This window comes from Pseudomonas jessenii (assembly GCF_002236115.1).
Taxonomy (GTDB): domain Bacteria; phylum Pseudomonadota; class Gammaproteobacteria; order Pseudomonadales; family Pseudomonadaceae; genus Aquipseudomonas; species Aquipseudomonas jessenii.
Genome location: NZ_NIWT01000002.1, coordinates 916121 through 960827, shown reverse-complemented (window position 1 = coordinate 960827; position 44707 = coordinate 916121). Strand labels below are relative to the sequence as shown.

The 44707-nt window shown below is 59.0% G+C and carries 35 protein-coding genes and 1 pseudogene (1 of these 36 only partly in view); 20 read left to right on the top strand and 16 right to left on the bottom strand.

From position 1 onward, the window contains the following. Positions 1-672 precede the first annotated feature (672 nt). Together PSJE_RS09100 and ptrR are read right to left on the bottom strand one after the other, a co-directional pair. The gene (locus PSJE_RS09100; protein ID WP_090454673.1) at positions 673-2877 is read right to left on the bottom strand and encodes an OsmC domain/YcaO domain-containing protein; all 2205 of its coding nucleotides are present in this window, start codon (positions 2875-2877) and stop codon (positions 673-675) included. A gap of 77 nt (positions 2878-2954) precedes the next feature. After that, a complete protein-coding gene (gene ptrR, locus PSJE_RS09095) occupies positions 2955-3833 on the bottom strand; it encodes a putrescine utilization regulator PtrR (RefSeq protein ID WP_090454671.1) in 879 nt (292 codons plus the stop codon). A 100-nt stretch (positions 3834-3933) separates the two neighbouring features. On the opposite strand from ptrR, the gene PSJE_RS09090 reads away from it, so the two are divergent. The 11 genes from PSJE_RS09090 (at position 3934) to PSJE_RS09040 (ending at position 21004) form a co-directional block, all read left to right on the top strand. Continuing rightward, entirely contained in the window at positions 3934-5325 is a 1392-nt protein-coding gene (locus PSJE_RS09090) for an aldehyde dehydrogenase family protein (RefSeq protein ID WP_090454670.1), read from the top strand. Between the two features lie 527 nt (positions 5326-5852). Next, positions 5853-7025: a cellulose biosynthesis protein BcsQ gene (gene bcsQ, locus PSJE_RS09085; protein WP_090454668.1), complete on the top strand. Its 1173-nt coding sequence runs from the start codon at positions 5853-5855 to the stop codon at positions 7023-7025. After that, the gene (gene bcsA / locus PSJE_RS09080; RefSeq protein ID WP_090454666.1) at positions 7022-9253 is read left to right on the top strand and encodes a UDP-forming cellulose synthase catalytic subunit; all 2232 of its coding nucleotides are present in this window, start codon (positions 7022-7024) and stop codon (positions 9251-9253) included. Before bcsQ ends, bcsA begins: the two co-directional genes overlap by 4 nt. Continuing rightward, positions 9250-11553, top strand: coding sequence for a cellulose biosynthesis cyclic di-GMP-binding regulatory protein BcsB (bcsB, locus tag PSJE_RS09075; protein ID WP_224795407.1), 2304 nt, complete (start codon positions 9250-9252; stop codon positions 11551-11553). Before bcsA ends, bcsB begins: the two co-directional genes overlap by 4 nt. Positions 11554-11575: 22 nt before the next feature. Further along, complete coding sequence (gene bcsZ, locus PSJE_RS09070) at positions 11576-12802, top strand: cellulose synthase complex periplasmic endoglucanase BcsZ (RefSeq protein ID WP_090454662.1); 1227 nt, start codon at positions 11576-11578, stop codon at positions 12800-12802. After that, entirely contained in the window at positions 12778-16644 is a 3867-nt protein-coding gene (locus PSJE_RS09065) for a cellulose biosynthesis protein BcsC (RefSeq protein ID WP_090454661.1), read from the top strand. The genes bcsZ and PSJE_RS09065 overlap by 25 nt, the downstream gene beginning before the upstream one ends. 17 nt (positions 16645-16661) lie before the next feature. After that, entirely contained in the window at positions 16662-17330 is a 669-nt protein-coding gene (locus tag PSJE_RS09060) for an SGNH/GDSL hydrolase family protein (protein ID WP_057715532.1), read from the top strand. Further along, the gene (locus PSJE_RS09055) at positions 17327-18001 is read left to right on the top strand and encodes an alginate O-acetyltransferase AlgF (protein WP_090454659.1); all 675 of its coding nucleotides are present in this window, start codon (positions 17327-17329) and stop codon (positions 17999-18001) included. The genes PSJE_RS09060 and PSJE_RS09055 overlap by 4 nt, the downstream gene beginning before the upstream one ends. 18 nt (positions 18002-18019) lie before the next feature. After that, positions 18020-19429 carry an MBOAT family O-acyltransferase gene (locus PSJE_RS09050; RefSeq protein ID WP_090454657.1) on the top strand — a complete coding sequence of 470 codons (1410 nt, stop codon included), beginning with the start codon at positions 18020-18022 and terminating at the stop codon, positions 19427-19429. Then, a complete protein-coding gene (locus tag PSJE_RS09045; RefSeq protein ID WP_090454656.1) occupies positions 19429-20583 on the top strand; it encodes an alginate O-acetyltransferase AlgX-related protein in 1155 nt (384 codons plus the stop codon). The genes PSJE_RS09050 and PSJE_RS09045 overlap by 1 nt, the downstream gene beginning before the upstream one ends. A 79-nt stretch (positions 20584-20662) precedes the next feature. Then, the gene (locus tag PSJE_RS09040) at positions 20663-21004 is read left to right on the top strand and encodes a hypothetical protein (RefSeq protein WP_090454654.1); all 342 of its coding nucleotides are present in this window, start codon (positions 20663-20665) and stop codon (positions 21002-21004) included. Positions 21005-21163: 159 nt separating this feature from the next. On the opposite strand, the gene PSJE_RS09035 is transcribed toward PSJE_RS09040, so the two are convergent. Beyond that, positions 21164-21445 (bottom strand): excalibur calcium-binding domain-containing protein, encoded by a 282-nt coding sequence (locus PSJE_RS09035; protein ID WP_090454652.1) that lies wholly within the window; start codon positions 21443-21445, stop codon positions 21164-21166. Between the two features lie 129 nt (positions 21446-21574). Between PSJE_RS09035 and PSJE_RS31930 the strand changes: the two genes are divergently transcribed. Beyond that, entirely contained in the window at positions 21575-21703 is a 129-nt protein-coding gene (locus PSJE_RS31930; RefSeq protein ID WP_256353585.1) for a hypothetical protein, read from the top strand. 102 nt (positions 21704-21805) lie between these two features. Here PSJE_RS31930 and PSJE_RS09030 read toward each other — a convergent pair whose 3' ends face one another. Then, positions 21806-22054, bottom strand: coding sequence for a hypothetical protein (locus tag PSJE_RS09030; RefSeq protein ID WP_224795408.1), 249 nt, complete (start codon positions 22052-22054; stop codon positions 21806-21808). A gap of 101 nt (positions 22055-22155) precedes the next feature. Continuing rightward, a complete protein-coding gene (locus tag PSJE_RS31280) occupies positions 22156-22299 on the bottom strand; it encodes a hypothetical protein (protein ID WP_167362857.1) in 144 nt (47 codons plus the stop codon). Positions 22300-22627: 328 nt separating this feature from the next. Between PSJE_RS31280 and PSJE_RS31435 the strand changes: the two are divergent. From PSJE_RS31435 to PSJE_RS08990, 8 genes and pseudogenes are all read left to right on the top strand, one after another. Continuing rightward, positions 22628-22947 (top strand): annotated as a pseudogene (locus PSJE_RS31435) (site-specific integrase); the annotation flags it as partial. A gap of 294 nt (positions 22948-23241) precedes the next feature. Beyond that, the gene (locus tag PSJE_RS09020) at positions 23242-24696 is read left to right on the top strand and encodes a tyrosine-type recombinase/integrase (protein WP_090454650.1); all 1455 of its coding nucleotides are present in this window, start codon (positions 23242-23244) and stop codon (positions 24694-24696) included. Positions 24697-25320: 624 nt separating this feature from the next. Then, on the top strand, positions 25321-26172 hold the full coding sequence (locus tag PSJE_RS09015) for a phytanoyl-CoA dioxygenase family protein (protein ID WP_090454648.1): 852 nt from the start codon (positions 25321-25323) through the stop codon (positions 26170-26172). Next, the gene (locus PSJE_RS09010; protein WP_090454646.1) at positions 26169-26585 is read left to right on the top strand and encodes a RidA family protein; all 417 of its coding nucleotides are present in this window, start codon (positions 26169-26171) and stop codon (positions 26583-26585) included. The genes PSJE_RS09015 and PSJE_RS09010 overlap by 4 nt, the downstream gene beginning before the upstream one ends. An 83-nt stretch (positions 26586-26668) precedes the next feature. After that, positions 26669-26965 carry an EthD family reductase gene (locus PSJE_RS09005; protein ID WP_090454644.1) on the top strand — a complete coding sequence of 99 codons (297 nt, stop codon included), beginning with the start codon at positions 26669-26671 and terminating at the stop codon, positions 26963-26965. A gap of 196 nt (positions 26966-27161) precedes the next feature. Further along, on the top strand, positions 27162-27869 hold the full coding sequence (locus PSJE_RS09000; RefSeq protein ID WP_090454642.1) for a TetR/AcrR family transcriptional regulator: 708 nt from the start codon (positions 27162-27164) through the stop codon (positions 27867-27869). Positions 27870-28180: 311 nt separating this feature from the next. After that, entirely contained in the window at positions 28181-29668 is a 1488-nt protein-coding gene (locus PSJE_RS08995) for a flavin monoamine oxidase family protein (RefSeq protein WP_090454640.1), read from the top strand. Further along, a complete protein-coding gene (locus PSJE_RS08990; protein WP_090454638.1) occupies positions 29668-30345 on the top strand; it encodes a c-type cytochrome in 678 nt (225 codons plus the stop codon). Before PSJE_RS08995 ends, PSJE_RS08990 begins: the two co-directional genes overlap by 1 nt. 147 nt (positions 30346-30492) lie before the next feature. Here the strand turns inward: PSJE_RS08990 and PSJE_RS08985 are convergent, their stop codons facing one another. The 11 genes from PSJE_RS08985 to PSJE_RS08935 all read right to left on the bottom strand — a co-directional run. Then, entirely contained in the window at positions 30493-31155 is a 663-nt protein-coding gene (locus PSJE_RS08985; protein ID WP_090454637.1) for a hypothetical protein, read from the bottom strand. 35 nt (positions 31156-31190) lie between these two features. After that, on the bottom strand, positions 31191-31847 hold the full coding sequence (locus PSJE_RS08980) for a c-type cytochrome (RefSeq protein ID WP_090454635.1): 657 nt from the start codon (positions 31845-31847) through the stop codon (positions 31191-31193). A 9-nt stretch (positions 31848-31856) separates the two neighbouring features. Continuing rightward, positions 31857-33335 (bottom strand): flavin monoamine oxidase family protein, encoded by a 1479-nt coding sequence (locus PSJE_RS08975; RefSeq protein WP_090454634.1) that lies wholly within the window; start codon positions 33333-33335, stop codon positions 31857-31859. A 113-nt stretch (positions 33336-33448) separates the two neighbouring features. Beyond that, positions 33449-34813, bottom strand: a complete 1365-nt coding sequence (locus PSJE_RS08970; protein WP_090454632.1) for an NAD(P)/FAD-dependent oxidoreductase — start codon at positions 34811-34813, stop codon at positions 33449-33451. Between the two features lie 11 nt (positions 34814-34824). Further along, positions 34825-36063, bottom strand: a complete 1239-nt coding sequence (locus tag PSJE_RS08965) for a thiolase family protein (RefSeq protein WP_090454630.1) — start codon at positions 36061-36063, stop codon at positions 34825-34827. A 17-nt stretch (positions 36064-36080) separates the two neighbouring features. Further along, positions 36081-37640: an AMP-binding protein gene (locus tag PSJE_RS08960; RefSeq protein WP_090454629.1), complete on the bottom strand. Its 1560-nt coding sequence runs from the start codon at positions 37638-37640 to the stop codon at positions 36081-36083. Between the two features lie 10 nt (positions 37641-37650). Next, a complete protein-coding gene (locus PSJE_RS08955; RefSeq protein ID WP_090454627.1) occupies positions 37651-38784 on the bottom strand; it encodes a saccharopine dehydrogenase family protein in 1134 nt (377 codons plus the stop codon). 53 nt (positions 38785-38837) lie between these two features. Continuing rightward, positions 38838-40121 carry an acyl-CoA dehydrogenase family protein gene (locus tag PSJE_RS08950; protein WP_090454625.1) on the bottom strand — a complete coding sequence of 428 codons (1284 nt, stop codon included), beginning with the start codon at positions 40119-40121 and terminating at the stop codon, positions 38838-38840. Between the two features lie 467 nt (positions 40122-40588). Further along, the gene (locus PSJE_RS31925; RefSeq protein ID WP_280523323.1) at positions 40589-41554 is read right to left on the bottom strand and encodes a methyl-accepting chemotaxis protein; all 966 of its coding nucleotides are present in this window, start codon (positions 41552-41554) and stop codon (positions 40589-40591) included. Positions 41555-41738: 184 nt separating this feature from the next. Continuing rightward, positions 41739-42704 (bottom strand): WD40/YVTN/BNR-like repeat-containing protein, encoded by a 966-nt coding sequence (locus PSJE_RS08940; protein ID WP_090454622.1) that lies wholly within the window; start codon positions 42702-42704, stop codon positions 41739-41741. A 13-nt stretch (positions 42705-42717) separates the two neighbouring features. Further along, positions 42718-44707, bottom strand: the 3' portion of a protein-coding gene (locus PSJE_RS08935) for an efflux RND transporter permease subunit (protein WP_090454620.1). The gene runs 425 nt beyond the window's last position; only the last 1990 of its 2415 coding nucleotides appear in the window; its start codon lies beyond the right edge, outside the window — the gene reads right to left on this strand; its stop codon occupies positions 42718-42720.

The following is a 44707-nucleotide window of genomic DNA, read 5'->3' as shown; positions in this document are numbered from 1 at the left end:
GCTCAGCAATCGTTGGTTACATCTTTGATTTCTCGCGGAGTAACTTGTGATGCTGATAATCTGTTGACTAGCAGTCTGACTCCACAAGCACCCACACGAATTGCTTGATTCAGTTGTTAAAGAGCGGTTGGTTAAGATCTTTCATCTCAACCGAGGCGCGCATTCTACAGCAGCCTCATTTGCTGTCAAGTGATTATTTTCAGAAGTTTTCAAAGTTTCGCTTGGAAATCCTTAACAACTTCAACCACTTGCGCTTCAGATCTCTCATCAGCGGGAGGCGAATTCTACAGCGTTACACGCTGCTGTCAACACCTCTTTTTCAACTCCCTGTCGGCTTCGATGAACTGAAGCAACCCGCTGCCGAAAACTGCGTAACTCTTTGTTTACCAAGGAGTTTTCCGTTTCGACTGCGCCGGAAGTGGTGCGAATTATAGACATCTACAATCTGCCGTCAAGCACTGATTCGGGTTTTCTATCAATATCCTGCAGAATGCAGCAAACCGACCCATAGGACGCCTATATAGAGGAGCCAGAACGCCCCTCTATATAGAAGAGCTTCCCCATAGGCAGCCACAACCCATGTCATAGCCAAAAAATCAGCCCACGTGCACAGACGATTGACTGACGGCCAAAAAACAAAAAAGCACCCAAGGTGCTTTTTTGTTATCGCTATCAGTTGAACAAAGCCGACACCCTCGCCCGCGCCATGTGCAGCTTTTTGTAGCTTTCGATCAGGCGAAGGTGCCTGTCGAGCCCTTCCAGTTTCATGCTCGTCGGCGTCAGACCATAGAATCGCACGCTGCCATCCACGGACCCTATCGCCGCGTCCATCCGCTCGTTGCCGAACATCCGGCGGAAGTTGACCTCGTAGTCGCTCAGTTCCAGATCATCGTCAAGCTGCATTTCCAGCACGACGTTCACGGCTTGATAAAACAAGCCGCGCTCGACGGTATTGTCGTTGTATTGCAAGAAGGCTTCCACCAGATCCTTGGCCTGATCAAACTTCTGCAAGGCGAGATAAATCAGCAGCCTCAGCTCCAGGATCGTCAACTTGCCCCAAGGCGTGTTGTCGTCGAACTCGATGCCGATCAAAGTGGTGATGTCGGTGTAGTCATCCAGCTCGCTGTTTTCCAGACCTTGGGCCAGCGATCTCAGGCCGACTTTGCTCAGGCTGTGCAGGTTCAGGATGTCAGCGCGGAACTGCAGCGCTTTGTTGGTGTTATCCCAGATCAAATCTTCTACCGGATAAATTTCCGAGTAACCCGGCACCAGAATGCGGCAGGCCTTGGCACCAATGTGCTCATAGACTGCCATGTACACTTCTTTACCCATGTCTTCGAGAATGCCGAACAGGGTCGCGGCCTCTTCGATATTGGAGTTTTCGCCCTGACCGGAGAAATCCCACTCAACGAATTCAAAATCCGGTTTTGCACTAAAGAAGCGCCACGAGACCACACCGCTGGAATCGATAAAGTGCTCGACGAAGTTGTTCGGCTCAGTCACCGCCTGACCTTCGAAGGTCGGCTGAGGCAGATCGTTCAGGCCTTCGAAACTGCGGCCTTGCAGCAGCTCCGTCAGGCTGCGCTCCAGCGCCACTTCCAGGCTGGGGTGCGCGCCGAACGAGGCAAACACGCCACCGGTACGCGGGTTCATCAAGGTCACACACATCACCGGGAACTCCCCGCCCAGCGATGCATCCTTGACCAGCACCGGGAAGCCCTGCTCTTCCAGGGCCTGGATACCAGCCAGAATCCCCGGGTATTTCGCCAGTACTTCCTGCGGCACATCCGGCAGGGCCATTTCGCCTTCGAGGATTTCGCGTTTGACCGCGCGCTCGAAGATCTCCGACAGGCACTGCACCTGGGCTTCGGCCAGGGTGTTGCCGGCGCTCATGCCATTGCTCAGGAACAGGTTTTCGATCAGGTTGGACGGAAAGTACACCGCCTCATTGTCCGACTGGCGCACAAACGGCAGTGAACAAATGCCGCGCTGGGTGTTGCCGGAGTTGGTGTCGTACAGATGCGAACCACGCAACTCGCCATCCCGGTCGTAAATCTTCAGGCAGTACTCGTCGAGGATTTCAGTCGGCAGTTCGTCCTTCGGGCCAGGCTTGAACCAGCGCTCGTCCGGGTAATGCACAAACGCCGCGTTGGCGATGTCCTCGCCCCAGAACTGATCGTTGTAGAAGAAGTTGCAGTTGAGCCGCTCGATAAACTCGCCCAGTGCCGATGCCAGCGCGCCTTCTTTGGTCGCGCCTTTGCCGTTGGTAAAACACATTGGCGAGTGCGCATCGCGGATGTGCAGCGACCACACATTGGGAACGATATTGCGCCACGAAGCGATTTCAATCTTCATGCCCAGGTCAGCCAGGATGCCCGACATGTTGGCGATGGTTTGCTCCAGCGGCAGGTCCTTGCCCACAATGTAGGTGCCCGCCTCGCTGGTCGAGTGCGGCATCAGCAACGCCTGGGCATCGGCGTCGAGGTTTTCGACCTCTTCAATCACAAACTCAGGCCCGGTTTGCACCACCTTCTTTACCGTACAACGGTCGATGGAGCGCAAGATCCCCTGACGGTCCTTGGCGGAAATGTCCGCTGGCAATTCAACCTGAATCTTGAAAATCTGGTTGTAGCGGTTTTCCGGATCAACAATGTTGTTCTGCGACAGGCGGATATTTTCGGTGGGGATATTGCGAGTTTCGCAATACAGCTTCACGAAGTACGCCGCACACAACGCCGACGAAGCCAGGAAGTAATCGAACGGCCCCGGTGCCGAGCCATCGCCCTTGTAGCGAATGGGTTGATCGGCAATCACCGTGAAGTCGTCGAACTTGGCTTCAAGTCGAAGGTTGTCGAGAAAGTTGACCTTGATTTCCATGTGCGATTACCAGAATAACGAGCTAAACGATTTGGCCGCCATTATCCGGTTTTTCGGCACAGACCGTTAACTTTCCGCTATTTATCGATCAACACCACACCGCGCTCCTCAAGCAAGCGCACAAACATCGTCAGGCTCTGCGACACGGTCCCTCTGCGCCACACCAGCCAGGTGCGTAAATAGCGGAACGACTCCGACAACGGCCAGACGCTGACCGTCGTGCATCCAGGCATGCTTTCGAGCATGCTGCGGGGCATCAGCGCCAGGCCGGCACCGGCGCTGACGCAGGCCAGCATGCCGTGATAGGACTCCATTTCGAAAATCTTGCCGGGCACCGCCACGCCATTGGCGAACCAGCTTTCGAAATGATGGCGATAGGAGCAGTTGGAGCGGAAGGCATAGATGTTTTCGCCATTCACATCCTTGGCCCGATGAATCGGGTCATGGTTGAGGGGGGCGATCAGGACCATTTCCTCCTCGAATGCAGGCACGCCCTCCAGCGCCGGATGCAACACCGGACCATCGACAAATGCAGCGGCCAGCCGCCCGGACAGCACTCCATCGATCATGGTCCCGGAGGGGCCGGTGGACAGGTCCAGTTCGACCTTGGCGTGCTTCTGGTTATAGGCGGCCAATAGCTCTGGAATACGTACCGCTGCAGTACTTTCCAGCGAACCCAGGGCGAAGGCTCCCTGCGGTTCTTCACCCGCCACGGTGGCGCGCGCCTCCTGAACCAGGTCGAGAATACGTCGAGCGTAATCCAGAAAGCTCCAGCCGGCCGGTGACAGGCGCAGGCGACTCTTCTCGCGAATAAACAGATCCACACCCAGGTCCAGCTCAAGCTGTTTGATTCTGGTCGTTAGATTCGATGGCACCCGGTGGATATGCTGGGCGGCTACGCTGATGCTGCCGTGCTCGGCGACAGCCTTGAAAATTTCGAGCTGAACCAGATCCAAGCCATTCTCCAAACGTGAACGTTATGCTCAGTATTATTCAGTTTCCAGAAAACATATAGCCCCATAACCTGAGCACATTCCTACCTCGCAGGACGGTGCCATGACCAACGTATCCAGCCTTACCCATGCCATTTCGATCAACCCCGCCACGGGCGAGCAGATCGGCCATTACCCTTTCGAATCCGATTCGGCATTACAGGCCGCGCTGACGCGGGCCGCTACCGGGTTTCGCGCCTGGCGCGGCAAACCGGTTGAACAGCGCGCGCAATTGTTGATCAACCTCGGTCAGGCTTTGCGCAACAATGCACAGGCCATGGCGAACATGATCACCCAGGAAATGGGTAAGCCGATTGCTCAGGCCCGCGGTGAAATTGAAAAATGTGCGCAGCTCTGCCAGTGGTACGCCGAACACGGCCCCGCCATGCTGAGCCCGGAACCGACTCTGGTGGAAGGCGGCAAGGCACGCATTGAATATCGCCCCCTGGGCCCGATTCTCGCCGTGATGCCGTGGAACTTCCCCATCTGGCAAGTCCTGCGCGGCGCGGTCCCCACCCTGCTCGCCGGCAATACCTACGTGCTCAAGCACGCGCCAAACGTCATGGGCAGCACCTACCTGCTGCTGGAGGCCTTCAAGCAAGCGGACTTCCCCGAAGGTGTTTTCGAGGTCATCAACGTCACCCCGGACGGTGTATCCAAGGCGATCGCCGATCCACGCATCGCGGCCGTCACCCTCACCGGTAGCGTGCGAGCGGGCATGGCCATCGGTGCTCAGGCCGGAGCCGCACTGAAGAAATGCGTATTGGAACTGGGTGGCTCCGACCCCTTTATCGTGCTGGACGACGCGGACCTTGATGAGGCGGTAAAAGCCGCCGTGATCGGGCGCTATCAGAACACCGGACAAGTCTGCGCCGCAGCCAAACGACTGATTGTCGAGCAAGGCATTGCCCGGGAATTTACCCGCAAGTTCGTCGAGGCCACCCAACAACTGGTTGTCGGTGATCCACTGGCTACCACCACCTATATCGGCCCGATGGCTCGCTTCGATCTGCGCGATGAACTGGATCAACAGGTGCGCGACACACTAAAAGAAGGCGCGACGTTGCTGATGGGTGGAAAGAAGGCTGAAGGCCCAGGTAACTACTATGAGCCCACTGTACTCGGCGACGTGACCGATCAGATGACATCATTCAAACAGGAGTTGTTTGGTCCGGTGGCCTCAATCATCACGGCCCGAGACGCAGCCCATGCGCTGGAGTTGGCCAATGACAGCGAGTTCGGCCTCACCGCCACCCTCTACACGCGCAATGTTGAACTCGCCCGGCAGATGGCCAGCGAACTTGAAACCGGCGGCGTGTTCATCAACGGCTATAGCGCCAGCGATCCGCGTGTCAGTTTTGGTGGCGTGAAGAAGAGTGGCTTTGGCCGTGAACTCTCGCATTTCGGGGTGCGTGAATTCTGTAATGCACAAACGGTTTGGCTGGATCGGCGCTAGGGCCGGTATAAATAGGGGTAATTTTCAGACACGAAAAAGCCCAGCCTTCTCAGGCTGGGCTAATTCATTGAAAAACAGGGTCGGGACGGAGTGATTGAAACTCGCTCCCTGGCACCCCATACAGTTAATCAATATTCATCCCTGGATCAATTTACCCATCTTCAAGCCCAGTAAAAACGGACCATCCTGCGCATCACTCTTCTCATCGAAGGCGATCAACATTCACACTCCATCGCACCAAAAATTATTTATCCGGACAAGTAACCCCATTACCTTTCATCCTGTTACACCTTATTGAACAGTGATTACTGGACAAACTCTAACACTCATACCTTCCACAAATAACACCCCCCCAATAACAGTCAGACCAACATCAATTAGTCTCGCTGACTTCTTATAACATTCGTTGACACTAAGACGTAGACACCCTAGATTAATGGCACTCTGCCAACGCCAAGACGACGCATCAACTTTTAAAAGTTAATGGAATGCTGAGTTTCTGAGTTATTTCATAACTGGTACAACGCATGAAATATGTAGACGATATTGCGAAACTCTTTACACGTTTTGGCGCCAATGCGGAGAGTTACCAGGAAATACAACCGAACTACAAAGATTTCAAAGACGACCCGGTTACACCAGCACTCGCTGAGCCAGAACCGTCGGTGGCCTTGCCTCCCCCAACACCAACACCAACACCCCCTGTATTTCTAATGGACGAGCCACAGCCTTCTTTATTGGTTGGCGCGTTGGTCGAGCCTGTGAAGAATGTTGTCCTCTCGCAACCTTCACCCATATCCCCTCCCCTGACCAAACCACCTGCGAGTTCTGCTACGTGCGATCGTCAGCGATTGAGCGACCTGTTGCGTGAACTCAACCAGGTTCGTCGGGACGGTCTACCAGAAATAACTCGCAAGCGGACCAAGGCGAAGGTCATTGCTATCGTTTCGGCGAATGGTGGAGTGGGTAAAAGCACCGTCGCCGCCGGCCTCGCAAAAACCCTTCGGCGCCCTGGCGGGCGTACCATCGCTATTGATCTGGACCCTCAGAACGCGCTGTCCGGCCACTTGGGTATCACCCGGCAGGTTCCCGGGCTGATCCAGCTCAAAGAACAGCACGCAGACTGGGGCGCTCATTGCCTGCCGGGCTTTAGTGACAGCGAGTGCCTGCCCTTCGGCACTGGCGAGGTGAACGACCGCCGATTGCTCAAGCAGTTGATGCTTGAAGATTCTGACTGGTTGAATCAGCACCTTGCGTCAATGAACCTCAGCGAAAACGATACCGTGATCCTGGACACTCCTTCGGGTGCGACCGTCTATTCGCAACAGGCACTCGACGCCGCCGATCTGGTGCTGGTAATGACGGTGGCCGACGCGGCCTCCTACCTGGCACTGGACACTATGACCCAGTGGCTGGAAACCAGCCCAAGACGCGCGCAGCGGCACCGGTATGTGCTCAACCAACGGGATGACTCGCGTTCGTTCTGCAGGGACATGGGCGTGCTGTTTCGGCGGCGGCTCGGCGCCAACCTGATCGGGACGATTCGCCTCGATCACCAGTTCAACGAGTCGCTGGCCTATGGTCGGGACCTGCTGCAGTACGCACCTGAGAGCATTGGCTGTCAGGATATTCTCTCGCTGTCAGGCGCGGTCCATGCCCTGCTTTTCGCGGATGCTTCCAGCCTGCAGGGCACGCCATGACCGCCCGGCTGAATCAGGCACCTGCGAAGGCGTGGTGGCTGGAGGAGCTATTGGACACTTTCCAGGCTCACGTCAGTCGATGGCCCAAGCGTTGGCGCCAAGGCCTGAAGCTCTCAGCCGGGTTTTTCGCCGCATTGCTGGTGCTGGGTATCCTCACCGCGCCGCTGAACCTGTATTCCCAGGCCGCGTTTGCTGCCGTCTGTTTCGCCACCAGCCTGATCATTCGCAAGCAAGCCGGGCGTCTGGCGATCCTGACGCTGATCACCCTCTCGCTGATCGCTTCGCTGCGCTACATGTACTGGCGCCTGACCGACACCCTGGGCTTCGACAATTGGCTGGATGCCGTATTTGGCTACGGGCTGGTGCTGGCCGAGCTGTATGCCTTGCTCATCCTCGTCTTCGGCTACGTACAGACCGCCTGGCCTCTGCACCGCACACCGCAGTTTCTGCAACAACCACCCGCTGAATGGCCGACGGTAGACGTTTTCATTCCCACCTATAACGAAGCGTTGGGCATCGTCAAACTGGTGGTGCTTGCCGCTCAGGCCATCGACTGGCCCGAGGGCAAACTGCGGGTGCACATGCTCGATGACGGACGCCGGGAGGAATTCAAGGCTTTCTGTCAGCAGATTGGTGTCAACTACATCACCCGCGACAACAATGACCATGCCAAGGCCGGCAACCTCAACGAAGCACTCAAAGTCACCGACGGCGAGTTCATCGCCATATTCGATGCCGACCACGTGCCCACCCGCTCCTTCCTGCAGATCACCATGGGCTGGTTTTCAAAGGACCCGAACCTGGCGTTGCTGCAAACACCGCACTTCTTCTATTCACCCGATCCGTTCGAAAAAAACCTCGATACCTTTCGCTCGGTACCCAATGAAGGTGAGTTGTTCTACGGCCTGGTGCAGGACGGCAACGACCTGTGGAACGCAGCATTTTTCTGCGGCTCTTGCGCGGTCATCCGGCGGACTCACTTGCTGGAAGTCGGCGGCATCGCCACCGAAACCGTGACGGAGGATGCGCACACGGCACTCAAGCTCAATCGCCGTGGCTTCAATACGGCCTATCTCGCCATTCCACAAGCGGCGGGCCTGGCCACCGAAAGCCTTTCCCGACACATCAGCCAGCGCATACGTTGGGCGCGAGGCATGGCGCAGATTTTTCGGACCGACAATCCGCTATTTGGCAAAGGTCTGAACCTGGGGCAACGCATCTGCTACCTCAACGCCATGATGCACTTTTTCTACAGCCTGCCCCGGCTGGTGTTCTTGACCGCACCCTTGGCCTATCTGTTTTTCGACGCGCAGATTTTCCATGCCTCGGCGTTGATGGTCACGGTCTATGTACTGCCGCATATTTTCCATTCCAGCCTGACCAACTCCGCCATCCAGGGGCGTTTCCGCCATTCCTTCTGGAACGAAGTGTATGAGTCGGTGTTGGCCTGGTACATCATGCGACCGGTACTGTTGGCCCTGATCAGCCCTTCGCTGGGCAAGTTCAATGTGACCGACAAGGGCGGCACCATCGAGAAGGACTATTTCGACTGGAAGCTTGCACGGCCTTACATCGTGCTGCTGACCTTGAACATGATCGGTCTGGTGATTGGCGTGATGAAGCTGGTCGGGAGTGATTCGGCCGAGGTCACGACCTTGCTGATCAACCTGGCCTGGACCGTGTACAACATCATCATCGTCAGCACCGCCGTAGCGGTGGCCACTGAGTCCTCCCAGGTACGCAACGAACCCAGGGTGCCCGCTGACCTGCCCGTGCGTGTCTACCGCGAAGACGGCACCTGGTTCGATTGCAAAACTCAGGACTTCTCACAAAACGGCGTGGGTCTGGCACTGCCACCGCAGGTGCAGCTCAGCGTCGATGAGAAGCTGCGGCTGTGCATTTTGCGCACGCCGCCTTCAAGCCTCTTTCCCGCAACAACGATCTTCAACAACGACGGCGTGGCAGGCGTGCAATTCGAGGGCCTGACCCTGCGCCAGCAAAGCGAACTGGTGCGACTGACCTTTTCACGGGCAGACACCTGGGCCAATACCTGGGGTAACGGCCGCCTCGACGCGCCCATGTCGGCATTGCGCGAGGTCAGCAGCATTGGCTTACGCGCCATCCTGCGCTTGTTCGTTGCAAGCCTGAAGGACAGCCACGCGCTGCTGCGCAAACGCCCCGACACTCCATCACCCATCGACTCCACCGCGGACACGCAACGATCTTGAAGCCTTCCACTCGCCGGACCTTTCTTCCTCGTCGCTCACTCATGCTGATCGCCTGCTCGCTAGTGGGCTGGAACGGCTGGGCATTGAGTGCTGCCGCCCAAATCAGCGCCACAGAGCCGGCGGTGTTGCCGGTCGCATCGTTGCCCGTGACCGATGCCCCGGGCAACAGCTATACCCGCACCCTCAAGGAGCTGGGCAAAAGCTATTCGATGACCCTAAAAGGCGTGGAGGCTACCGACAGTGTGAATTTCGATGTGCGCGCCGATGAGGTCGTCACGGCTGCACAGGTCACGCTGCAGTACAGCTACTCACCGGCGCTGCTGGCCGACCTTTCGCAAATCAACGTGCTGATCAACGATCAAGTGGCCGCCAGCCTGCCCCTCCCGAAGGAAGAGGCCGGTAAATTGCAGACCCGGACCGTGCAGATTCCGCCGCAGACCATCACCGAATTCAATCGGCTCAGCCTGCAGTTCATCGGTCATTACACGATGCAATGTGAAGACCCTTTGCACTCCAGCCTTTGGGCCAGGATCGGCAATGAGAGCCAGCTGAGCCTCCAGGTAACGTCGATTAAACAGCCCAACGACCTGTCCGCTCTGCCGCTTCCCCTGTTCGATCGTCGGGACGCCTCGCCCCTGAAACTGCCCTTCGTGTTCGCCGCGCGCCCGGGCGGTCCTGAACTTGAGGCCGCCGGGATCCTGTCGTCCTGGTTTGGCGCCCTGGCCAGCTACCGTGGCGCAACCTTCCCCGCCAGCCTCACCAGCCTGCCGGCCAAGGGCAACGCGGTGGTGTTTGTCATCGGTAACGAATCAACGACCTTGAGTGGTTTGCCGATCAAAGAGGCCACGGGGCCGACATTGACCCTCATGAGCAACCCGAATGATGCTCAGGGCAAACTGTTGATCGTCTCCGGGCGCGATGGCGCCGATCTCAAGGTCGCCGCGACAGCGTTGGTCCTCGGCGGCTCGGCCTTTTCCGGGCAGAGCGTGGTGATCGACCGGATCGACTCGCTCAAGCCACGCCAACCGTACGACGCGCCAAACTGGCTGCCCTCCGATCGCCCGGTTCGCCTGGGTGAGCTGGCCAAGCCCGCAGAACTCAATGTGTCGGGTTACAACCCGGGACAAATGACGGTGGCGCTGCGCTTGCCACCCGACCTGTTCAACTGGCGTGAGCCTGGTGCGCAACTTGACCTGAAATACCGCTATACGCCGCAACCGGTCTCCACAAACTCTTCGTTGCTGATCAGTTTCAACGACACCTTCATCAAGTCGATCGACCTGCCTTCGATCGAGAAACTGGGCAACAGCGACAGCCTGCTGTCGATGCTCAAAACCGACGACAGCCTGGCCCGCACGTCGCGCATGCTGTTGCCACTCAATTCAGTCGCGCTGCAATCGCGCCTGCAATTTCGCTTCATGTATGACTACATCAAACAGGGCGAATGCCGCGACATCATCATCGACAACATGCGCGGTGTGATCGACCCGGACTCGACCCTGGACCTCAGCCAGTACGAACATTTCATGGCCATGCCCAACCTCGGGGTGTTCAAGGACAGTGGCTTCCCGTTCACCCGCATGGCCGACCTGTCTGAAACATCGGTGATCCTGCCCAACGAGCCAGGCCCGGCCGATCTGAGCGCCTATCTGACCCTGCTGGGCCGCTTCGGCGACTCCACCGGTTACCCGGCCACCGGCGTGAAGGTGGTCCACGCCGATCAGGTGGCCGAGCAAAGCGACCGGGATTTGCTGGTACTCGCCTCGGGCAACAATCAGCCGCTGCTACAGCAATGGCAAAGCCTTCTGCCGGCTAAAGGCGAAGACGCTGCGCAGTACTTTGAACTGTCTGACCTGCCCTTGCGCCTGCGCAACTGGATCAGCCCGGATACGAAAACCAATCTACGCGAAGCGCGCAGCAGCTTCAGGTTTAGCGCTGAGGACGGCAGTGCTTATCTGACCGGATTCGAATCGCCGCTCAAGAGTGGCCGCAGCGTGGTGTTTATCGCCGGCACAAGGCCAGACGGCCTGGCCGACGTGACCAACGCCCTGCTCAGCAGCGAAGAAAATGCCCAGCAATTGCAAGGCAGCCTGGTGGCGGTCAGGGGCAAGCATGTCGAATCGCTGGTCGCCGAACAGGATTACTACGTCGGGCGCCTGGGTCCGTTGCGCTATCTGCAGTGGTACCTCTCGCAGAACGTAATTGCGCTCATGCTGTTCACCCTCCTCGGGGTCCTGCTGCTTGCTTGCATGGCCTATCTGGCCCTGCGCTTACGGGCCAAACGTCGTCTTGGCCAATGAGCCGCGCAGGCCTGTGTCGTCCATGAGCAGCCGGGGTGCTTCACTTCGCCAGGGCCTGCGCGGTAACGCGCGCAGGTTGAGCGCTGTGCTTGCGCTTGCCGTGCTGGCGCCGGCAACAGCAGCCGCAAAATCCTGCGAGTCGCCAGCCTGGCCACTGTGGCAAACCTACGCAACGCGCTTCGTCCAGGACGACGGCCGGGTTCTGGAATCGAGCCTGAAGAACAATCACAGCACCTCTGAAGGGCAGTCCTACGGCATGCTCTTCGCACTGATCGGCAACGATCAGCCACGCTTCGACACGCTCTGGCGCTGGACCTCGGCCAACCTCGCCGGCGCAGACATCGCCACACGCCTGCCGGGCTGGTTATGGGGGCAAGGCACGGACGGTCAGTGGCGCCTGCAAGACTCCAATTCGGCCGCCGACGCCGACCTGTGGATCGCCTACGCCCTGCTCGAAGCCGCACGCCTGTGGGATCGGCCGGACTATCACCGAGACGCCCTGCACCTGATGGCGACGATCGAGGAGCAATTGGTCGTCAAGCTGCCCGGGCTGGGCCCGATGGTATTACCTGGACCACAGGGTTTCGTCCAGCCGGACGCTCTCTGGCGCCTGAACCCCAGCTACCTGCCATTGCCGCTGTTACGGCGGCTGGCCAAGGAAGCACCGTCCGGGCCCTGGCAAGCGATCGCCCACAACACCGCGACGATGATCGCCCAATCCAGCCGCCACGGCTTCGTCGCGGACTGGGTCGGTTATCAAGGCACTTCAGCGCAATCGGGTGTTTTCGTCAGCGACCCGATCAACGGCGATACGGGCAGCTACGACGCCATTCGGGTGTATCTCTGGCTGGGCATGAGTGATACCTCCGAGCCGCTGGCAGCGCTGCTGCTCAAACGGCTGGACGGCATGGCCCGCAGCACTGTCGCGACGGGTTCCCCACCGGAAACGGTCGAGGTTCGCCACGGCAGTGCCCGGGGTCAGAGCCCGTTCGGATTCCGGGCTGCGCTGATTCCCTACCTTCAGGCCAAGGGGCAACCCGGGTTGGCCGATCAGCAGCGACACCGCGTGGAACTCGCCTTGCGCGAGGCACTGGCCAGGCCTGATGCCGACGTCGGTCCGCCGCGTTACTACGACTTGATGCTCAGCCTGTTCGCGCTCGGCTGGGCAGATAAACATTACCGATTCCGGGAAGACGGAACGCTGAAACTCTCCTGGGAGACCGCATGCACGCGCACCACCGCACGCTAGCCATCGCCGCCATGAGCGCATGGACGGCTGCTGCTGCCCACGCTCAAAGTCCGACGCCACAGACATTACTCGTCGAGCAAGGGCAGTACTGGCAGTTGCACAAAAACCCTCAACGCGCTGCGGAAGTCTGGCTGAAAGTCCTGCTGCTGGACCCGGTCCAGGTTGACGCACTGTATGGCCTGGGCTTGATCGGCGTGCAACAGGGCAAGCCACAACAGGCGCAGCAATACCTGGCCCGCTTGCAAGCCATCGAGCCAGCGCCTCGGCAGGCACTGCAATTGGCGCAGGACATCGCCCTGGCACAACCGCAGAGCCAGCAGCGCCTGGAAGAGGCTCGGCGCCTCGTCGATGCCGGTGAGCGTGACAAGGCGACCGCCGAGTTTCGCTCGCTGTTCGATGGCCGTCCGCCTCAAGGCACGATCGGCCGCGAGTATTACAACAACCTTGCCTTCAATCAGGCTGACTGGCCTGAAGCACGCAGCGGATTTCAGCGCCTGCAACGAGAAATGCCCAATGACTCGATCGTCGCGCTGTTTTACGCCAAGCATCTGGTGCGCCATGAAGACAGCCGTGCCGAAGGTATCCGCGCCCTGGCCGCGCTGACCCAGCGTACCGACATTGCCGGTGATGCCGACGAAAGCTGGCGCCTGGCGCTGACCTGGATCGGTCCACCCAATCCGGCACAAGTGCCGTTGTTCGAGGCGTACCTCAAGACGCATCCGGATGACGTGGAAATTCGGGCGCAGATGGACAAGGGCAAGCAACAGGTAGTAGCAACGACGGCCAGTAAGGGATGGCAACCGCCCGCCGACGTCGCGCGCGGCCTGAAGGCGCTCAAGGCAGGCGATCAGGCTACCGCCGAACAGGCTTTTCAAGCGCGCTTGAAAACCCAACCCGATGATGCCGACGCGCTGGGCGGTCTTGGGGTTGTTCGCCAGCAGCAACGCCGACTGGCCGAAGCGGAAAAGCTCCTGGTTCAGGCCACGCGACAACCTGACGGCAGCCAGTGGCAAGCCGCACTGAACGAAGTGCGCTACTGGTCTGCGTTGCAGCAGGCTGGGGACGCCCAGGCCAAAGGCCAGTCAGCCCAGGCACAGGCCCTGGTAAACCAGGCGCTGCGCCTGACTCCGAACGGGGTCGACGCTCGCCTCGCCCTGGCGGATATTCAGGCCAGCGCGGGTCAGTTCGATGACGCTCAGGGCAACTATCGCCAGGTATTGAACCTGCGCCGCGACGACCCTCGAGCACAGGAAGGGCTGGTCAACGTGCTGCTCAAGAGCGGCAAGAACGATGAAGCGCTGCAACTGATCAACAGCCTGCCCGCCACCGGGCAGGCAAAGATCGGCCAGTCCGCACGTCTGAAAGCCTTGCGTGCGACGCAACTGGCCGCCCTCGCCGAACAACGCAACGACCTGCCCGCAGCGCGCAACGCCTTGCAAGACGCGTTGCGCTACGAACCGGACAACATCTGGACGCGTTTCGCCCTGGCCCGCCTGAACCTGGCGATGGGCGAACCGCAAAAGGCCCGGGACCTGATCAACGCCATGCTCCAGGCCCATCCCGACAATGCCGATGCGCTTTACGTCAGCGCCTTGCTGTCGGTCCAGATGGGTGAGTGGAAAGCCGCACAGACAACGTTGGGACGCTTGCGCCCCGACCAGCGCACCCCGGACATGCAAGCGCTGGCCGCTGATGTCAGCCTCAACCTGCAACTCAGCCAGGCGATAGAGTTGGGCAAACGCGGACAGCGCCAGGAAGCCCTGACCTTGCTCGATCGTATTCAGCCGATGACCAACAACAGTCCGGATCGCACAGCGAGCCTGGCTTCGGCCTATGTCGACATCGGCGAACCGACTCGCGCACTGACCCTCATGCGCGGCCAGTTGCAACACACCACGGCGCCCTCGGCGGATTTCATCCTGCAATACGCCACCGTCCTGCTTAAATCCGGAGAAGATGCCCAGGTCAACGAGATTCTGCGCGATCTTCAGAACAGGCCCTTGAACGCGCCGGCTCGCAAGCGTTTCGACGACCTGCTCTACCTCTATCGCATCCGCCAGGCTGACCAACTGCGTGAACGCGGCGATCTGGCCAATGCCTATGACACGCTGGCGCCCGCACTGGCACAACGTCCCGGTGACAGCGCTGCCGTCGCGGCCCTGGCGCGGATGTACTCGGCCAATGGCGACACGGCAAAAGCCCTCGAACTCTACAAACCGCTGTTACAGCGCCAACCAAACGACCCGCAACTGCTGCTGGGTGCTGCCGACGCGGCGGTGCTGGCACATGACACGGCCTTTGCCGAACAGGCGCTGCAACAGCTGCTCAAGACCGAATCCGGTAACCCTCAAACGCTGACCGAGGCCGCACGTCTCTACCAGAACATGGGCAAAACCGGCACGGCCACCGATCTGCTGCGCAAGGCCGTGGCCATCGAACAGAGCGAGAAACGCAGAAGCCAGGGCGGCCAACTGGCCGGTTCGACGGTGGCGCCCAACCCTTTTGCCGGGGTGTCGGGCTCACGTAACGAAGTCAGTCGCGACACTTTACTGGCAGCCATCCCGCCACCGGTTCAAGAGATGCCGGGCCGCATGACGTCCCACACCCCTTTCGGCGTCGATGCCCCGCCAAGGCCGCAGCAGGCGAGCAATCCATTCGAGTCGCAGCTGCCACGCGCAGCATTGGTGAGCGAGGACATCAGTCCCGCACAACTGGCACTGAATAAAATCCTCCAGGAGCGCAGTGCCTACGTCACCCAGGGCGTGAGCATTCGTAGCAACGACAGTGAGTCGGGACTGAGCAAACTGACCGACATTGAAACACCGCTGGAAATCAATATTCCGCTGGATGAAAGCCGCGTCGCCCTGCGCGTGACGCCGGTCTCGCTGAACGCCGGCAGTGCCAACAGCGAGGCGTTGTCGCGTTTTGGCAATGGTGCGCAGAGCGGCAGCGTCGGTTCGCAAAAAGCCGAGGGCGTCGGCCTTTCCGTCGCCATTCAACGGCCCGCGGACGGGCTCAAAGCCGATCTCGGCACCACCCCCCTCGGCTTCAAATACAGCACAGCCACCGGCGGCATCAGCGTTGATCGCCCCATCAGCGACACCTCTAATGTCCGTTACGGCGTGAGCGTTTCCCGGCGTCCGGTGACTGACAGCGTCACCTCGTTTGCCGGCACCACGGACAAACGCAGCGGGCAGTCCTGGGGCGGAGTGACCGCCAATGGCGGGCGCGGCCAGTTGAGCTTCGACGACAACGAAGTCGGCGTATATGGCTACGCCTCCTGGCACCAGTTATTGGGCAACCATGTCGAGTCCAACAGCCGTAGTGAACTGGGCAGCGGTGTGTACTGGTACCTGCAAAACGCAACGGACAGCAAACTGACCGTCGGCCTGAGCATGACCGGCATCAGCTACGCCAACAACCAGGACTATTTCACCTACGGCCACGGCGGCTATTTCAGCCCGCAGACGTTCTTCGCCCTGGGCGTGCCGGTGACCTGGGCACAACGCACCGGGCGCTTGACGTATCAAGTCAAGGGTTCGGTCGGCGTGCAGCATTTCGAGCAGGACAGCGTCGACTATTTCCCGACCGACAAAGCCCTGCAGGCGGCCTCGGGCCTGCGCTACGCCGGGCAAAATAAAACCGGGATCGGCTACAGCGTCGCGGCGGCGGCTGAATACAAGGTCGCTTCGAACTTCCTGCTGGGCGCCAATCTGGGCCTGGACAACGCCCGCGACTACCAACAAATCAGCGGTGCCCTGTCCTTGCGCTACCAGTTCGAGGAGATCAACGGCCCCATGAGCCTGCCGGTCAGCCCGTATACCTCGCCTTATTCCAACTGATCATTCTGGAGCTTTCGATGCCCACTTCTGCCCTTGCCGGTCTGACTCTCCTTGTCCTTGGGGAGAGCCACATGAGCCTTGCGGACCATTTGCTGGAGCCGCTGCACGACAACCTGACGCGCCAAGGCGCCCAGGTCCACTCCATCGGTGCCTGCGGCGCCAGCGCCGGCGACTGGCTGATCAGCAAGAAGGTCGACTGCGGTGCCGAGCGCAAAGGCAACGACAAGATCGTGATCAAGGGCCGTGACGCCACTACCACACCGATCCAGGACCTGATCGCCGCCGACAAGCCCGACCTGGTGGTACTGGTCATCGGCGACACCATGGCGTCCTATGACAAGCCGGTGTTTCCGAAGGCCTGGGCATGGCAAAGCGTCACCGGCCTGGCCAAGGCCATCGCGGCCACCGGGACTCGCTGCGCCTGGGTGGGCCCGGCCTGGGGCAAAGCCGGTGGCATGTACCAGAAGAATGATGCCCGCACCCAGTTGATGTCGCAGTTTCTGGCCGCGAACGTGGCGCCTTGCACCTACATCGATTCGCTGACGTTTTCCAAACCCGGACAGTGGATCACCACCGACGGCCAGCACTTCACCGTCGCCGGTTATCAATCCTGGGGCAATGCGATCGGTGATGCCGTGGCCAAACTGCCCGCTGACCGCATCAGCAGCACAGGAGCCGGTAAATGACCCGATCCGCATTCAGCTGGGCACTGTTCGCGCCCTTGATGCTGAGCCTGCACGCCGAGGCTGCCGACATTGCCCTGTACCCGACGGGCCCGGATCAGGACTCGGCCTTCCTGCGCTTTATCAACGCCGCCGACCGCCCACTGCAACTGCTGGCTGAAGGCTCGCGGGCTAGCCTCAAACTCGAAGGCACCCATGCTGTGTCCGACTACTTGCCCGTGCCCGCCAACCAGCCGATCAAGGGCACCCTGGAACGCAACGGCAATAGCCAGCCGCTGGACATCCAGGTGGCGGCAGGCGAATTCGCCAGCGTGATCGCCTTGCCGGACAGCGCACAAGGTATCCGCCAGGTCGTCATCCGTGAGCAACCCGACGACTTCAATAGCCTGAGGGCCTCGCTGGCGTTTATCAGCGCCGATCCTGCGTGCACCCAGGCCGGGTTGCGCGCTGCGGGGAAGAACACCGACCTGTTCAAGGAGGTGGCCGACGGCAGCGTGCAACGCCGAGCGATCAACCCGGTCAACCTGTCGGTTCAATTGGTCTGCGCCCAAACCAACGTCGGTGCCCCGCTTGACCTGGGCCAGCTCAAGGCCGGCGAGCGCTACAGCGTCGTGCTGCTGCCTGGCGCAAATGGCCCTTACCTGTTGCTCGCGACTGACGTCCTGGCCCACTGATCGGATCGCGCCACCACCATGGTTTTTGCTTCTCTCGAGTTTCTGACGTTGTTCCTGCCGCTGTTCCTGTGTGCCTATGCAGTGTGCCCAACCGCCTGGCGCAACGTCACGCTACTGATCGGCAGCTGGCTGTTCTATGGCTGGTTGAGCCCACAGTTCCTCGCGGTGCATGTGGCGCTGACAATCACGGCGTGGGTCGGCGGCTTGCTGATTGACGCCTTACGGGAAGAAAGCAAGGGCCGCGTACGGCTACTCGCAACGCTGATCGTGCTCAACACGGCGGTGCTGTGCTGGTACAAGTACGCCAACATCGTCGCCGGCACCTTGATCGATGCCGCCACCTGGTACGGCGCCATGCCCCTGGACTGGCAGCGGGTCATCATGCCGGCCGGGCTGTCGTTTATCGTATTGCAGGCGATTTCCTATCTGGTGGATGTGCATCGCCGTACCGTGCCGGTCGAACGCAGCTTCATTAACTACGCCACCTATATTTCGATGTTCGGCCATTCGGTCGCCGGCCCCATCATTCGCTATGACTGGGTTCGGCGCGAGCTGAATCAACGTTGTTTCAACCTGCAGAATTTCTCGCTGGGTGCGCGCAGGTTCATGGTCGGGATGAGCATGAAGGTGCTGGTGGCCGACACCCTGTCGCCCGTGGTCGATGTGGCGTTCAATGTGCAGAACCCAAGTTTCTCTGACGCCTGGATAGGCTGCCTTGCCTATTCCTTGCAACTGTTCTTCGACTTCGCCGGCTACAGTGCCATGGCCATTGGGCTGGGCCTGATGCTGGGGTTTCACTTTCCCGAGAACTTCGACCGTCCGTATCTGGCCAACAGCATCCAGGACTTCTGGCGCCGCTGGCACCTGTCGCTGTCCAGCTGGTTACGTGACTATCTGTACATTCCGCTGGGTGGCAATCGCAACGGCACCTGGAAAACCTACCGCAACCTGTTCCTGATCATGGCCATCGCCGGCCTCTGGCACGGTGGCGACAGCTGGAACTACCTGTTGTGGGGCTGCGCCCATGGCCTCGCGTTATGCGTTGATCGTGCCTGGAGCCGTTCCACCCTGCCCTCTGTACCGCCGGTGCTGTCCCATGGCCTGACTCTACTGTTTGTGTGCCTGGCCTGGACACTGTTCCGCGCCCCCGACTTTCATAGCGCGTTGAGTCTGTATGCCGGGCAGTTCGGCCTGCAGGGCATCGCCCTCGGTGATGAACTGTCCGTGACCCTGCGCCCGGTACACGGCCTTGCAGGCTTGCTGGGTGTGTTCGGTGTCATCGCACCACTGCTGCGCCCTTACTGTGAGAAACGACTGGGCGGCATTGCGTTTTACGCCGCTGCCCTTTGGCCCATCGCCGGTTTCATGCTGTCGTTCGCACTGATCGCCAGTCGCGAAACCGTACCCTTCCTGTACTTCCAATTCTGATGACGACCCCAAAGCACACCCCGCCACCCACTCAGCCAGATGAGCTGGCGACACGCAGCAGTCGGCTGGCAGGCGTGGCGTTGCTGATATTTCTGTTCATCGGGCTGCTGTCCTCTGGCCGTCTGATCGTCTCAGGGCAGATCTCGCTGTTGCCCGATAAAGTGCTGACCCCGCAGCTTTTTGACGGCGATATCACTCATCGGATCGCCAGGGAACTGTCGAACGCTCAACTCCCCACGACCTTCGCCGAGCTGGAGCGCGGTGTCAGCTGGCTCCTGCTCAGTGACAGCGGGCCAAGGGTTCGCTCGGGTTGTCCTGACTGGTTGTTTTTGGCCGATGAGCTCAAGGTCAATCATCAAGCACAGCGCAATGCCGATGCCAAAGTCCAGGCAGTGATTGATCTGAAGCAGCAGCTCTCCCAACGTGGCATCAGCCTGCTGGTGGTCATCGTTCCAGACAAGAGCCGCATCGCTTCCGGGCAGCGTTGCGCACTGCACCGCCCAGCCACTCACGAAGGGCGCATCCAGGCCTGGACCTCGAAGCTGGATGTGGCTGGCGTGGCGAATCTGGACCTCACCGGTGCGCTGACGCCACTGGGGGCCAGTGCCTGGTTGCGCACCGATACGCACTGGAGCGAGCCCGGCGCGAAGGCGGCGGCCGAGGCTATCGCGCAGCGACTGAAGCCCCTGGGCATCAGCGCAACGCCACGCAGGTCGTTCAACGAAAGTCATGCCCCGCTCGCGGTGCGACCTGGCGATCTGGTCCATCTGGCGGGCATCGACTGGCTGCCGCTCAAATGGCAACCCGCACCCGAAATGGTCGCCCAGACCAGCACCCACGAACTTCCCGTTGCGTCAGCCGCCAGCCCTGACACGGAGGCAGACCTCTTTGGCGATGCCGAACTCCCCAACACCGCGCTCATCGGCACTTCATTCTCACGCAACTCCAACTTCGCAGGGTTTGTGCAGCAGGTGCTGGGAGCCCCCGTAGGCAACTTCGCCAAAGACGGTGGAGCATTCTCCGGCGCTGCCAACAGCTACCTCAACAGCCCGGCCTTCAAAGAAACGCCGCCAAAGCAAATCATCTGGGAGATCCCGGAGCGGGACCTGCAGTCGGCTTACATCGAACCCATTGCCTATCGCTTGTTGCGGTAGGCCTGCCTTCTCTTAAACTCCACCAGGAACGCGCCTAAACTGAGATGCACAGCGATTGAGAGGACATGGAGCTCCACGCATGCGGACTAGCGCCCTTGTGATACTCCTTATCAGCTATGCCGTGCTGATGGTGATTTTTTTCAAGCTAAATGCTCGAAACAATCTACGCCGCAGAGAGGGTCTTTACCAAGCCTTTGAAACGACTATGCGACAGCATGGGATCAAATCTTTCGAGATCCTCAAGGAAAGTATTTATATCGGTAACAACTTTCGGCCATCAGAATTGTGCCGGGTATTGCTGGACGATTCAGGGCACTACTTTCTTTACTTGCATGCCAGCAACGCGCAACCAACTTTAACGCCGCTGACCGAGGAGCGAGCGTTACAAGCTGCACAGGGTGACATAGGAATTCAGGCATAGATCATCGCAACCGCTGCCACCAGTCACCTCCGGGGAGAGTGCGTGTAACGCAACTGGCGAGGTGAACCAATAAAACGTAGCTCACCTTCAAAGCGTGCCCTACGCCCTTCATCAGATTTCCACGATCCACTTACTAGCCTGCCGGTTCACTGCGAATAGTCACCGGCACCACTGCGACTCACAGGGTACTCCGTCGTTGTCGCCATCCATTTTCATTCCTGGGCAATTACGCAGAAAATTTTTGGCCTCTGCGCACGACGTCATCTGCGAGCAATACTTGCGTCCGTCGCATTTGACCGGAGCCGAAACAGGCTTCGGCGCAGTCAAGACCACGGAGATTCTTTGAGGACTCGATAGCCGAGCCTCAGCCCAGGACTGTAATTGAGGGGAAAGCTTCCAAGCCAACAGACCAACAACAAGCACAACCAAAATCAGTTTCATCTTGATCCATCCATGATGAGAGACCGTTTGTGTTCTCACGTTGCCTGCTTTACAGCGTAATCCACTAATCCACATACAGCCTGCCGGTGGGAAGCGGCAAATTGCTACGCGAGATGGAAGGAAGAGCAGATGCCAAATACTGACCTGCTCCCTTCCCTGCTGTTCAGGATCAGCGAAAACCAACTCGCCCTGAAGGCCATCGATAAAAATGGAGAATTCATCAAGATGACGCTCGCGGTGATGATGACGTCGGTGTGACTCAGGCCAGTCACGCCCGACAGCACATTCGGAGCAAGGAAATACCTCCCCTTTTCCTCGGCATGCTCACGCCATCACCCGGCGTGAGCATGCGCTGATTACTCAGATAAAGGCGAAGTCCGCCTCGGTGATGGCTGCCTGTGGGACGCCGGTCAAGGTGATGCTTCCCACACCCGACTGGCCAGTGACGGTTATGACGGCCTCGCCTAATGGTTCTCCAACAGTGAGATTCGCGAAGGTCAATCCGCTGGCGCTAGGGTTGATCAGGTCAGTGCCGCCCTCGAAGTCGGCGATAGTGTCCGTTCCCCAGAGGGAGGGAAAGTTCACTGCGAAACGTCCGCAGGGATTCATCGATGAGATCGTGGCAGCGCGGGTGGCGGCATGATCCTCTTACCAATAGCAGCCCCGCTCTACATGCTCTGGCTCATCTACAAGGGGCCGCGACGGTAAAGTCAGGGTCGATTATTTCCCTTTGCCCAACCTGCAATCATCAGTACCAACCCAGGAATCCAAAGACCGGGCGCGGTGATAGCAACGCCGCAGATCGCCAGAGGCAGCCCAGTTAAAAACAACGGATTTCGAAACGCCTTTTCCATAGCATCAACTCCTTTAAGAACGTATCTCATTAAACCACAAACCCTGCCGGTGAACGGCGGGCGAAGAATCCCTATGTCCAATCGAAGCGCGGCCCAAGTCGCGCCCGTCCCTCCCCGTTTTATCCGAGCCATGGATGCACCTGGCTACCTGGGAATGTGCCGGGATGTATTCAACAAAACTGTCCGGCCGAACGTTCGAGAATTTCCCATAGGAAAACAGAGCGTTGGCTTCGACCGGATTGAGCCCGACCCGTGGGCGGACGTCTACATCGAAGCCATGGCAATTGAAAAGACCGCAAATCAGGACAGCAATCGCCCTCGCAGCGAGCGCCAGCCCGAACGCCGTAAACAGAAACAAGCGCAGCACAAAGATCACTGGACGAAGGTTGAAGAGAGGTATTTGACGCGAGCATTCAAAGAAGCCCGGGAGGCGTCGAACTGCTACGCAGGATGGAAAGAAGAAGAGATGCCGGGCTTTCACGAAGTGCGCGCGCTGTCGCTGCACCTGTACAAAAAGCCGGAAAGGATGGACAGAAAATCGCTGGTCATGCGAGCGAAGGCATGACCAAAAACTACCAGCGGGACCACGAGGAAATCGTCTGGTCCGAGGCAATTCCGGACCTGAATATCAGCGAAATCACCGGGTAGTTTTGCGCCAGTTTTGTGCAGGTTTTGCGCAGGCACAAAAAAGCCGATCTATATGATCGGCCTAAATGCCTGATATTACTCAGTAAATATGGTCGGGACGGAGTGATTCGAACACTCTACCCCTAGCACCCCATCTCCTTTTTCATACTTCTTGAAAGACTCCGAAATTTCACTCTGGATTTTTCTAAGCTAGTATTTACTTGAGCTCCAGCGGTGTTCTGCTCTACGAGAGTCCAGTAACGTCCATCAAGAGCCGACGTTTTTGTGGGGGTAAAAGTAGGGGGAGTCCATTTCATGGCCAAAATCACCATCAAAGAACTCGAGTCGCTGACCGCCAATGATGCCGGCCGGATCCTCCGGGAGGATGGCAATCTCGCGGGTCGAATTTCCCTGCGTAAGGACGGCGTGTCGGTCAGCTTTTTCTATCGCTATCGGTGGGGCGACCAGAACAAAGAATACGCCTGCGGGTCCTGGCCACGCAAATCCCTGACGGACATCCGCAAGGCCCGCAACCAGGCTAGGGCGCTCATCGATGAGCAGATCAATCCCAACGAGCAGAAGAAAACCGCCAAGGCACAGGCATACGCCGCAGCTAACGTAGAGGCCGAACATGCAATAACGACGAAGGTGCAAACGCTGACCGTCCAGGATCTGGCCAGCGCCTGGCTGTTGGATGGCGTCGCGCGCAAAGACGGCAATGCCGAGTTGCAGCGCCGTTTTAACAAGGACCTATTCCCGGCACTTGGCAGGACCGCGGTGAACAATGTTTCGGAACACGATGTTCGGGCGCTGATCCGCACCGTGGTCAACCGCGGCGCTCACCGTCAAGCCATCAGCTTCTTCGCCGACCTCACCCAGATGTTCAGCTGGGCTAGAAAGCGCCAACCTTGGCGGGCGTTACTGGTTGAGGGTGATCCGACTGAGCTGGTCGACATCTCACCCCTGATCCCTGCCGACTACGAAGCGGAAAGAAGCCGGATCCTTTCCCCGGCTGAGCTATTGGAATTGCACACCCGCTTCCAGCAAATGACTGCCGATTACGACGCCCTCCCCGCGGGCCAAAAATACGAAGGCATTCGACCGCTAAAGAAGGAAACACAGCTTGCGCTCTGGATCAGCCTGGGCACGCTATGCCGGATTGGCGAGTTGCTGCAGGCCGAATGGAAAAATGTCGATCTGGACCAGCAGACCTGGTTCCTCCCCAGTGAAAACGTCAAGGGCACACGGGGCAAGAAGCAGGACCACCATGTCTTCCTCTCCCCCTTCGCCCTGCATTTCTTTCAGGAGCTCAAGACCCTGACGGGAGACTCCCAGTGGTGCTTTCCGAACAAGCAGGATGACGGGCATGTGGACGTGAAAGTGGTGAGCAAACAGGTGGGTGATCGCCAGGCCCGGTTCAAGAACCGCAAGGCCCTCTCCAGACGGTGCCATGACGATACACTGGTGCTTGCCGACGGCCAAAACGGTGACTGGACGCCGCATGACTTGCGCCGCACGGGGGCGACCATGATGCAAGCCTTAGGCGTTAGCCTGGATGTCATCGATCGCTGCCAAAACCATGTGCTGGCCGGCTCTCGGGTGAGGCGCCATTACCTGCATCACGACTATGCCGACGAGAAGAAAAACGCCTGGAACCTGCTGAGCGATCGACTCAGTGCAGTGCTGTCCTCGACCTACGAGCACACGCCAAACGAGTCGATGTTGTCTTTTCCCGCGTATACCGCGACTGGCTCTTTACCGCCTTCTTAAGTTAGTGTCTTTGATGTTGAGTTCTCATAGTGGCGCAAACATCACCGAGCACGTTCTTCAGCTTGATTTCGGCTTCAAGACCGGCAGAAAGCGGCCAATAACCGACGGTGGCGGCAGGCAAAACTCGCCTCTGATTGGCCAATCGTGCATCGACGACATTGGGGGAAACTATTGAGCTCGTTTGACGACTCTCGTCCATTCAACCACCAAGGCTCTACTTCGACGGTCGTTAGAAAACAAAAAGAACTCATTAGATTTTATGCGGGCAAGCCTGTCCGCCCTTCTCGATATTGGCAATGCCGGTGATAGGCCACGACGGCGCCTAGCAGTACTTCTCAAGCGGCAAGGACTCGAATCTGATAGAGGCTTACGTCTATTACTTCTACTAGCGTCCCCCTTTGCGCCACGCATATAACCCTCGCCGATTGTTCGAGTGGCCTAATTGATACGGCAGCGAATCGGCACCTTTTTGAGGGGAAAAGCTGCCCATAGCCGGCGCCATCACATCCAGAAAATTGGCACATTCGGTGCCACGCCCAAATTATAATAACAAGTGTTGCGCTAAATAAGCGTAGCTGCTAGCATCAATCTCACCTTAGTAAAATTTCGTGGGAGAAAGCCGCAATGCAAGACTCTCTGCGCAAGGCATTCCTGGAAGATGGGGCAGTCCTGATCAAAGAACTTCTGAGCGAGGAGCAACTAGCTCAGTGTCGGACTGCCTATGACTGGGCAGTCGAGAACCACGGCCCCAACGCGTTTCGAATGTTTGATGGGACCTTGCAACAATCGCACGTCGACAACGCCAATCCGCTCGCCAAGGAGCGCCTGGAGGAGTTGGTGTCTTCCCTCCCCTTTGGCCAGTTGTTCGCAGACCTCTGGGGTTCCGAAAACGTCTGGTATTTCGCCGAGGAAGTATTCCTCAAAGCCGGCGGACGCGGTTCGCGCACACTCTGGCATCAGGACACCTCTTATTTGCCCTGGGCCGGCATGCATTGGGGCAATGCATGGATCAGCTTCGAATCCGTTCCCAAGCAGAATGCATTGGAGATCATTCGGGGCTCACACCGCGGAACGCGTTTTGATGGAACCACCTTCCTCGACCCGAACGACCCAACCCAACCCTTGCATGGAGGCGGCATGTTGCCTCGCCTTCCCGATATCGAGGCAGAGCGCGAGCAGGCGCCCAATGCGTACGAAATTCTGTCGTGGGCAACGGAGCCCGGGGATGTGGTCGTGCTCCATCCCGGCTCGCTACACGGCGGAGCGCCGGTCGACGAAGCCTTCCCGGATCGACACACCTTTGTTTTCCGATTCTTTGGTGACGATGCAACCTTCACCCCCCTGCCGGAGCACAGCGACGCGGGTTATCCGAAGGAAGGCGTTCTCTTCACCGAAGAATTGATGACCTTGAAGCCGGGAGAACCCTTCCGTCACCCCACCTTCCGCCAGCTCGTAGGATCGGAGATCAAGCAATGAGTACCCAGAACCTGAAACGGCAAACCATCACCCCTCCCCAATCCCAAGTGTTCTACGATAACTATCACTTTCCGCAAGCGACGCGTGTCGGGGACATGATCTGGGTTTCCGGCCAGGTCGGAATCGACGCCACAATGACACCGGGCAATGGTATTGAAGAGCAGGCGCACCTAGCCTTCCAAGGCTTGAAACTCGCCCTTGAGGCGGCGGGCGCGACCCTGGCGGATGTTGTCGAGCTGATGACATTTCATACTGAGCTTCAAGCTGACACGCACGCATTCATGCAGGTCAAGCACCAGTACTTTCCCGACCGCTACCCATCCTGGACCGCCATTGGCATCTCGCAACTGGCCCTTCCCGGGCTTCGCGTGGAAATTCGCGCCGTTGCGGTCGCGGGCTGTGGGGAAGCCTGATTTCACAAAGACATCGCGCTTCAGGTTGCTGACCCACGCGTGACGCCCTCACGGCCCCATCACAACAAGAGCAAGGACTACCCATGGCTACCCTTATCGTGAGCTACCCCTTAACCGAAGGTGCGAGATTCGACCGGGAGTACTACCTTTCCACCCACATCCCGCTCGCGCGCTCCACGTGGGGTGAATTTGGACTGCAATCGGCGGAAGTCCTGTTCCCCGCTGTCGGTCCGCAGCCCCTCGCGGGCTTGGTGATTCTGCGCTTCAACAATCAGGCCGGAATCGATGCCGCGCTCACCTCCCCCAGGACCGCTGAGGTTATCGGTGATGTGGCGAACTTTACCGACATCGCTCCGGTGATCTTCCGCGCGGACGACTGACACATCGCATGCTGCCCGAAGGCCGCTGATGCGCCCTTCGGGAGAGGTCCGGCATAGTGGATCAGCTTTTGCGTCGAGTCTTGCAAGGGTGCTTTCTACAAATAAATTCCATATGCTGAACCGCTGATAGAAAGTTGCAGCTTTTTCGCTGCAACTGTTACTCCGATCAATGAGCCTGCGAAATTACCCCTTTCCTATGCCAGATTCACGCCCCCAGACGCCTATGAACAACAGATCTCAACCGAGTGATAGCGAATCCGAACCGGTCTCCCGCCGGGGTCGGCCCGTAGGCGACCACAACGCGAAACGGGCCGAGTTGCTGGCGGCGGCGATAGCAGTGATCGCACGCGAAGGCTATGCCGGAGCTTCGATGCGCAAAGTAGCGCAACACGCCGGGTGCACGACGGGAGCGGTGACCTACTACTTCGCAAACAAGGAGGAGATGATCACCGCTGTTGCACAAAGCCTGTTCGATCAGATCGACACTTTGCTGGAGAACAACCAAGAGCGGATCGATATCAAGACGCTCATCGAACAATGGCTCGACTGGACGAACACCGACGAGCCGAACGCATGGCTCGCATGGCTCCAATTGCTTGGCTACGCAAGGCACGAACCGGCTTTCGCCGGTGTCATCAAGCAACGATATGCACGGTTTCGCCAGGTGTTTACATCGGTACTGGAGAGAGGGCAAAGCCAAGGCATAATCCGCGACGATATCCCCGCTGAGTTGCTCGCCGATCAGCTCAGCGCGATCAGCGATGGATGGATGATGATGTTGCCGATCGAACCTGAACGGTTCGGTTCGAGCCGAGGTCAGTCCCTTCTCGATGGCCTCATGACCTTGATCACTCCACCCCAACCGCACAAACCACCTTCCAAAAGAAAGGCCGCTGCCAAGTAAAACAGTTGACGCGCGCTGCTGAGTTGACCTGCACGGGCAGCGCACGTCTCCAAGACCATTAGGTTGGGGTTGCACACCGCGCTTTCTTGCAATGCCCAATAATTGGCACCGGCTGCCCTAATCTGATCACCCTATCCCGCAGAATATCTGCCCTTTTCCCGCGCCCGCTCTACGGGTGGCAAGGCCTGCGTTGTACTCCATCCTCCTCAACATCAAACGCCCTTCTATTCTGCTTTGCACGGTTTCAAATGTGCTGTATTTTTACACAACAACTGTTATGTAAAAATACAATAGATATGACAGAGGCGAAGATGGATTCAGATAACGATGAATTGTCGCTGCCGGCGCGCCAGCGACGCTTGCTGCTTCAGGCGATTGGAAGCGCCACCTTGATCGGAGGGATCGCACTGAGCGGGAGAGCCACAGCTCAGGAGCTGAATACTGTCCAGGACGGCGTCCTTGACGTAGTCATCATCGGGGCAGGACTTGCCGGCCTGACTTCGGCGCGGGACCTACGCCGCGCTGGCTGCGAGTCCTTCGTCGTCCTTGAAGCCCGGGACCGTGTGGGTGGGCGCACCTACAACCACGACTTGGGCAAAGGCGTTGTGTCGGAAGCCGGTGGCGAGTGGATCGGTCCCGGCCAGACAGCCATTTTCGACTTGGCCCGTGAACTGGAGATCGACACCTTCCCGACCTGGTATCAGGGCAAAAACGTCTACCTGGTGGGTGACGCAAAATTCGAGCAGGACCTGACCAAAGGTCAGAACTCCAATGCCTCAATAGTCGAGAAGCTGAATGAACTTGCGCGGGGAGTACCCAGCAAGGAGCCATGGACCGCGAAGGATGCAGCCGCCCTGGACAAACTGTCGGTCGGCGAATGGCTGGCGCAGCAGGGGGTCAGCAATGAGAGCAAACTTGGCTTCGATACCTCCATAGGCCTGACAACAGGAACCCCTCCCTCAGTACTGGCGCTGTTGCACTACCTGTCGCTCATCAATTCGGCGGATTGCAGCATGGAAAAACTTGAGGGGTTCAAGGGCGGCGCCCAGGAAACTCGCTTCGTCGGCGGCTCACAGATCCTCAGTATCAAGATGGCAGAGGTACTGGGTGACAAGGTCAAATTGTCCTGCCCGGTGCGCAAGATCGTCGGCTGGGACCAAGATGTGGTCGAACTGCATACCGACCAGGGCGTCATTCGCGCCAGGCAGGTCATCGCTGCGCTGCACCCGGCCCTGTGCAATCAGATCAGCTTCGATCCCCCCCTCCCCAGCGGGCGCGCACAGTTACAGCGTCTCTGGCCGTCCCATGCCCCCGTGCGCAAGACCGTACATGTCTACGAGCGTCCGTTCTGGCGGGACAAGGGCCTGAACGGCCAGATCACGCAAGCCGACGGACCTCTGATCCTGTCCTATGACAACTCGCCTCCGGATGGCAGCGTCGGTGTCCTCAGCGCCTTTGTTAGAAGCGGCCAGCTGCCCCATGATGCCAACGCCGCCCAAAGCGCCCTGTCAGCCATCTATGCGCAAGCAATGGTCGACGAAGCGCTGCACCCCATCCAGTTCCACGACCACGACTGGGGCAAGGTCGATCCCTGGACCCTTACCTGCGTCGCGTCGATACCACCCGGTTTTCTGACCAAATGGGGCCAGTACCTGAAACCGTCGGTCGGCCGCCTGATCTGGTCGGGCACTGAAACTGCCGATCTCTGGGCCAGTTCGATGGATGGTGCTATCCGTGCCGGCCACCGCGCAGCACTCGAGGCGCTCCAGGCGTTGGTTCAACGTCGGAGGAACGTGTGATGAAGCGAGCATTTTTGATTGGAGCGGTCGTAACTGTGGCGGCCCTGGCGGTATCGAGCGTGATATATGGTCCGGAGATAGTGGCGGGCTATCGCTTCATGGACGCCCTCGACCAGCATTATGCCAACTACGAGGCCAATGGCGGCGCTTGGCCACAGATTCAGGATTCCTGCGCACTTTGTCACGGCGCCAATGGCCAGACCCGTGACGCGCAGTACGCTTCCCTGGCCGGTCTATCCGCGCCATACATCGAAGCCCAGTTGCACGCATTCGCCGAAGGGCGTCGACACAGCCCGCAAATGAGCCCGCTCGCGGCACATCTGACTACAGATCAAATGAAGTTCCTGGCGGACTATTTCGCGCGTCAGCAGCCGGAAAGGACAGAGGCCCCCAGCCGCGATGAAACGCTGGAACAACGCGGACAAGCCACAGTCGCAACCAGGGGATGCGCCGCCTGCCATGGCGAGGGCCTGTCGGGTGGCCCGCTCGCTCCACGCATTACGGGCCAGGGCGAACAATACTTGATCGACCAGCTCACCGCCTTTAAACAGGGGCAGCGCAAGGACCCCAACCAGGCCATGAACGCCATGGCCAGCACACTCTCGGAGGACGAGATCAGGGCCACGGCACACTTCCTGGCCAACCAGACACCAGCTTCGCCCACGGGAGCCAAGTAATCCGCTGTCTGAGAAGGTGGGCATGGACGCTCACCTATCCACATTCCCATTCGAAAGACATAGCTCCCCCCGGATCTAAAGAGAGGCCGGAGTCATAGGATGAGCCGCCAGAAAATGGCGGCTCATTCCATGCAGCTCGAAGTGCGGTTAGCGGACCTGCAAAAGCGACCGAGACGAATCTCCCATCGCACGCGCCAGCGCGCCATAGGCGTAATACATTTGGGTCATGGTGTAAGACCAGGTGGTCAAGGCGAAGGTCATGAACACCATTTTGGCGTCGTCACCAGGGATCGGGAAGAAGTCATAGACGAGAGCCACAACCAAGGCAACCGCAGCACCCACCGCTGTGGCCAGCGCGTGCAGATTCTCTCCGGCACAAACCAGTCGCCAAGTGAAATAGAAGAGATAAATCGTATAGCCCGACCACATGATCACATAGAAGTACGGGAGTGGCGCGCGAACGAAGTCAGCCAGGACGAGCACGAATGTGGCTGCGAACGACGCGGCGAAGATCAAGACATCCTTGGCTACCGATGGTTTGTAATTATGGGTGACAGCCATCAGGCCAAGAGTGGCAACGATGGGTACACCGAACCCGCGGGAAAAGGCATCGAGAAAGAATGAGATGCTGTAGTTGATCTTCCACTCTGTGAGGAGGTAGATCAGAAGATTCGACCCGGAGAAGGCAACGATCAGCCACTCGAAACCGAGCAGATAATTCCGCTTTTTAAGAAACTTGATCCCGTAAGTCACTCCGCAAAGCACCAACAGAACGCAAGAAAGCAACGCAAAGGTATCCCTGATTTCCATAGTAGTAGTCTCAATTAAACACTGAAATCAATACATCACTTCGCTACAGGAGCGAGTGCCGCGAGATAGTGGGCAAGCGCTTTGCGATCATCCACGGACAACGTCGCGACAATGGCGGTCATGGCACCTGACGGATCCTTGCGACGCCCCAGCGCAAAAGCATTCAGCTGCGTCAGCAGGTAGTCGTGACCCTGCCCGGCCAACCGAGGGAATTGGTCGCGCCCCATCAGTCCCTCACCATGACAAGCCGCACAGCCACCGCTCGCCACCAACTTCTTGCCCTTCTCCTGCAAAGCGGGATCAGGCTTGAAGGACCCGTTTTCAACAGCTGAGTGCCTGGCGAAGAACTGCGAAAGAAGCTGAATGTCAGCCTCACTCAGGCTCATCGCCAGCGGCCCCATGTTCGGGTTGGCTCGCTCGCCGCTGGCGAAGTGGCGCAGTTGCGCCGCCAGGTAAGGCGTCGGCTGGCCGGCCAAGCTTGGGTAGCCCTGATGCAGTGAGTTGCCCTGGGCGCCATGACAACCGATGCAGGCATCGGTCAGGCGTGGCCACTGTCCACCATCAGCCACCGCCGTCTCGTTGGTAGTACTGATGTGAGTCATCAGGCGATAGAGATCGAGCAGGTCCCGGCCGTAAACAGCCAGCAGGCCGGCAACGACCGTAATAAATCCCAGCAACATCCACTTTTTCATATTCACCTCCTATACCCGACGCAGGGCGTTGAGGGCTTGCAGGGCGCTCTGGTGGCCCGCGCGCACGGCACCATCCATGTAACCGGCCCAGATATCAGCAGTCTCGGTACCGGACCAGATCAGATTGCCGCAGGCCTGACGCAGCGCCTCGCCATGGGTGGTCCAGAATCCCGGAGGAATGGCCGAAACGCAGGTGATCGACCATGGATCGTCCCGCCCCCAATCCTGATCGTGGTAGGCCACAGGCTGCAGCGCTTCGTCACCCCAGGCGCGCGCGTAGAGTTCCGTAAGAATGCGCTTCGCCGTTGCAGGGTCCGAGGGCAGATTCGCGTTGGAGATGAAGGCATTGATAACGCCCACTTCCCCATTGGGCGGCGAGTTATCCCAGGCCCAGATAATGGGACCGTTGAGCATGATGATGTGCCCATTCAGGCCCTTGTCGCGCCAGAACGGCCGGGAATACACCATGGCCGTCTTGCGCGCCGGGGAGTGCGCTGGCCAGGCACACTGCAGAGCGGCACGCGCTTGTGGCAGGGGCGGATCGAACTGCACCTGGTTGCAGAGGGCAGGATGGATGGCCACGATAACCTTGCGCGCACGCACCAGCCCCTGGTCCGTGTGTAGCGTGACGATCTCGCGATCCCAGTCGGCAATCTTGCGGACCGGGCACTGCAAGCGCACCTTGTCCCCCAGTTGCCCAGCCATTCTGGTGCTGAGAATCTGCGAGCCGCCGACAAACCGAGTACCCTGGGCGCTGTCCTTGATCGAGTCGAGCTTTTCGTAATCACAGCTGGCTGAGTTGATCATGGACAGGAAATGCAAAAGCCCCATTTTGGCCGGAGTTACACCACCGCTCAGCGTCATGCTGGCATCCCAACCTGGCTGATCCTCGGGTTTGATGTTTTGCTGGGCCAGCCAATCGCCAACCGAAAGCTTGTCCAGCTCCGCTGCCTTCGGCGAATTCCAGGGCGCCCCCGAGGGCACATCGCGCGAAAGCTCGCTGAGCTTTCCGGCGACGGTCATATCAGTGCCGAAGGTTCCCTTGAGATCGACCTCAAGGCGGCCGTCGCCGCCGAGAATGACCGTGTTGCCTTCGTAGAAGCTCGGGAAGGTTCCCACCCCCAGTTGCCGCGCGAGATCCTCGACAGCGGTCTGGCCCGGCCCGATCCACTGGCCACCGACCTCGGAAACATGGCCGTTGCCCATGTCGAAATTGAGGGTTCGACCTCCCACGCGGTCCCGTGCCTCGAGGACCACGAAGGACTGGCTGCCGGCCAGCTGCAGGTCCCGGGCGGCAGTCAATCCAGCCAGGCCAGCGCCTATGATGGCGACATCCAGAACATCGCCCGCCTCGCCAGTGCCTGCACCGGCATGCGCCAGCCCCACGTTCAGGCCGAAACCTCCTACGGCCACGGAGGCTCCGGCGAGTTTCAGAAATTGTCTACGTTTTGAATCGAGTCCGGTATCGGAGGTAGGCCTCTTGGCCATGGCTAATGCCTCACGCAGCGGTTAATTGAGATCACTGACCAACAGGTATTTCGCTGCACAACACCGCGAAGCGAACATGATCAGTCACATGGAAAACATCAGAACAACGACGATCAGTTGCGCCGCTGCAGGGCCCTCCAGTTCGTCCACTCATCAAGAGCTTTGGCCGCCACAAGGCCAACATTCATGGCGCACCACTGCAGGGGTTCGGGAAGCATTGAAGGCGTCTTGTGGTGCAAGGCTTCCATTAACGGATTCTCGACACCACTGATTCGCTCGGCGAGTAGCAGCCCCATGAGCGATTGGGTCGCAACACCGTGCCCCGCACACCCAGCCGTGTAGAGGACGTTTTGCAGTGCCCCGGTTGCGCCCACCACCGGCAGAGCGTCGTACGCCATGCTGACGTAACCACTCCAGCAAGATTGGATGCCAAGGCCGCGCAGGGTCGGGAAGCGCTCGTGCAGCGCCTGCCCCAATGCGCGATAGGCGCTGGCGTCCGGCACATTGGGCGTCTTCGAGCCATAGACGTAACTGAGCTGCTTGGTGGTCAGCACCAGCGTGTTACGTGCAGTCAGGCGGTGACTCTCCATCGTTATATGCGGCGTCACTATGCCTTCGCGCCCTTGCCAGCCGAGCGATGACAACTGCTTCGCGGACAACGGCCGGGTTTCGATCGCAGAAACCCGGAAAGGCGCGACCTTATCGCGCAAAAGGCCCAGCTGTGGGGTAAAGGCGTTGGTGGCCAGCACCATGATTGGCGCACTCGCGCTACCGTGCGAGGTCTTGCAGGTGATGGTTCGTCCCTCGCTCCAGGACAGCAGCGGAGTTTGCTCGTACAGCTTCACGCCCGCCTGAATCGCTGCACGGCGCAACCCCAGCACATATTTGCCCGGGTCCAGCGTGCCGCCGTGCTGGGTGCAACCGAACAGGAAGGCTGGTGGAATCCCGCGTGCACGCATCTCGGCCTGATCCACGAAGCGCGTGACCGAACCCAGGTCGAGCCCAACTTCCATGCTCTTGCGCAGTCGCTTTTCCTGCGATGGATGAACTGCGGCACGGATCAGTCCGGAAGGGTTGTAATCGCAGTCGATGCCCAGCTCGATCAACCGCTTTTCCACATAGGGGACGCCTGTATCGTAGAAACGGACGATCTGCTTCGCCCGCTCGCGCCCCACTCGACTGACGAACAATTCGAACTCAAGCCCCATGCTGCCGGCAAGGTAGCCCGCATTACGCCCACTGGCGCCAAAGCCGGCAAATTCTTGCTCCAGGACGATGACTTTGGCCCCGCGAGCAGTCAGCTCCAGCGCAGTGGACAGCCCAGCGAAGCCGGCACCGACCACTATCACATCGGCGCTGACATCGTCCTGTAGTTCCGGTTGCAGATCGTCCGGCTTATCCATCCACCCACCGAAGCGTCGAAACTGCTCTGGATCGATGAGGGTTATGAGGTTTTCGTTGCGATGGTGAGTAGACATGACGGGTTCTCCTAGCGACTCAGAATATGGACAGCCACAGCGCCTTCCTCGATGCCGATCAGTCCCCCTCCGTTTTCCTGGATCGCATGGCGCGCACCCTGGACCTGGCGAGCCCCTGCCTCGCCCCGCAGTTGCGTGGTCAGCTCGAACAACTGGCCAATGCCCGTTGCGCCGAGCGGGTGACCTTTGGATTCCAGGCCACCAGAGGGATTGATCGGTATCCGACCGCCCACGGTGAAGTCACCGCGCTCGGCACAGATCCCGCCTTGCCCCAGGGGCGCCAGGCCGAGATTTTCCGACTGAATGATCTCGCCCATCGCGGAGGCGTCATGGACCTCGGCGACATGCATGTCCTGCGGACCTAGCCCGGCGATCTCGTAGGCCTCGAGCGCGGCTAGGCGACTGACATGCTTTTCCGGTTCGGCCAGGTCGCGCAGGGTGAAACTGCGAATCACGCTGGCGGCGATCCGCACGCAACGTTTGGGGTCTGCACCTATGCGTCGTAGGCCCGCCTCGGTGCAGATAATCGCGGCTGCAGCGCCGTCGGTCATCGGTGCGCACATCGGCAGAGTGATCGGATAAGTGATGGGCGGCGCGGCCAGCACTTCTTCGATGGTGAATGGCTTGCGAAACTGCGAATAGGGGTTGTGTACCGAGTGATTGTGATTCTTGGCGCACACCGCTGCGATCTGACGCTGGGTGGTGCCGTAGGTCTTCATGTGCCATCGGCACATGGCCGCGTAGATGGCCATGAACTTGCTGTACGGCCGGTCGGACTCGGAGCCCGCAGGAACGACGACGCCCTCCCCCATCTTCACTAGCGTCGCGTAGTTCTCCTCGGCGGTGGAGACGTCCCAGCCAGCTTCGAACAGGGAAAGCGTTTTCATCTTGTCGGGGACGACCATCTTCTCGGCGCCCAAGGCCAGCGCCACATCGGTGGCGCCGGCGCGCAGGCTCTGCACCGCCAGATGAACGGCGGTACTTCCCGAGGCGCAAGCGTTCTCGACGTTGTAGATCGGCACCCCTTCGATGCCGATCTTGCTGCACACCACCTGCCCGGGGATCGACAGTTGCCCCTGCAACTGGCCGTTGGTAATGCCAGCGTAGAATACGGCACCGATATCGGAGCGCTGGGCGCGGGCATCCGCCAGCGCACCATTGAGGGCCTCCAGAGCCATGTCCTGGAGGCTACGATCCGGATGACGCCCGAACTCGGTCATGGCGATGCCGGCAATATAAATTGGTTCCATCAGAGGACTCCTGAACTTCAGATTTGCCGCTTAGCGTCTTGCCAATAACGGGCACGCAAGTCTTTCTTCAGCACCTTGCCGACCGGGCTGCGCGGGAGGGACGTCACTACGTCCACCGTCTTGGGTGCCTTCACCGAGCCCAGCTGTTCCTTGCACAGGGCAATCAGCGCTTGCGCGTCGACGGTTTGACCCTCGTTCAACTCGATGACGGCCTTGACCGCCTCGCCCCACGTCTCGTCCGGCACACCGATCACCGCACAGTCGCGAACAGCGGGATGGCCCCAGATCACCTGCTCGACCTCGCTCGGATAGACGTTGAAGCCACCGGAAATGATCATGTCCTTCTTGCGGTCGGTAATATGCAAATAACCATCGGCGTCGAGATGCCCGATATCGCCGGTGTGCAACCAGCCATCGATGATGGTTTCGGCCGTCTTCTGCGGGTCCTTGTAATAGCCCTTCATGATGAGATCGCCGCGCACACAGATCTCACCGGTTTCTCCCTGCGGCAGGATTTCGTTGTCGTCGTTCATGATCTCGACGCGAACCAAGGGGTTGGGTCGACCGACGGAGGACAGCCGCTCATCACCTGCAACCTGTCCATCTACAAAGTGTTCGCCCGGCGTTAGATGCGCGATTGCGCCTGGTGCTTCGGTCTGCCCGTAGCCCTCCATCATGACTGGCCCGAAGACCTCGATCGCGTGACGCAGCTTTTCAACCGACATCGGTGCCGCACCGTAGAGGAAGTAGCGTAGCGACGAGAAGTCGACCTTCTTGCTCAGATCGGGAATGTCGAGCAGCCGATAGATCACGGTCGGCGGCAGGAAGAACTCCGTCACCTTGTACTGCGGGATCGCCGCGAGCAGCAATTGCGGTTCCGGCTTCGTGATCACGACAACCGTGCCACCCCTGGCCGTGCAGGGTATGGATAGCATGCCGGCGGTGTGGGTCATCGGTGCCGCCGCCAGATTCACCGGCCTGGCGTTGGCTGGATAAGGGGTATTGATCATGAAGTGCGCGAAGCTGGTCTGCACGCTGCGATGCGTGTTCATGACGCCCTTGGGCAAGCCCGTCGTCCCGCCCGTGGGACCCACCCAGATGACATCGTCCGGATCGACCTCCACCTGCGGGTAAGTAACCGGCTGCTGCGCGACGAAGTGCTGAAGAGACTCGGCACCTTCCACCTCGCCGTCGATGCAGATCCACCTGCGGATCTTGGGCAGCTGCGACCGCAGGTCCGCAATCACTTCGGTAAACTCGCGCTGAAAGAACAGGATCTCGCAGTCGAAGGCATCCAGCACGTAACGGTTTTCCTCGGGCGCGTTACGCGCGCCCACCGGAATCCAACACAGATTGGCGCGCCACAGGCCCAGCGCACAGATCCAGGCAGTCACATCGTTGGCCGCCCAGACCGCGCCCTTGACTCCGGACGCGAATCCCTGCGTGAGGAGCGCGTTGGCGATGCGGCAGGACAGTTCCCCCGCTTCAGTAAAGGTTGTGACCTTGCCGTCCTGGATGTATGCCGCACCGTGCGGATTGATCCGCCAGCCACGATCGAAAAAATCAATAATCGCCATCTTCGTCACTTCACAGTTGGGTAATGGTGGCGCGTGCCAGGCCGCGCTGCTCGAGGAAGCCGAGCATGTAGCGGTGACCGAAGGCCTTCGAGGACGAGGCGAAACCCACCTTGGCGACGTCGTTGTCCAGCAGCTTGGCCACTGCCGCGGCTTGCAGGGCGCCGGTGGCGATGTAGGGGGTGATGCCGTGCACGGTCGCCCGGACTGCCGTCAGTTGACCGCGGCCGATCGCGAAGTCCACTGTGCGCTGCAGGGTGCTGCGCTCACGAGGCGGCATGCTCGGCGTGGTCGAATCCACAAGACTCTGGATCACCTCATCCTGCTGTTCTTTCGGCAGGTGCTTGTATTCGGCTTCCCACTTCTGCCCCAGCGCGTGAACACTCTTCATCACAGGGTTGTCGTAGAAGCCGACGCAGGACATGCAGCTGCGCACGCGCGCATCCTGCTCGAAATACACTGGCAGCGAGGTTCCGCCCCAGGGCAGGCAGAACACCGACTCCATCAGATTGGGGCAAACGATGTTGAAGCTGGCGTTGGGCGCATACGGAACCAGCGCCTTGTCCCACAGATAGGAGCCCTGATGGCGAAAGCCTTCGAAGATGGTGGCGGTGGAGCCCACGGTCACACCGGCGGCACCGACACGCGGCCCACGGGTCAGAGTCGCGGTTTCCAGGGAGTCCACGCCGGGGGTTTCCAGGGTCAGCTCGGCAGCGATCTCGGCGAAGGTGTACATGTAGGCGAGCGACGGCGACAGCAGCAGGCCAGCCTGGCGGAACAACTCGCCGAACTCATCACGCAATGCACGAATGTGCTCCTGCTCACCGGCAGGGTCCAGGTAGTGACAGCCCGCCTTGAGCGCGGCCTCGACCGCCACCTTGCCGAAATTGACGAACGGGCCAACGGTGTTGCAGACCACGCGCGCGCCCTTGAACACCTTTACAAGCGCTTCGACCTCGTGCGGGCACTCGATGATTTCATATTTGGCCGACTCCAGGCCGACGACGCGTTGCGCCATCATTTCCTGGGCACGGCCGGCGTTGCGCGCCACAGCAGTGAAAGGAATGTTCTGGTCGATCAGCCAGTCCATGGTCAGCATGCCGGTGTAACCACTGGCGCCATAGACAACGACAGGATATTTGGCCATCTCGTGTTCCTCGCTTTCTTATTGGATGATTTTTGTTGGGTTTTTTGGTCGGCTCAGCCCTGGGCCCAGCCTTCGGCATAGAGCTGCTGGGCCAGCAACCCCAGGCGCATGGTCAGGACACGGTTTTCACCGTCCTCGATCAAAGCGGCCTGTGTGTCTCGCAACAGCTTTTCGATCGGGTATTCGCGCGTCGTCCCGTTACCCCCGAACAGGCGGAAGGCTTCCTCAACAACGGCCAACGCCTCTTCAGTCACCGTGACCTTGGCGGAGGCAGTGGCGTAAGGGTGGGTTTGCGGCGACAGACGAGCAAAGCTCAGCGAACGACGAGCCACGGCGCGGGCGATCTCTACGCGGCGCAACATTTCGCCCAGACGTAGGCGCGTCATCTGATGGTCAATCAACATCCGACCGCCCTGGCGACGCTCATGGCAGTATTGCAGCGCATACTCGAAGGCTGCCCGAGCGACGCCAGTGAAGACTTGGCTCATGTGAGTACCGGCATAGGACCAGGAAGAGCTGACGGCGCCGTAGTAGGCATCCCGCTCGGCGATGGCAAAGCGTCGAGGTACCCGCACACTGTCAAAATAGATCTCACCCTGAGGCAAGGAACGCTGCCCGATCTTGTCCAGCGGCTTGCCCTTGGAAACCCCCTTGAGGTCCAGAGGGATGACCACGGCGATGCCATGGGGCAGTCCGTTGCTATCGAAAAAGCCGTCGCCGTAGTCGGCGCACATCAGGCCAAAGGCGACCTGCGCTACTGCGCCATTGGACACCCAGGCCGAGCTCTGTCCATTGATGATGATCTCGTCGCCGACGACCTTTGCGGTCAGGTTGCCGATGTTAGCCTGCTGCCCCGCAGGCCAATCGCGCGCTATATCGAAGAGTTGATTGTCGCTCCCTCGATCAGGCTGGGTGGCCATCCAGCAACCGATTCGGCCCTGACAAAGCTCCACCAGTTCAGCATTGCCGGCAGCGGCCGCCATCTGTAGCGGGAAACCGGCACAGCCGAGAGAAACCGCCAGGCCTGCATCACCCCAGCCAAGCTCTTCACCGATCAGGGATTCGATCCGCACCGCCATTTCCGGCGGCAGCTCTGCCAGCAGCGCGGGATCCAGTCCCAGCTTGGCGAACTCACTGAAGAGTGAGTAATAAGGCGAGCCAGGAGCGATGACCTCCTCGGCTTTCATCCGGTCCAGCTCACGACCCAGCGGCCGCAGCACCTCCTTTGAGAAACGGTGTACCGAAGCCTGGATCGCTGCTTCCTCTTCGCTCAGGGGGGGCTCGAAACCGGACAACCCGGCAGCCGGCAACGTCATGGTGGATTTGAGCGTAATCATCAGAGCACCCTCGCCGGAACCGGCCCGCAAGTCATTCGCTGGCGGCCGCCCAAGCAGTTGAGTTCGAGTGTGGATGGGGCCTTTGGCGTTTCGCCCAGAAAGCCTCTGGCGACGGCCAAGCCGTCGTTTGGACAGGAACCAGCCTTGGAATCTTTCATGCTCGACCTCCTGGGGGCCTTTTGTTGTTTTGTCGACTTTAACAAGGAGTTTTATTTTACGCAACGACTGTTATGTTAATAATAATCGCACGCAAGACTTTCCCTGAAAGCGAGCCCTTATGGTTCGCCAGTCGCTCAACCGGGAGATGGAAGGCCCAGCGCAGGCATCACCTGACAAAAGGGCCAAAAAATACGGGGGGGCCCTGCTCATCGAGCGGGTTCCTGACATGTAGGTTGTGGGCGCAACGGACACGTGCACGCAGGTAAATCGCTATGCAGGGTGTCCCGAAAAGACGCCCTCTCCGATGGCTAAAGCGCCTTTGAAGAGAGCATTTGCTGAATCGTCTGAGTGGCTTCTCGAGTTCTGCCCGCGAGCTTCTTCACTTCATCTGCCACTACGGAAAATCCGCGCCCTGCATCACCGGCTCGTGCCGCTTCGATTGCTGCATTGAGGGCGAGCATGTTGATCTGGTCAGTGATGCTCTTGATCACGTTCACGACCTGCGAAATCTGTTCGTAAGTCGCCTGCATGCCAGCCAACTCCCGCGCGCGAATCGTTTGGGCAAGCTTTTCGTCCGAGATATCACGTACGGCCCCAATGATGCGGCGGAGCCTGCCACTGCGATCCATCACGCCCTGGCCTCTTTCGCGGTACCAGATCTCGCCTTTGAATTTGTGCCTCATTCGGTACTCGACCGTATAGCCTGAGGAAGGGTCTGCGACATTGAGGTATTCCGTCACCACCTTCGTGACATGCTTCAGATCATCCGGATGGACGATTGAAAAATACCCCTCCCAGTCATCCTTGAAATCCTGTTCCGAATAGCCCACGAGTTCGCGGAACTGCTTCGACCAGCGAAGCTGGTTTTCAGGGTGATCCGGATTTCCGTCAACAATAAACAGCTCCCAGCAAACCTCCGTGAGCGCATTCTTGGTCACTTCCCAGACCTGTTCCTTTTCCCTGCATGAAACCAACTGCTCATTAAGATCGGACAGCTTCAGGTTGCTCTCCTTGATTTCACATTGAAGCTGGTGCATTTCATCCCGAGCGGCTTGCAGAGAATTTTTCAAATCACTGACCAGGGGACTTTCAGAGTCATCTGATCTCTGACCAGCACTGATATGCTCCTGATGGTTGAGCCGCCGCTCCAGCCCATCGAAGCTGTCAGCCAACCATGGATATTTGCTGATCAAACCGCCTTGGAAATCGGGGGCTGGCTGACCACTCAACAGCGACGATATTCGCGAGCTGACCTCTTCAGCCAGACGCTTCAACTTTCTTCCCGAAAACATGGGCCCTCCTTAAAAACAGTCGAATTCATGATTGGGCTGATCTAAAAAAAAGGGGCCGGACGCCGGATCACGACGAGGCCCCTCAAAGGGAGGAATCAAAATCAGCTATGGGGTCAAAGAACAGAGTCAACAACTCGCCGTTCTAGCGACGTCTCGAGAGATGCCTTTACTTGATTTGTACCGGCACCACACCACGTCGAGAAAACAGAACGGGATAGTCATTGCCGCTGAGTAACGCAGCCGTCAACGAAACGCCATCGTGCGTCTTCTGCTCCTGGAAACTCCCTCCTCCATCGCCGCTGCGTACCATCAGCCCATCAAGACCCACCGCGACTACCTGCTTACCGGACACGACGATGGCCGTGATCGAGCTCTTGCTCTCCAGGGGCACGCGTTGCCAAACCTGTCCGTCCGCGGTGCCATGCAGCAGTGTGCCGCGTTGGCCACCGACCAGTAGGGTGCCATCGGCCAACACCGCTCCCGACCAAAGCGTGCCCTCATAGCCGGTATCCAGATAGCTCCAGCTTTTCCCAAAGTCATCGGAACGCAACACCTGGCCTCGTTCGGCAGCGGCATACACGCTGCCGCGAGCGTCGACGAAAAGCCCCATCAAGTTGAGATCGGCACGGCTAGATCCTGGTGGGGCTTTAAGCTTCTGCTCATCCCAGGTTTTTCCGCCGTCATCGGTCGTCAACACCAGTGACCAAAGGCCGACGGCGACACCTTGTTCGGCGTTGAAAAAATGCACAGCGAACAGTGGCCGATCCTCATTGCTGGACAGTCGTTGAATCTGCCAGGAGTCACCGCCGTCGTTGCTGGTCAGAATCGCCCCCCAGTGACCCACCGCCCAACCTTGCTTGGAATCAACGAATGAAACACCGGTCAGTGGCGTGGACAACGGTACCGAGCTTGCCTGATGGAAGCTTTTCCCTTGATCATCGGAAAGCAACACCATGCCATGATCGCCAACGGCGACCACACGCCCCTTTGCCCATGCAGCATCCAGAAAGGTGGCCTGCGTGGCGTTGCTCGAAGGGACTGCCGGCACAGCTTCCAATGCAGATGCCTGAAGTGTGACCAGTGGCAGCACTGCAGCGAGTAAAGTCCCCATGAATGAATTCATATATCGCATGTTGCTTTTCTCCTCAGTGCGCCAGTGCGCCGACCATGCGCACAGCGCGCTTACGCGGGAACACCCGCTCGAGCCAGACTGCGAAAGCCGGTAACACGGTCATGGCCATGACCATGTTGACCATGAACATGAAGGCGAGCAGCTTGCCCATATCGGCCTGGAACTTGAGGTCGGAGAACGCCCAGGTGGCGACGCCGACTGCCAGAGTAATCGCGGTAAAGATGGTTGCCACACCGACTTCGAGCAAGGCGTGCTCGACAGCCTTGGCGATCGGCAGGCCTAGGGACTGATGCAGTTGCATGCGGTTGTAGATGTAGAAGGCGTAGTCAACACCGATGCCAACCGCCAATACCATCACCGGCAGCGTCGCGATGGTCAGACCGATCTGTAGTTCCTTCATGAACCAATAGCCGATAAAGGTGCCAATGGTCAGAGGAAGGCAACACACCAGCACAGCGCGCAGATCCCGATAAACGACAAATACCAGCAGCGCGATTGCGGCATAGACATACAGCATCATTGGCGTCTCACTTTTTTCAACCTCCTCGTTGATGGCTGCGATCACCCCTGCATTGCCCGAGGCCAGTCGCACCGTCACCCCTGGCATCGGAAATTCGCGACGAAAGGTCTTGGCGGCTTCGATCACCTTGTTGATAGTCGTTGCCTTGTGGTCCGCCAGATACAGGTGTGCGGCGGCCATGCTGCAATCAGAACGCATGATTCCCGGAATTCGAGCCACTTCGGTAGCCAAGGAGGAGTAGTTCGTCGGATCGATGGGCACCGCATTCATTTTCGGATTGCCCTCGTTATAACCCTCGTTGAACTGGCGCATGCTGGTGGAAAATGCGGCAACCGACACCACTCCGGGTACGCCTTCCATTGCCCATACAAAGCGATCCTGATACTGACCCAAGGCGACCTCTTCGCAGGCGACTGAAGCGCCGTCACCAGACGTGCCTGGATTGACCTCGAAGACGACGCTTAGCCAATCCAGGCCAATGTCATAGTTGCTGGCGATGGCTACTGCATCACGGTTGAAGCGAGAATCCTCACGCAATTCCGGTGCACCTGCCTGCAGGGAACCAACGACTCGGTCATGGCTTTGCCAGACTGCCGCGAGAAAGACGAGCAAGGCAACACAAAGCACCCATTTGGCATTACGCCATTCGGCGAGCCTGACCAGTCCATGCAACCAACGGGCACGGCGTTGACGGGAGGTCTCCTCGGTCGCGGCGTAGTCACCGTCGACCCGCAGCATCGACGCCACCAACGGCAACATCACCAGATTGGTGATGATCTTGTAGGACACACCGAGTGACGCGGTGATAGCCAACTCGCGTACCATCGGAATCGGGATCAGCACCAGCGTTACAAAGGAAACAAAAGCCGTCACCAGTGCCAGCGTGCCAGGGATCAGCAAACCGCTGAAGCTGGAACGCGCCGCCTCCTCGACGCACTTGCCATGGGCGATTTCCCGCACGATGAAATTTATCTGCTGCACGCCATGGGACACGCCGATGGCGAACACCAGAAAGGGCACCAACACGGCAAGCGGGTCGAGGCCATAGCCAAGCAGCCTTAGACTGCCAAACTGCCAGACCAACGACGCCAATGAACACCCCAGTGCCAGCAGAGTGAAACGTACGGAGTGGCAGTACCAGTACACCGCAGCGGCCGTCAGCAGCAATGCCAGCAGGCAAAACTCCAATACTGCAGACGCGCCATCGGCAATATCGCCGATCTGCTTCGCAAAGCCGATGATCTGAACTTCGAAATCACCGTCCTCGAACTGCTGACGAATTTGCTTTTCCAGGACCTGGTTGTAGGCCACATAGTCCAAGCGCGCCCCAGTGGCGTCAAACTCGTTGAGTTCGACGGTGATCATCGCGCTGCTCTGATCCCGCGAGACCAGCGTGCCGATAAAGCCCCCCTGAGCCGTCGAATCGGCGATCCTGGCAATGGTTTCATCATCGAGGCGTTCGGGGGTTACCGTACCCGGTACA

What these genes read in the sequence shown, in the direction of transcription:
- PSJE_RS09100 (WP_090454673.1), bottom strand. Translation starts at nt 2,877, where the DNA reads ATGGAAATCAAGGTCAACTTTCTCGACAACCTTCGACTTGAAGCCAAG.
- PSJE_RS09090 (WP_090454670.1), top strand. Translation starts at nt 3,934, where the DNA reads ATGACCAACGTATCCAGCCTTACCCATGCCATTTCGATCAACCCCGCC.
- bcsQ (WP_090454668.1), top strand. Translation starts at nt 5,853, where the DNA reads ATGAAATATGTAGACGATATTGCGAAACTCTTTACACGTTTTGGCGCC.
- bcsA (WP_090454666.1), top strand. Translation starts at nt 7,022, where the DNA reads ATGACCGCCCGGCTGAATCAGGCACCTGCGAAGGCGTGGTGGCTGGAG.
- bcsZ (WP_090454662.1), top strand. Translation starts at nt 11,576, where the DNA reads ATGAGCAGCCGGGGTGCTTCACTTCGCCAGGGCCTGCGCGGTAACGCG.
- PSJE_RS09065 (WP_090454661.1), top strand. Translation starts at nt 12,778, where the DNA reads ATGCACGCGCACCACCGCACGCTAGCCATCGCCGCCATGAGCGCATGG.
- PSJE_RS09060 (WP_057715532.1), top strand. Translation starts at nt 16,662, where the DNA reads ATGCCCACTTCTGCCCTTGCCGGTCTGACTCTCCTTGTCCTTGGGGAG.
- PSJE_RS09055 (WP_090454659.1), top strand. Translation starts at nt 17,327, where the DNA reads ATGACCCGATCCGCATTCAGCTGGGCACTGTTCGCGCCCTTGATGCTG.
- PSJE_RS09050 (WP_090454657.1), top strand. Translation starts at nt 18,020, where the DNA reads ATGGTTTTTGCTTCTCTCGAGTTTCTGACGTTGTTCCTGCCGCTGTTC.
- PSJE_RS09045 (WP_090454656.1), top strand. Translation starts at nt 19,429, where the DNA reads ATGACGACCCCAAAGCACACCCCGCCACCCACTCAGCCAGATGAGCTG.
- PSJE_RS09040 (WP_090454654.1), top strand. Translation starts at nt 20,663, where the DNA reads ATGCGGACTAGCGCCCTTGTGATACTCCTTATCAGCTATGCCGTGCTG.
- PSJE_RS09035 (WP_090454652.1), bottom strand. Translation starts at nt 21,445, where the DNA reads ATGAAACTGATTTTGGTTGTGCTTGTTGTTGGTCTGTTGGCTTGGAAG.
- PSJE_RS31930 (WP_256353585.1), top strand. Translation starts at nt 21,575, where the DNA reads ATGCCAAATACTGACCTGCTCCCTTCCCTGCTGTTCAGGATCAGCGAA.
- PSJE_RS09030 (WP_224795408.1), bottom strand. Translation starts at nt 22,054, where the DNA reads ATGAATCCCTGCGGACGTTTCGCAGTGAACTTTCCCTCCCTCTGGGGA.
- PSJE_RS31280 (WP_167362857.1), bottom strand. Translation starts at nt 22,299, where the DNA reads ATGGAAAAGGCGTTTCGAAATCCGTTGTTTTTAACTGGGCTGCCTCTG.
- PSJE_RS09020 (WP_090454650.1), top strand. Translation starts at nt 23,242, where the DNA reads ATGGCCAAAATCACCATCAAAGAACTCGAGTCGCTGACCGCCAATGAT.
- PSJE_RS09015 (WP_090454648.1), top strand. Translation starts at nt 25,321, where the DNA reads ATGCAAGACTCTCTGCGCAAGGCATTCCTGGAAGATGGGGCAGTCCTG.
- PSJE_RS09010 (WP_090454646.1), top strand. Translation starts at nt 26,169, where the DNA reads ATGAGTACCCAGAACCTGAAACGGCAAACCATCACCCCTCCCCAATCC.
- PSJE_RS09005 (WP_090454644.1), top strand. Translation starts at nt 26,669, where the DNA reads ATGGCTACCCTTATCGTGAGCTACCCCTTAACCGAAGGTGCGAGATTC.
- PSJE_RS09000 (WP_090454642.1), top strand. Translation starts at nt 27,162, where the DNA reads ATGCCAGATTCACGCCCCCAGACGCCTATGAACAACAGATCTCAACCG.
- PSJE_RS08995 (WP_090454640.1), top strand. Translation starts at nt 28,181, where the DNA reads ATGGATTCAGATAACGATGAATTGTCGCTGCCGGCGCGCCAGCGACGC.
- PSJE_RS08990 (WP_090454638.1), top strand. Translation starts at nt 29,668, where the DNA reads ATGAAGCGAGCATTTTTGATTGGAGCGGTCGTAACTGTGGCGGCCCTG.
- PSJE_RS08985 (WP_090454637.1), bottom strand. Translation starts at nt 31,155, where the DNA reads ATGGAAATCAGGGATACCTTTGCGTTGCTTTCTTGCGTTCTGTTGGTG.
- PSJE_RS08980 (WP_090454635.1), bottom strand. Translation starts at nt 31,847, where the DNA reads ATGAAAAAGTGGATGTTGCTGGGATTTATTACGGTCGTTGCCGGCCTG.
- PSJE_RS08975 (WP_090454634.1), bottom strand. Translation starts at nt 33,335, where the DNA reads ATGGCCAAGAGGCCTACCTCCGATACCGGACTCGATTCAAAACGTAGA.
- PSJE_RS08970 (WP_090454632.1), bottom strand. Translation starts at nt 34,813, where the DNA reads ATGTCTACTCACCATCGCAACGAAAACCTCATAACCCTCATCGATCCA.
- PSJE_RS08965 (WP_090454630.1), bottom strand. Translation starts at nt 36,063, where the DNA reads ATGGAACCAATTTATATTGCCGGCATCGCCATGACCGAGTTCGGGCGT.
- PSJE_RS08960 (WP_090454629.1), bottom strand. Translation starts at nt 37,640, where the DNA reads ATGGCGATTATTGATTTTTTCGATCGTGGCTGGCGGATCAATCCGCAC.
- PSJE_RS08955 (WP_090454627.1), bottom strand. Translation starts at nt 38,784, where the DNA reads ATGGCCAAATATCCTGTCGTTGTCTATGGCGCCAGTGGTTACACCGGC.
- PSJE_RS08950 (WP_090454625.1), bottom strand. Translation starts at nt 40,121, where the DNA reads ATGATTACGCTCAAATCCACCATGACGTTGCCGGCTGCCGGGTTGTCC.
- PSJE_RS08940 (WP_090454622.1), bottom strand. Translation starts at nt 42,704, where the DNA reads ATGCGATATATGAATTCATTCATGGGGACTTTACTCGCTGCAGTGCTG.